The following is a 57,671-nucleotide window of genomic DNA, read 5'->3' on the forward strand; positions in this document are numbered from 1 at the left end:
CAGTGCCATTCCTTTTTCATCAATCGTTCCTACAACAACAGCTGCCCCGTATTTTTGAATGAGCGGGACGACTGCGTCAAATCTCTCTTCACCGTCTTCTAAGTTGATGGAATTGATGATCACTTTCCCTTGAGAATAGGAAAGTGCCTTTTCAATGACTAACTCATCCGTTGAATCAATGACAAGAGGTGCTTTTACTTTTTTCGTAATCTCCTTTATGAAGGCTTCCATGTCTTCTAATTCTTCGCGGTCAGGATCAGCCAGACAGATATCGATTACATGTGCGCCATTCTTGACTTGAGCTCGGGCAATTTCAGCTGCTTCTTCAAATTTCCCCTCCGCTATTAGTCGTTTAAACTTTCTGGAGCCAATCACATTTGTCCGTTCTCCGACGAATAGAGGCCGCATGGAATCATCATAAATAAGCGGCTCGATGCCAGAAACAGTATGAGCCGGATCGCGTTCCGGAACGGAGCGGGGCTCGAGTTCGCCTACAGCATCAGCAATGGCGGTAATATGTGCAGGTGTAGTCCCGCAGCAGCCTCCGACAATGTTCAGCCAGCCCTGTTCTGCAAATCCTTTTACTTTCTGAGCAAGAGAACGGGGAGATTCATGATAATTTCCTTCCTCATCAGGCAGGCCGGCATTAGGATAGCAGCTGACAGCTGTATGAGCCATGCCTGATAGCGTCCGGATGTGGTCGGTCATGAATTCAGGTCCTGTAGCACAGTTTAGACCTACAGATAAAGGCTTCATGTGCTCAAGCGAAATGAAAAAGGCTTCAATATCCTGTCCGGCAAGCGTCGTTCCCATAGGTTCAATTGTCCCTGAAATCATCAGCGGAATTTCTTTGCCTGCTTGTTCAAAGGCGCGTTTAATGCCAAGAAAGCCTGCTTTTACATTTAATAAGTCCTGGCTTGTTTCAAGAAGAAGCAAATCAGCACCGCCTTCAAGCAGGCCGAGTGTCTGTTCCTCGTAGTTTTGAATAAGCTCCTCAAACGTTGCTCCGCCTGTAACAGACAGCGTTTTTGTCGTGGGACCCATTGAGCCTGCAACATAACGCGGCCATTCAGGAGTTGAATATTTTTCAGCTGCCTTTTTTGCGATCTCAGCCGCTTTTTTATTTAACTCAAAAGCGAGGTGGCCGAGATTATATTCATCAAGAACAATCTTAGTAGCGCCAAATGTGTTGGTTTCAATAATATCTGCTTTTGCTTCCAGGTAAGCATCATGAATGGATTCGATGACTTCTGGCGCAGTAATCGTTAAATATTCATTGCAGCCCTCGTATTCTTCTCCGCCGAAATCAGCTGCAGAAAGATTTGCATCCTGTATCATGGTGCCCATCGCTCCGTCCAGAACGAGGATTTTTTTCTCAAGCTGCTTTTTTATATCAGACATGCGTAATCTTCCTTTCATTGACCCCAATTTGTTTCTTGTGAATGTAATCTGTCAGTTCAACGGTTAATTCATAGTTTAAAAACGGTGTAATTAAGTAGATTCCATTAAATAAATCAAAGGCAGCATCAATCAGTCTTTTAGAGATGGCCAATCCTTCCTGATAGGCTTTCTCCCGATTATCGCCTGCCTGGGCCATTCTTTCACGAATACTGTCAGAAAGAGTAATGCCCGGAATTTCGTTATGGATAAATTCTGCGTTGCGGCTGCTTGTGAGCGGCATAATGCCGATATAAATCGGAACGGTTAAGTGCTTCGTTTCCTCATAAACATCAATCAGCTGTTTTTCTGAGTAAATTGGCTGTGAAATGAAATAATCTGCACCGCAGGCAATTTTCTTCTCCAGTCTTTTTACCGCTTTATCGAGATATTTAACATTGGGATTAAACGCAGCAGCAACTGAAAAATTGGTTTTTTCCCCAAGAGGTTTTCCTGAATAAGAAAGACCATCGTTAAATTGCTTGATTAAGCTGATCAAATCAAAAGAAGAAAGATCATAAACGGAAGTAGCTCCCGGAAAATCCCCGATTTTTGATGGATCGCCCGTAATCGCAAGCACATCCGAAAGTCCCAGCGTATGAAGACCCATTAAATGAGATTGAAGGCCAATTAAGTTGCGGTCGCGGCATGTAATATGAATTAAGGACCTGAGTCCAAGTGTTTGCTGAACGATGGATCCTACAGCAACATTGCTTATTCTCGGCGAAGCAAGCGAGTTGTCTGCAAGTGTTAAGGCATCGATTCCAGCAGCTTGCAGTGCTTTTGCACCTTTTAAAAATTTGTCCAGACCAAGTTTTTTAGGAGGATCAAGTTCTACAATCAGAGAGCGGTTCTTATTGACTATTTCCTGCAGGGGAGGATACTTTCTTTCCGCTGCAGACGTGACAGAAATCTCTTTCTTCCGTATTTTTACTTTCTTTTCTGTAACTGGAGCGAGTCCTTTAAGCGCTGCTGACATTGCTTCAATGTGTATAGAGGTTGTGCCGCAGCAGCCTCCGATTAGTCTTGCTCCCTGATTTCTGAAGGCGAGTGCGCTTTCTGCGAAATATTTTTCTCCAGAGCCATAGACAAGTCTTCCTTCCTCAAGAGTCGGCAAGCTGCTGTTTGGATAAACAGATAAGAACGCTTTTTCAGGAAGCGGAATTTCTTCAAGAGATGAAAGCATATGGTAAGGACCCAGTCTGCAATTCAGACCGACAACGTCAGCACCAAGTGCCTCAAGCTGAGAAAGGCCTTCATTCAGGGGTGTTCCGTCCTGCAAGACTCCGATTTCGTGAAGGGAGATGTTAGTAATAATCGGGATATTCGTTTCTTTTCTTGCGATCTCTAATACTGTTTTTATTTCTTCAAGATCATAATAGGTTTCAAGCAGCAGACCGCTTACCTCTTCACTGAGCAAAAGGTAAAGCTGTTCTCTGAAATTGCGTTTAATGTCCTCAAGAGAATAGGCGTTTTTCTTGAAAGCACGGATGCCGCCAATCGTTCCAAGAACATAGGTGTTATTGCCGGCTGATGCTTTTTTAGCAATTTGAACAGCAGTACGGTTAATCGCTCTCACTTCATCTTCAAGTCCATATCTTGATAGCTTAATATAGTTTGCGCCGTAAGTATTTGTCTGAATGACATCTGCACCGGCTGCAATATACGCCTTATGAACATTTAATATTTCATCAGGCTTCGATAAATTCAATTCTTCGAAACACCTGTCAACTCCGTGCGAGTAAAGCAGTGTTCCCATTGCTCCGTCGCCAATCAAGATCTTCTTCTGTAAATCGTTTAAAAGTGTCAAACTCCAAACCTCCTTAGTGCAGTAGAAAAAACAAAAAAAGCCTTCCAAGAAGAAGACTTTGAACGATCAGGACTTCTTCTTATCGTTCGATGGATGCATCGCTGGAATTAGCACCTTGGATTGAAATCCCTGATGAATACAGATGATTTCATTATGCCAGGTTGCTGAAGCTTCATAGGGCCAGTCCCTCAGCTTCTCTAGATAAGAATGATGAAATATGAAATTTACAAAAAGATATTACATCTAATTTACATGTTTTTTCGGATAGATTCAATACAAAAGTAAAAGTTTTCTGAATAGACGGGGAATTTGTTGGGGGAAAATCGAAGCAGAAACTTGCGGAATACCGAAACAAACACTCAGCAGAGAAGAGCTGAGTGTTCGTTCACTTTATCTGAAATTAATAAATTGAACATCTATCGGCAAGTCGGCTCCGCGAACGGCTGCAATCACCTGCTGCAGGTCGTCCTTATTTTTGCCGGTCACACGGACCTGATCGTCCTGAACCTGAGTTTTTACTTTTAATCCGGAATTTTTTATAATGGCATTAATCTTTTTTGCATTATCCTTATCAATACCCTGAATCAGCTTAGCGCGCTGGCGAATTGTTCCGCCCGATGCACCTTCGATTTTTCCGTAATCAATATTTCGTGTCGCTACATTGCGCTTAATCAATTTAGAAATAAAAACATCCTTTAACTGATCCATTTTAAACTCATCATCTGAAACTAAAACAATCTCTTCTTTTTCAAGAGAAATGCTGCTTTTGCTCCCTTTAAAATCATAGCGGGTGCCGATTTCCTTCATCGTCATCGTAATTGCATTCGTCACCTCAGGCATATCCACCTTTGAAACAATATCAAAAGAACTGTCCTTCGCCATAAGAATCCTCCCAAAAGTTTATATTATCTATAGATTATAGTAGAATGAACAGGGGATAACAACATTTGAAGTGCGGAATCGCCTGTTTAGCTCCGACAGACAGATAAGAATTCACCCGAAAAGTCCGGTTTTGACTTTTTGGGGGAATTTGTTCTGGCCGAGGAGTTAGGCGATGGAGCCGGACAATACGAAGTGCGGAATCGCCTGTTTAGCCTAGGGATTAGCCATTAAGCTGCACATTCATACATAAATGTCCGCTTCAATTTGAAAACTAACAGCAGATACAATCTGCATAAGAAAGGAACGAAATACATTTGATGAATCCAGGAACGTTTATGACGCTTTCAATAGATGAAAAATTAGATTATGGCTATTATTTAACAGACGGAGAAAGCCGTGTGCTGCTCCACAAAACCGAAATCACGGAGCCGATCGATGACAAAGAAGAAGTTGAGGTTTATTTAATTGTCGATCATGAAGACCGTCTTGCCGCAACAATGAAGAAACCGAAAATTACCGAGGATCATTACGACTGGGTTGAGGTTGTAAACGTAAGAGAAGACATGGGAGCGTTTGTTGATATTGGTTTATCCAAGGATGCGCTAGTAGCAAACGATATTCTTCCAGCGTTTATCGAGGTTTGGCCTGAAGAGGGGGACATGCTTTATTGTTCTTTGAAGGTAACGAAAAATGGCAGGTTTTTCACGAAGCTTGCAACGGAAGATGTCATGCTGGAGAAAATCGTATCAGCAGAAGGCGCAGCCAACAATCAAACTGTGACAGGCAGAGTTTACAGAATGATTATTGCCGGCTCATATATTATTACAGAAGAAGGCTACAAAGGATTTATTCACTCTTCGCAGCGTAAAAGGGAGCCTCGTTTAGGCGAGCTTGTAACAGGGCGCGTAATTGATGTAAAGGAAGATGGAACAATCAACGTATCTCTTCTTCCAAGAAAGCATGAAGCATTGGATGCGGATGCACAGCAGCTTTTTGATTATATGGAATCAAGAGGCGGAGCGATGCCATTTTTCGATAAGAGCGACCCAGAAGACATTAAAGAACGCTTTAACATGAGCAAAGGCGCGTTCAAGCGTGCAATCGGCTCATTGATGAAAGCCGGGAAAGTTTATCAGGAAGACGGCTGGACATATTTCAAAAAGGAACAGTAAGCGAGTTGATCGCTTGCTGTTTTTTTTTGAGAAATTTTAGGTTTGGTTGATAAAATCTCAATATTAAATTCCCGGAGATAAAGAAAAAATCAGGAAATTGGCAGATATCAGTGCCGTTGTAGAAGAGACGGCAGCAGGAAGCTAGCAAATATCTGCTTCGACAACTGAACAGCTGCTCGCATTCGAAAATATGGTGGGAAAAGTGATTGAACTTTAGACAGCTGACAGATGATTTAAATCAGACATCTTCGAAGTTTAAGCTACAATAAAACAAAAACAGCAGCGGAAAATCGCTGCTGTTTTTTCAAGATATAAGAAATTATGAAACTTTGCGATTTATGTCTAGCTTCAGCGACTAACTCCTCGGTCAGAACGGATCCGCCGCAAAAAAGTCAAACCCGGACCAGTCCGGCGGATCCTTATCTGCCTTTCAGAGCTGACCAGTGCTTCCGCTTCTCTTATAAATGGTCGGTCTTTTTGGAATATTGTCTTTCGCCTTTTTGGCGGTTTTTCTCGCGTATCATGTTTCGTTCATGTTCTTTGGCATTATTGTCTTTTGCTTTTTTGTCGTTATCGCTTGTATGCGGCATCATAAAAACTCCCTTACTGAAAAGATACGTTTATGTTGCCCTGTAAGTATAATATTATGAGATCGGTTTATTAGAAAAGAAAATGGCAATCGTGCCAGGTCCAGAATGCGCTCCAACTGAACAGCCGACTGTGTTTATATATACTTCTTTCGGATGAAATTCAGTTTCTATCATTGCTTTTATTTCCTTGGCTGAGTCCTCATCATCCCCGTGACTGATGGCGATGGTCTGGCTTTCAAGATTAACGCCCCGCTCTTTCATCAGCTCGATGACCCTTCGGAAAACTTTTTTCCGGCCTCTAAGTTTTTCAAGCGGAATCAGCTTGCCGCCTTCAACATGAAGAAGCGGTTTGATGTTGAGAAGACCGCCTACAAATGCAGATGCTTTGCTGATTCTGCCGCCTCTTGCTAAATATTCTAATTTATCGACGGTGAAAATGTGCTCTGTATGATCACAAAAGTCCTTTACAGAAGCTTCAATTTCATGTAGAGTGTTTCCTTTACTGGCTAGGTCAACTGCATATTTAACGGCAAGTCCAAGGCCAAGGGAAGCACATTTGGAATCCACAATGGAAAGCTCAAAATCTGGATATTCCTCTTTGACTTCGTTTCCAATCATGACAGCAGTCTGATAGGTTCCGGAAAGCTCCGATGAAAAAGCAACATACAATGCCGGTACTTGTTTCTTTGCAAATTCAGTGAATGTCTCTTTTACATCAAGAGGAGAGATTTGAGTCGTTTTAGCTATTTTCCCTTCACGCATCGCGTCGTATACTTCTTTAGGGGAAATCGTGACTAAATCGCGATAGTCATTTTCCTCAATATGTACACCAAGCGGGAGAAGTGTAACGCCGTGTTTCTCATAAAATTCAAGCGGCAGATCGCATGCGCTGTCTGCGACGATATGTACCGTCATTTTGACACCTCATTTCATCTGGTTTTACCCGCAAAACGGGATAATAGCCTCATTTATAGTTCTAAATTAGCACTTAGCCAAAAAGAAGTAAAGAAAGTTACGCTGCCCTAAAACACAATATTTGTATTGATCTGCAAGAAATTGGGGTAAATCAGAAATACTAACATTATCTTATAGCCCGGGAGGATTTTCTGCAAATGGTTTATGAAGAAGTAAAAAAAGCGGTTGTCGTTATTTTTGGAGCTCTGCTGAATGCTGTCGGCCTGAATTTATTCATGATTCCTGCTGATGTTTATGCGAGCGGATTTACCGGTATCGCCCAGCTCTTATCAAGTGTAATTAAAGAATACACCCCCCTTTACATATCTACAGGGGTGCTTTTGCTCCTTCTTAACATTCCAGTAGCAATCCTGGGATGGCAAAAAGTCGGGAAATCGTTCACTCTGTACAGTGTACTTAGTGTAGCAGCCACCACACTATTTTTATCGATTGTCCCTTTATATCCTTTGTCAGAAGATATTTTGCTTAACGCAGTATTTGGAGGCGTCATTGTTGCGATCGGCGTAGGCATTACGCTTAAATATGGTGCTTCAACAGGCGGACTGGATATTATAGCAATGATCCTTTCGAGAATGAAGGATAAACCGGTCGGCACTTATTTCTTTATCTTAAACGGAATTATCATTTTTACAGCGGGATTGCTTTATGGATGGGAAAAAGCGCTCTACACTCTTGTTACGCTTTATGCTTCAACAAGAGTCATTGATGCGATTCATACAAGACATGAAAAATTGACAGCCATGATCATTACAAAAAAAGCTGATGATCTAAAAAAGGCCATTCATGCTAAAATGGTAAGAGGGATTACAATGGTTCCTGCTAAAGGAGCTTTTACAAACGAGCAAAAGGACATGCTGATGATTGTGATCACACGCTATGAGCTTTATGATTTAGAAAAAATCATTAAGGAAGTTGACCCAAAGGCATTTACAAATATCATTCAAACAACAGGAATCTTTGGTTTCTTCCGCAAAGAATAGGAGACGTGCACGATATGAAAAAGCTTGTATTCATTATGCTTGGCTTATTATTTCTTGTCGGCTGCGGTCAAACTGCTGAAAATAAGGATGAAGCGGAAGAGGTGTCTGGTGACGTGGAAACGAAAGAAGTTCAATTAGCTGTTGAGACGAAGGAAAGCCCTGAAAGTGTGCAAATCAATATCACCCTTAAAAACAATACAAATGAAGAAAAGAATTTCGAGTTCTCATCAGGACAGAAATATGAAATTATCATTACAGATTCAAACGGGGCGGAAGTGTACAAATATTCAAAGGGAAGAATGTTCACTCAAGCTCTGCAGTATCTAACGCTGCCTCCAGGAGAAAGTCAAACCTGGCAGGAAACATGGGACAAGAAAAGTGCAGGAAAAAAAGTTGAAGCCGGTGAATATACGGTAACGGTTTTATTAACTGGTAAAGCTGAAGGTGTAAAAGCCTTAGAAGCAAAGGCTAAGTTCAAGGTAACTGAATAAAGTAAAAAGCTGCGGAAAATTCCGCAGCTTTTGTTTAATATGGGCTAATCATAGGTGCACTGCTTTATGCTAAATTCACGGTACGTACGGCTCTGCTTAGTAAAACGGCTATTTCTGACTAGCCTTATCTGCCTTTCGGAGCTAACCGGCCGTCTTACTACATATTCTTCAATTCGTCTTGAAGTTCGCTTAGCTGTTTTTGTTCTGCAGGAGAAGCATTTGCAAATGCAGACATCAATGCGCCTTCTGCTTTTGCTTTGGTATCCGCATCAGCATGTGCATGCTGGCCGGAAAACTGATTTTGCTCACTGTCATCATGCTGGCTGTATTGGTTCTGCTGATGATTATGATCGTCATTCATCTTGCCGCTTAAAACCTCGCCAGCTTTTTCAACCGCTTTTCTTGCTGCCTGAAATAGTTGATTGCCCATATTAAAAGCCTCCTAAAGAGGATTTTTCTGCCATTTGAGCTTTGCGCTCTTCTGACTCAGCCATTGTTGTGTGATAAGGGAAACGTTCATCATGTTTCGAAACGGAATCTTTACCTTGCTGTACAAAGCGTTTAGATTTATTACTGCTCATGCGAAATTCCCCCTAAAAGAATGTTTGCTGACGCTGCTGATGCGTCTCCTTTATTTTGTCTCAATGGGGTTTGTTCTATGGATGGTAATCTTCACTAAAAAAGGACGCCCTTATAGCGACAAGGCGTCCTGTAAGTAAATGGCAATGCCGTCCTCTTCATTTGTTTTCGTTTCTCTGTTTGCAACCTTCTTGAGTTCAGAAATGGCATTTCCCATCGCAACACCCTGACCGGCATATTTCAGCATTTCAAGATCATTGTCTTCATCGCCGAATGCAATGATTCTTTCTGCGGGAATGTTGTACGAATCAGCAATTTTCTTTAATCCCACAGCTTTATTCATTCCGTGCTTGATGATTTCTATGACGTGCCATGGGGCAGCCCAGCGTCTGTGATCTACAAGCTCAGCATGAACATCTGATAAGTAGTTGCGGATATTGTCCACTTCTTCCTCAGAGGCATGGATAAGAATACTTGTTACATCATCCCCAAGATTTTTACGCAGGTCTCCAACGGTGATGTCTGAAGTATTCATTGTGAAAATATCCAGAAGCTTTTCGTCGTGATAATGGAAATACACATGATCCATTACTTCGGCAAGTATATTATTGACGTTGTGCTTTTCGCACACTTCAACGATTTGCTTTACAACATCCAAGGAAAGAGTCGTGTGAAACGCTCCCCACTGATCATCTTTTGGATGATGGACGAATGCTCCGTTAAAGTTGACGATTGGCGTATCCAGCTCAAGCTCCTCATAATACATTGAACTGGCACGATACGGCCGTCCTGTTGAAATGCAGACAATATGTCCTGCTTCTTTTGCTTTTTTAATGATTTCTTTTGAATAAGCAGAAATCGTTTTATCATCTTTTAATAAAGTACCATCTAAATCAAGTGCAATTAAATAAGGTTTTGTCGTCATAGAAGCTCCTTTATTCTTTGAATTAAAAAACAAGTCCTATTAACAGTGTATCTTTTTTCCAAGATTATTGTCTACATGTTACACTTATGATAAAGAAAAAGAGGGAGGCATAAAACATGATCGCTGTTGAAAAAATGAATGTAGCCGGTATTCCATTACTTCATGTGGTAAAGGATTCTGCCAAAAATGAAACAACACCGTTTGTCATTTTTGTCCACGGTTTTACAAGCGCGAAGGAACATAACCTGCATTATGCCTACCTCCTTGCTGAAAAAGGAATTCGTGTTGTACTGCCGGATGCCCTGCATCACGGTGAAAGAAATGAAAATCTTTCTGGACTAGAGTTAAATATGCAATTTTGGAGCATTGTAATAAATGAAATCAATGAATTGCAGACAATTAAGGACTATTTTGAAAAAGAAGAACTGATCGATCCCGGTCAGATCGGTGTTGCAGGAACTTCCATGGGCGGGATTGTGACTCTTGGAGCTTTGACGCAATATGAATGGATCAAGGCAGCTGCAAGCTTAATGGGAAGTCCTTATTATGAACAGTTTTCCCGACAGCAAATACAATATATACAAAAAATGGGCAATAAAGTTCCGCTCACTGATGAAGAGCTTGAGCAGCACTTCTTAAGTCTGCAGGCCTATGATTTAAGTATACATACTGAAAGGCTCGCAGCACGTCCATTATTATTCTGGCACGGTAAAAAGGATCAGGTCGTTCCTTTTGATCCGACCTACACATTTTTCCAGGAAATCAAATCGTCCTATGAGGAAAAGCCTGAATATCTGAAATTTATCGCGGATACTAATGCAGATCATAAAGTTTCAAGAGAAGGACTTATTGCAACCGTCGACTGGTTTGCCGATTTTTTACTTGAAAGCAGATAATTTCAGATTGCTTCATGGTTTCGATATACTTTGCTATGAGGAGTGATTGCTATGGATGAAGCATTAAAAGAAAATATATATGGAGCGCTTGAACTTGTCGTTGACCCGGAGCTTGGTGTTGATATTGTGAATCTTGGACTTGTTTATGATGTAGATCTTGACGAGAACGGCACGGCGCTTGTCACGATGACCTTAACTTCAATGGGCTGTCCGCTTGCCGGGACAATCATTGATCAAGTAAAAACAGCCTTGCGTGAAATTCCTGAAATTAAAGAAACAGAAGTAAATATCGTCTGGAATCCGCCTTGGACAAAAGATAGAATGAGCCGAATCGCCAAAATAGCATTAGGCGTTCAGTGAGAAAAGTTAAATCCTGGTTCTATAAATGAACCGGGATTTTTTGTCGGCAAAATGGAAGATGTACTCAAAGTGAGTGTATGAAGTCCTAAAGATATCGAAAACTTATCATAAATGTATACCATAGAAAGCGCTCAAACCCGTCAAATCAGGTAACCATAGAGAGCGAATGACACCCCGAAGCCTCTAAAATCCATTAATCAGGTAACCATAAAAAGATATTCCCCCCAAAAAACCTTCTAAAATTCAAAAATCAAGTACTCAAAAGAAGCAAATCCAACCCCTAAACAGCAAAATCCAGAAAAGTATTTCCAGCAATGCCGGCTCAGTCCCCCATCCAAACTCCCCTTTAAAATAATATGTGAAAAGACTGCCTCCATTTTCTTCCCCAAGGAAACCACAATCAATCTATAAAACTTAAAAAATATTTAAATATACAATTGATTTTATTTTTATGCAGTATTATAATGGGTACTAATTCAAACAGCAGAACGATATAAATTAAAGGGTGATACATTTGAATGTAGGTATTATAGGTGCGACGGGCTATGGAGGCAATGAATTATACCGGCTTCTCACAAAACATCCGAAAGTGGAGAAATGTATTCTATATACATCTTCTGAAGAAGGAAAGCCATATAGGGAATCTTATCCTCATTTAAGCGGCATCAGTAATGAATTACTGGTCAGCATAGACTGTAACAGGATTGAGAAAGAGGTTGATACCCTTTTTATGGCCTCTCCGCCTGGAGCTGCTGCTGAGATTTTGCCTCAAATCAACCTGGATCAGGTAAAGGTAATCGATTTATCCGGAGATTTAAGATTAAAAGATTCTGCTTTATACGAGAAATGGTATAAACGCAAGGCTGCAGACCAGAGGATTGTTGATGAAGCGGTATATGGTCTTTCTGAGCTGAATAAACCATCCATTATGAACGCATCCATTCTGTCAAATCCAGGCTGCTTTCCGACAGCGTCCATCCTGGGCCTTGCGCCGGCTGTATCTAATGAGCTGATCAATGAATCTTCCATTATTATAGATGCGAAAACAGGTGTTTCCGGTGCAGGTCGAAAAGCAGGCGCGGGTGTTCATTATTCAGAAGTAAATGAAAATCTGAAAATCTACAAAGTGAATGGACACCAGCATATACCTGAGATTGAACAAGGGCTTCAGCGTATGAATGAAAACATTTCAGCCATTACCTTTCAAACGCATTTGGTTCCAATGACAAGGGGAATTATGGCAACCATCTACGCGAATACAAAAGGAGAAATGAGTTCAGAGGAATTACTCGAATGCTATCAAGCTTTTTACAGAAATTCCTATTTTGTCAGAGTGAGGCCGCTTGGGGAATTTCCATCTACAAAAGAGGTATACGGCTCAAATTTTTGTGACATCGGCCTTTCTTATGATAAGCGGACAGAAAGAATCACGATCGTTTCAGTGATTGATAACTTAATGAAGGGCGCTGCAGGCCAGGCAGTGCAAAACTTTAATATTATGAATGGATATGAAGAAACAATGGGTCTTGAGCTCACACCGCTATATCCATAGGAGGTTGAATTATGATGAAAGTAAAAGAGTCAATCGGACTGCGGAAAATAGATGAAGGATCGGTTACATCGCCGGCTGGATTTACGGCAGATGGCGTAAATACCGGATTACGATATGCTAAAAAAGATTTAGGCGTATTGATAAGCGAAGTTCCTGCTAGCTGTGCTGCAGTTTACACGCAAAGTCATTTTCAGGCAGCTCCGCTGAAAATAACACAAGAAAGCATTGAAATGGATCACAAGCTGCAGGCACTTATAGTGAACAGTGCGATTGCCAATGCATGTACAGGAGAGCAGGGATTAAAAGATGCATATGAGATGAGAGCTCTGTGCGCAAATACTTTTGCATTGAAAGAAGAGCATGTGGCTGTAGCTTCAACAGGTGTTATCGGCGAATACTTGAAAATGGACTGCATTCGGAATGGTGTGGAGGATATTTCTCCTTCAAAAGATGGGTCACCGGCTTTTCAAGAGGCGATTTTAACGACCGATACAGTGACGAAGAAAACCTGCTATGAGATGACGATTGACGGAAGAAAAATCACAATCGGCGGATGTGCAAAAGGCTCCGGGATGATCCATCCAAACATGGCGACGATGCTTGCATTTGTTACAACTGATGCTGCCGTAGAAAGCAATATTCTGCAGCAGGCCCTCGCTGAATTAACGGATGTATCTTTCAATCAAATTACGGTCGATGGCGAAACTTCAACGAACGATATGGTGCTGGTGATGGCCAATGGCTTGGCAAATAATGAACCTTTGTCCCCTGAGCATGATGATTGGGATACTTTCAAACAAGGGCTTAAACTTGTATGCGAAGATCTTGCAAAGAGCATAGCAAGAGACGGTGAAGGTGCTACGAAGCTGATTGAAGTGACTGTAGAAGGAGCAGCAACTGATGCGGAAGCAAGAATTACAGCAAAAAAAGTGGTAGGTTCAAGCCTTGTTAAAACAGCCGTTTATGGTTCTGATGCCAACTGGGGAAGAATTATCGGTGCAATCGGCCACAGCAGAGCAGAGGTGAATCCTGATAAAATCGGCATCTTTTTAGGTGATCAATGCCTGTATCATAATGGCCAGCCTCAGAATTTTTCAGAGGATAAGGCAAAAGAAGTGCTGGAAAAAAACACAGTGAATATCCATATTGACCTCCGAATTGGAAACGGAGAGGGAAGAGCCTGGGGCTGTGACCTGACATACGATTATATCAAAATTAACGCCAGCTACAGAACGTAAGGAGAGAATCATGAGCAAAGTTGTCGTGTTGAAGTGTGGAGGTAGTATTGTTGAGGAGCTGTCAGAGGCATTTTTTGGAAGCCTGCACGAGCTGAAAAAACAAGGCTATAAAGTAGTCATTGTCCACGGCGGCGGACCTGCAATCAACAGCGTTCTAAAAAGCATGAACGTTAAGACTCAATTCATTAACGGTCAGAGAAAAACAACAAAGCAGGTCCTGGATATCGCAGAAATGGTGCTTGCAGGCCAAATCAATAAGCAGATTGTGAGAGCATTGGAACAAAATAATCTTATGTCAGCAGGAATTGCAGGGTCTGATGGCGGAATGCTGACAGCAGAGTTTTTGAATGAAACAGAACTTGGGTACGTCGGGAAAATTTCTAACGTCCAAACTCATCTGATCAAAACGCTGATTGACGGCGACTACGTACCTGTCATCGCCCCGATTGCAAGAACAAAAAATCATCAAATTCTTAATGTCAACGCTGATACAGCAGCTGCAGCTATAGCAAGTGCACTTGGTGCCAAAAAACTGCTGTTTGTTACAGATGTGCCAGGTATTTTGAAGGAAAAACAAGTAATTAACCATACAACTCCCGATGAAATTGAAGAAATGATAGGTGCTGGCATTATTAACGGCGGGATGATTCCTAAAGTTCAGGCTGCGATGAAGTCATTATCTCTTTCTTTAAAAGAAGTGATGATTGTCAGCGGTCAATCAATGTTTGTTGCAGAACAATCCATCTTGGGAACGAAAATTACCATGAACAAGGAGGCTGCATTAAAATGAGTTTTGTATTTCCAACATATGCGCGCTGGGATTTGGAGATAAAGGAAGCGAACGGCTCAGTCGCCATCGATCAAAATGGCAAAACCTATCTTGATTTTATCTCTGGAATTGCTGTTTGTAATTTAGGCCATGGAGACAAAGACGTGAAGCAGGCTGTTCAAGATCAGCTTGATAAAGTCTGGCACGTTTCGAACCTTTTTCAGCATTCATTGCAAGAGGAAGTTGCGGAAATCCTTACAGCAAACAGCTGCGGAGATGCCGTATTTTTTTGCAACAGCGGGGCTGAAGCGAATGAAGCTGCAATAAAGCTTGCTAGAAAGCACACAGGCAAATCAAAGATCGTTACCTTTAAGCAATCGTTTCATGGAAGAACATTTGCAACGATGTCTGCAACAGGCCAGGCCAAAATTCATGATGGCTTTGGACCATTATTGCCGGAATTTGAATACCTGCCTTTTAATGATACAGAATCTCTTCAGCAATTAGATGGAGATGGCTATGCTGCTATTATGCTTGAAGTTATTCAGGGAGAGGGCGGGGTCGTACCGGCAGAAGCTTCTTTTATAGAAGAAGTAAAAGAGACATGTGAACGTCTTTCCACCCTTCTGATTATTGACGAAGTGCAGACAGGCATTGGACGGACGGGACTGCCGTTTGCTTATCAGCATTTTCAAATTGAGCCTGATATTATTACAGCAGCCAAAGGACTCGGCAGCGGATTTCCTGTTGGAGCCATGATCGGGAAAAAAGAACTGATTGCATCCTTTCAGCCTGGCTCACATGGAACGACGTTTGGGGGAAATCCACTTGCTATGGCTGCAGCTAAAGCAACGCTCACAAAAATTTTTCAGCCCCCATTCTTGGATGAAGTCGTGAAAAAATCGGAGAAAATGTCAGATTTGCTTAAAGCTGCATTGCTTCATACTCCTGCTGTAACTGAGATTAGAGGAAAAGGCTTTATGATTGGTATTCAATTAAATCAGGAATCAGCCTCTATTATTTCTGAACTGCGAAGCAATGGTTTGTTAGCACTCCCGGCAGGTCCAGATGTAATCCGTCTGCTTCCTCCGCTTACTGTTACAGCTGATGAGATAGATGAAGCAATTGCTGTCATTGAAAAAACGATCAAGCACACAGCACTGACAGTAAGCCAGTAACATAAATTTTTTTACAACAAATTGTATAATTATGCTTTTGTATAAATAAAAATTCATTACGAGGTGGATGAAAATGAGCGGTTACCTGCTTCTTGAGGATGGCACAAGCTACAAAGGAAATCTGAACGGTGGCGACAGTGAGGGCGAGATCGTATTTTACACAGGCATGACAGGCTATCAAGAGGTGCTGACAGACCCTTCCTATCAAAATCAAATCATCGTATTTACTTATCCTTTGATCGGCAATTACGGCATAAATGCAGTTGACTTTGAAAGTGAGAGACCGCAAGTAAAAGGTGCCATTTTTTATGAATGCTGTGAACATTTCTCTCATTATGAGGCCGCTTATAGTGTCAAAGAATACTTAAGCAAATGGAAGGTTCCATATATCAGTCATGTTGATACTAGATCCATCGTCAAACAGATTCGCAAAAATGGGATGATGAAAGCACTGCTCTCGGCAGATTGTTCAAAAATAATACAGAGTCAGCCGTTACCAAAGAAATTGCCTGAAATCGAACAGGAAATCACTGCTCTTGGAGAAGGATCCATCCACGTTGCATTAATTGATTTCGGATTCAAAAAATCAATTCTGCAATCTTTTCTGAAGAGAAACTGCAAAGTAACGATTATTCCTTATACAGAGCTGAAGGAACTGGAACATATTCAGCCTGATGCAGTTGTTCTTTCAAATGGGCCTGGAGATCCGAAGGAACTTGAAGCCTATTTGCCTGCAATAAACAAGATTGCTGACAGCTATCCAACACTCGGCATTTGTCTTGGGCATCAGCTCATTGCTCTAGCTTACGGAGGAGACACGATGAAGCTGCCGTTTGGGCATAGAGGAGCAAATCATCCTGTCATGGACCGGAAAAAAGGAAAAGTCTTTATGACATCTCAAAATCACAGCTATGTGGTGACGTCAAATCATCATAAAGAGTTCGGAGTCAGGTTTGTGAATGTGAATGATCAGTCGGTTGAGGGCATGTTTCATCAGACACTGCCGATTCTAACTGTTCAATTTCATCCAGAAGCACATCCCGGACCTGCCGAAAGTGAATATATCTTTGATGAATTTCTGGAAATGGTTCTAAACACAAGGAGAGAATTGGTATATGCCTAAACGTCATGATATAAATAGCATCTTAGTAATCGGCTCTGGCCCAATTATCATTGGCCAGGCTGCAGAGTTTGATTATTCCGGGACTCAGGGCTGCATTGCCTTGAAAGAAGAAGGCTATAAGGTCATTCTTGTGAACAACAATCCGGCAACAATTATGACGGATCATCAATACGCGGATGAGGTCTACTTTGAACCATTAACGGTAAAGAGTCTCACGAAAATTATTGAAAAAGAAAAACCGGATGGCCTGCTTGCAACTCTTGGAGGTCAAACGGGACTCAATTTGGCTGTAAAGCTCCATGAAGCCCGGGTCCTGCAAAAACATAACGTGCAAGTTCTGGGTACATCCGTTCAGTCGATCCAAATGGGAGAAGACAGAGAAAAATTCAGAAAACTGATGTATGATCTGAAACAGCCTGTACCTGCGAGCGAAATTGTAACTGGTGCAGAAGATGCATTGGCATTTGCAAAGGAAATTGGCTACCCGATCATCGTCCGCCCAGCCTACACACTTGGTGGTAAGGGAGGCGGAATTGCGGATAACGCTAAGGATTTGATTGAATTGATGAAAAGCGGGTTAAGTGCAAGTCCAATTCATCAATGCCTAGTTGAAAAAAGCATCGCAGGATTTAAAGAGATTGAATATGAAGTCATGAGGGATGCAGTCAATACGTGTATAACTGTATGCAATATGGAAAATATCGATCCTGTCGGGATTCACACAGGGGATTCAATTGTAGTCGCACCTTCACAAACTTTGACTGATCATGAATATCAAATGCTCCGGAGTGCTTCGTTAACCATCATTTCAGCTTTGAATGTAGTTGGGGGCTGCAACATACAGTTTGCCCTTGATCCGGTAAGCAAGCAATATTACGTCATAGAGGTAAATCCGCGTGTCAGCCGTTCATCAGCTCTTGCCTCAAAAGCGACTGGCTATCCGATCGCAAAACTTGCAGCAAAACTTGCTGTTGGCTATACATTAAGCGAGCTTAAAAATCCATTGACACAGTCTACATTTGCAAGCTTTGAGCCTGCTCTTGATTATGTAGTCGTGAAATTCCCAAGATGGCCTTTTGATAAATTTAAAGACGCCGACCGCACTCTTGGTACAAAGATGAAAGCAACCGGTGAAGTGATGGCGATTGAGAGAAATCTCGAAGCGGCTATTCAAAAAGCAGTATCATCACTTGAACTCGGAAATATCGGTATATACTTTGAAGAGATATCACTGCTGTCAGATCTTCATCTTCTAAACATCATTAAAAAGGCAACAGATCAGCGTTTCTTTGCCATTATAGAGCTGTTGAGAAGAGGTGAAAGCTTAAACGTTATTCATAAGGAAACAGGAATTGATTATTATTTTCTAAACAGCTTTCTCTCACTTGTCACATTGGAAAAACAGCTTAAATCAGAAACATTGCATCAGTTAACAAAAGACCTCCTTTCATTTGCAAAGGAAAAAGGGTGTTCAGATGAGTACCTCGCACATTGTTTAAATGAAGATGAATCTGCTGTAAGAACTCTGAGAAAATCACACGGCATCAAAGCTAAATTTAAGCTGGTTGATACATGTGCAGCGGAATTTGAAGCAAGAACCAATTATTATTATTCAACTTATTTCGGAGAATGCGAGCTTGAAAAAACGGCAAACCCAAGAAAAAAAGCACTGGTCCTTGGATCAGGTCCTATCCGCATCGGACAAGGAGTTGAGTTCGATTACAGCGCTGTGCAAGGAATACAGGCCTTGCAGAAGCTTGGTTATGAAGCGATTATGATCAACAATAATCCTGAAACAGTCAGCACAGATTTTGAAACTGGAGACCGTCTATACTTTGAACCGCTGACAGTCGAATACGTACTGAATGTGATTGAAGCTGAACAGATAGACGCAACGATCGTGCAATTTGGAGGGCAAACCGCCATCAATCTTGCAGCTGGACTTGAGGAAAGCGGAGCAGTTCTTCTCGGAACAGATTCAGAAACACTTGATATTCTTGAAGAACGGGAGAAATTTTATCACCTTTTAGATGAATTAGAGATCGCTCATTTGCCGGGGACAACTGCCCATAACGCAGAAGAAGCCATCATGCAAGCAGAAATAATCGGCTATCCTGTGTTAATCAGACCTTCTTACGTCATCGGGGGGAAAGGCATGATTGTGCTTGAGAATAAAGAGCAGCTTAAGAAGCAGGTTGAAAAAGCCGGCACTCAATCATTCCCCATCTTGATTGACCGCTATGTCACAGGCCAGGAAGCAGAAATTGATCTCGTTGCAGACGGGGAAAGCATCCTCATTCCTGCGGTGATGGAACATATTGAACCAGCTGGTGTGCATTCAGGAGACAGCATGGCGATTATCCCTTCCAAGAATATAAGTGACAAGTTGAAGCAAGACATGCATCTGTCAGCTCAGAAAATCGTGAAGCAGCTTGGCTTTAAAGGAATCATGAATATCCAGTTCCTGATTCAAAACGAAAAGCTGTATGTCCTGGAAGTCAATCCAAGAGCGAGCCGGACGGCGCCGATTGTCAGCAAAGTAATGGATGTCCCTATGATTGAACTTGCAGCAGGGATGCTTAATGGCGAAAAGCTGACACACCTTTATATAGAAGAAGATAGACCTTATACGGCTGTGAAATATCCTGTTTTTTCTAGTCACGCCCTTCAAAATGTGGACCTTAAGCTAAGTCCTGAAATGAGGTCTACGGGGGAAGGCATGTGCCTGGCACCTACATTGAAGGAAGCGCTCGGAAAAGTATTTGATGATGATCGTGATAAGAGGAGCATCAGTATTTTTATGGATGAAACCGATTATGCCCTGCTTCAAAAAGCAGAGGCAGCTGGACTGAAAATAGAAACAGAATCCTTTGAGGAATGGGCTGACACTGTTGAGAACGGCGTGTTTGTCAGTCTGAAAAGTGAAGAATCCAAAGATAAACGCCTGCTTGCTGCTGAAAAAGGAATAAAGGTGTTCTCAGATGCTTCATCCTTTATGGCTTACTTGAAAGCGGCACCTGACTATGAGGTTTATTCAATCAGAGAATTAACAAGAACGGGAGTGAACATGAAATGAGTTCTATAAAATTGGCACAAACGAAATCATCTGCACTATTGGGAAAAGATTGTTTAACTCTGCTTGATTATACGACTGAGGAAATCCTGCATCTTGTTGAAGAAGGCATACAAATGAAGAAATTTCCCATTCAATCGGTTCTGTCCGGAAAAATATTGGCCATGATTTTTGAAAAATCGTCAACTCGGACACGGGTTTCGTTTGAAGCTGGAATGCAGCAGCTAGGAGGCAGCGCGCTCTTTTTAAGCAGTCAGGATCTTCAATTGGGCCGGGGAGAAAGCATAGCTGATACAGCAAAAGTCCTTTCAGGTTATGTAGATGCCATTATGATCCGCACGTTTGAGCATGAAAAAGTAGAGGAGCTTGCCCTGCATGCTTCGATTCCAGTTATTAATGGACTGACAGATACCTTCCATCCATGCCAGGCCCTTGCAGATTTAATGACGATTCTGCAGCTGAAAAAATCGTTTAAAGGAACAAAGGTAGCTTACGTTGGAGATGGAAATAATGTGGCGCACTCCTTATTAATTGCATGTGCGAAGGTTGGAATGGATGCAGTCATCGCTCATCCAGAGGGTTATGGGCCAGATCCGCAGGTGATGGGAAAAATAGCTGAGATCTGCAAACAGACAGGTGCTGTGATCACAGCCGTAACGAATCCCAAAGAGGCTGTTCACCAAGCAGATATCGTGTATTCAGATGTATGGACAAGTATGGGGCAGGAAATAGAAAATGAAATCCGCCTCACGGCTTTTAACGCCTATCAAATTAACGAAGAGCTAATGAGCTTCGCCAAAAAAGACAGTCATTTTCTTCACTGCCTGCCGGCTCATCGAGGTGAAGAAGTAACAGCGGAAATTATTGACGGAAACCAATCTGCCGTCTTTTTGCAGGCCGAAAACCGTCTGCATGTTCAAAAAGCGTTGCTAAAAGAGCTGCTGATCGGGTAATTACTTCTAAGCTGTCATTGACCCGTTATAGAAAAGCTCCTTGAAATAGCAGCAAGCTAATAAAAAACGGATGGATCAGCGGTCTGATCCATCCGTTTTGTCATGCGAAAACATTACAAGCAGCCTTGCAGGGTAAATTTCTATTTCAAATTACATGTAATCATAAATGAATTGCCATACTAGTTAAAGAAGGAACCTTAAGGAGGGATCTTATTTTGGGGCAGCAGCATCGCTTTAGATCAGGTCAAAAAGCACCTAATAACGGCATCTACGTAGAAGTTGGAGAAACAGGCTCAATGGTCAAAAATCCACAAAAAATTAAGCTTCAGGCAGGAGATCGTTTCCCTGAAACGTCAAATGATGACCGCCACTGGACGTATCAAAGAAAACCATAATAGTGAAACCCGAAAAAAAACCCTACTATCAATAGTAGGGTTTTTTGTGTGCAGAGTCGAAAATTAGGTATTAATGATGTTCATCTGCAAATCGGTCCGGCACAACTTCCCCGAGGATCAGGATGAGAACGGTTGCAACAACAGCAAGAATAGAAGCAGTAACAAAGCTATATGCAACACCTGTCATTGAAGAAACGACGTAAGCCATCATTTGCATTAATAAAAACGTCCAAAAAAATGTCCAAAAATAGCGCAATCTGTTCACCTCATTCTTCAAACAATTCTATGTCCATATTATCATACATAGATTGTGGAATAAAAGCTTTATTTATCTTTAATGTTGACTATTTCTTGAACGTTCATTTCTGAATGATTAGGTATATATCCATTCGCTTTCACATGACCGAACATATCTTATATAAAGTGCTCAGAGTACTAATGAAAGGTGGTGGGCAAACGATGGGAATTTCAAAGCGGTTTTTTCAGCTGGAATCAGAATGGAACGTCATCCATTACCCTTATAAACCAAATGGATTCGCTGTCTTTATCTTAGGCGACAAAACGCATTTCGTGGATGGAGAAACGAGCTTTTGGCTGCAGCATTACGGCAGAAATCAGCTCCTTTATATCTTGCTTGACGCAGGCTATACAGTTTTCACATCTAATCTTTACGGTGCGAATTGGGGCAGTCCAAAAGCGATGAATCTTACAATGAAGATTTATCATATAGTCATGAAAAAAGAAATTTTAAATGAGCGGGTTCATATTCTTTGTGAAGGAATGGGAGCTCTGATAGCGAAAGAATTTATGAAGCTTTCTAACGAAAAAATTCGTTCTGTCGCAATGTTTAATCCATGTTTAAATCTGCAAGCCCACCTTGAAAAAGAAAGAGAAAACATGTTTTTTTATAAGAGACTGACGAAAGAAATAGCGAATGCATATGAAATAGACTCAAAAAAGATTAAAGACTGCAGTTTTGAATCAAGCTTTGACAGCACAAACATCCCCGTTCATATATGGCAGAGAATGAACAGCATCACATACCCTTACCATGATCACAGCAAAATTTATGAAGACTTCAGAAGCAAGCAGGGCTCCCCGATCGACTTGACCTTTCATCTGGCTGATAACCAGTACAGGCTAAATCATTCCGTAGTGAAATTTTTCAAAGAAAATGAAAAAAATTTATAAACGGATCGTTCCTGATGATAATGGGGACGATTCTTTTGTGCTGAAATGCTGCATACGATACTATAACGCTTCCTAAAAGGAGGAAAGGGTTTATGAGAAAAGCATTAATTGCAGGATTCGGGCAATTTGCAGGTTTTGCTCTATGCAGCCGTCTGCTCGAAGAGGGCATCGGGGTTGATGGATATATGAATAAGTATCAAGATGATCAAGAACAAAAAATAGCTGAAGAAAAAATGATGCTGATTGGCAGAAACGCGTTGTTTGAAAATATATCCTCAATCACAGAAGCGAAAGAAAATGATGTGATATTTTATTGCATTCAGGATCCAACAGATCGGGAGAATAGACACGATTCGAATTTATTAAAGGATTGTGCTGATCTTTCTATTAAACAAAAAATCCCATTTATTCTCATTTCATCTGCTGAAGTATTCGGCGAGATGCAAAAGGAGATTGAAAAGGACACAGTTCCCGTTCCTTCAACCGAAAATGGCAAGGCCCATTTGAAGCAGGAGTCAGAAATCAGGGCGCACTTTGGAGAATCTAAGCTATTTAAGATTGTCAGGTTTCCGGGAATTTATGGACCATGGCAGCCGCAATCAAGCTTTATTCACCAGTGCATCATTTCAGCTTTAACTGGAAAAAAATCAGCGGCTGCTGCAAACGAAGAAAAAAGAGATATTCTTTATATCGATGATGCTGTCAGCACTCTATTGGATATTGCAATTGCATATCCTTTTAAGGAACCGGTTGTTCACCTCTCATCCATGAAAGAGGGCCTGTGGAGTGAAATAGTTGAATTATTCTCTGAAAAGGCCGATAGAAACCCTTCTTATAAGTTATCGAAGGATATCATCCACCCAGTTATAAATAGTGTTTCATTAGAAAGAGGAATACAGATACAAGCAGAATGGGTCAAGCAAAACCTGTATATTTACCAATAATTTTAGATGAAATTCAAGTTTTTATCGTTATTGGGAAATATATCCTTGTGCGATGAATTGATTACAGTCTAAAATATAGGTGTAATCATGACTTGCACAAGCCAAAAGGAGTTGCTTGTAATGCTGAAGAAAAGTATTCTTTTCGCCATATGCTTTTTTTTTCTGACAGGATGCGGACAACCAAGCCAGAATGAACTTGAAAAAGTAGGCTTGCTTGTCCCGGATACAATCAGCGATCAAGTATGGGGCACGAAGGGATACAAAGGATTATTAAAAATACAATCAAGTTATGGTATCGAAGTTTTTTATAAAGAAGGCATGAATAACCAAGAAGTAGTTAGAGAAGCGGTAAAAGAGTTTTCGGGAAAAGGCGTTAATCTCATTTTTGGTCATGGCAGTGAATATGAAGCTTTTTTTGCAGAATTGAATGAAGAATATGATGATATTCATTTTGTCTTTTTCAATGGAGAGGCAAAAGGAGATAATATGACAAGCCTTAACTTTGACTCAAATGCTATGGGCTTTTTCGCGGGAATGATTGCCGGTGAAATGACAAAGACAAATAAAGTCGGAATACTGGCAGCTTATGAATGGCAGCCTGAAATTGATGGTTTTTATGAGGGTGCGAACTATCAGAATCCTGATGTTCAGGTTGAAATTCAGTATGTGCAAAGCTGGGATGATGTAAAAAGCGCCCTTAATTATACAGATGAAATGCTTGCAAAAGGCATAGATGTTGTATATCCTGCAGGCGATGGGTATAATGTACCTGTCATTGAGCGGATAAAAGAGAAAGGTCTGTATGCCATTGGTTTTGTATCCGACCAGTCAGATCTTGGAGAAACAACTGTCCTTACAAGCACGATCCAGCATGTAGACCGTTTATATGAGCTTGTTGCTGAAAAATATTTGAATGGTGAGCTTGAAAGCGGAAATTTGTATTTTGATTTTCAGGATGATGTCATTGAACTCGGCAAGTACAGTCCAAATGTGGACAAGGCCTTTCAAAATAAAATCCAAGAGCATATTGAAATATACATGCAGACAGATAAGCTGCCTAATCAATTTTGAAAAGGAGAATCCATATGAACCACGAACCTAAAACATTAGAATTTATGCAAATTGCCATGAAATATCTTCCAGAAGCCAAAGCGAAGCTTGATGAAGCAGGCATAGAAATTACTGCTGACCATCTTCAGCCGATGATGGAACTGCTCACGAAAGTGATGAATGATGCTTACGAATTAGGGAAAAATGAAGCAGGCAAATAATGATTGAACCGCAGCAGAACATGCTGCGGTTTTATTATGCAAAAAAACCGGATATGATATCCGGTTTCATGGATTATTTCCTATTTGCTTTTTTTCGCTCTTTTTTTTCTATATAGGCAAGTTCTCTTTGCAGCTTGCGATAGCTTTGAAGTCGGGAGGCAGTTAAACGCCCTTCTTCTATTGCCTGGTTAATGGCGCATTTAGGTTCGTTCTGATGGCCGCAGTCTCTGAAAAAACAGGCTGCTGCAAGTGACTCAATGTCTTCAAAGCTATGTTGAAGTGATTCTGAATCCCAAAGCTGCAATTCTCTCATACCAGGTGTGTCAATCAGAAGTCCTTTTTGTGGAACGGCAATTAATTCGCGATATGTTGTTGTATGCCGGCCGCGGCTATCGTCTGCCCGCACTTCTCCGGTCGTCTGCCTTTCTGTTCCTATTAAGGCGTTTATCAATGTTGATTTACCTGCACCTGACGAACCAACAAAAGCAGAGGTAGTACCTTCAGTAAGATAAGTTGAAAGCTGTTCAATTCCGCTCTTTTCAAGCGCGCTTACAGGATGTACAGGGACTCCGAACGCTATGCTTTCTGCGGAACTTACAAACTCTTCCAATTCGCTGCAAAGATCTGATTTAGTTAATAAGATAACAGGGTTTGCCCCGCTTTCCCACGCCATGACAAGGTAACGCTCAAGTCTTCTTAGGTTAAAATCATGATTCAAAGCCATAACAATAAAGAGAGTATTTATATTAGCAGCTATTAATTGCTCCGTCCCGCTTGTTCCTGCAGCTTTTCTCGATAGCTTGCTGAATCTGGGCAGCACGTGATGTATCGTAGCTTTCATTTCTTCTCTCATTGAGAGGGCAACCCAATCCCCGACTGCCGGATAATCCTCCTCCGAATAAGCTTCAAACCGTAACTTACCGGATAAAGACGCTAAAACCTCACCATGAGCAGTCATTACTCGATATAAGTGTTTATGCTCTAATGAGATCCGCCCGAATATAAGCGGCTGATAAGAAACGCTTACTTCCTCAAAATAATCGTTCCAGCCTAAATGCTTTTTGCTATTGAATAAATTCATTTTGGTCCTCCTGAACTGTTTCCTTGAGTATGCAAAAAAACCATGAGCAGACACAGCCCATGGTTCCTTGATAATCAATTCAGGTGAAAATGATCATCATTCCGGAAGATGAACAACGGGCTGTGTATATGAAATTAACGGCATACGTTCAATTGACTTTTTCATAAAACATCCCTCGCTCTCTCTTGGTTAATAATTCCATAATATGAAAATAATTTGGATTTGTAAACATTTATTTTAATTTTTGTTTGAAATAGTCCAAAATTGGAGAAAATTCCTTCAGCACTGGCTTTAATTCTTTTAAAGAGTCCATAATATCATCAATTTGCATAAAAAGCTGAAAATAATCAGTCCCTGACTGAGGTACCTGCTCATCTAGAGCGGGGCTTTCTTCAGCTTCCTCCTGTTTTATGCTCCGCTCTCTTTTTTCTCCAAACATTAAGGATGAGAAGAAATCTCCGGACTCTTCAGATCGTCTTTTTTCGCTCAACATAAACACCTCGCTTATTATTGCTTATTAATACTGTATGTTCTGTTTAATAACTTGTACGGGGCAGGTGCACAGATTTTTGATTGAAATTTTAAAAAAGATAGGATAAAATTAGTACCAGGTAATAATAATTGATTCTAAATACAAGATAAAAGGAGCTGCGTATATGAGTGCAGGGATAATTGGAATCGGACGGTATAATCCAGAACGCGTTGTAACTAATGCGGATTTGGAGAAAATAATGGATACGTCAGATGAATGGATACGCACACGGACTGGTATTGAAGAGCGAAGACTTGCAAATGATGAAACAGATACTTCTGATATGGCCTATTATGCCGCAAAAAAAGCAATTGAGAATGCGGGAATAACAGCTGAAGATATAGATATGATTTTGGTGGCTACTGTCACACCTGATCAGCCCTTCCCATCTGTAGCATGTATGCTTCAGGAAAAATTGGGAGCGAAAAAAGTGGCTGCGATGGATTTGAGCGCAGCATGCGCGGGCTTTATGTACGGATTAATTACGGCCCAGCAATTTATTGAAACAGGTACATATCAAAATGTACTTGTAGTAGGAGTAGAAAAACTTTCAAAAATCACAGACTGGAATGACCGGAATACAGCTGTTCTTTTTGGAGATGGCGCGGGAGCGGCAATCGTCAGTACCGTTACACCGGGCAAAGGTTTCCTTGCATTTGAGCTCGGATCAGACGGCTCTGGCGGAAAGCATCTTTATCAGGATGAAAAGCTTATTATGAATGGACGCGAGGTGTTTAAATTTGCGGTCAGACAAATGGGTGAATCCTGCGTAAATGTTATTGAAAAGGCAGGCCTTAAAAAGGAAGATGTAGATTACTTTATTCCGCATCAGGCAAACATCCGAATTATGGAAGCTGCCAGAGAACGTTTAGAACTGCCTGTGGAAAAAATGTCAAAAACGATTCACAAGTATGGGAATACTTCTGCAGCATCTATTCCGATTTCCCTTGTTGAAGAACTGGAAGCAGGAACGATAAAAGACGGAGACGTCCTTGTTATGGTTGGTTTTGGCGGAGGTTTAACATGGGGAGCCATTGCCATGAGATGGGGCAAATAATAAATATTACAGCTAGAGAAAGGTATGGTGTTTTTATATGAGTAAGAGGCGAGTTGTCATTACGGGTATGGGAGCAATTACTCCGATTGGAAATGATGTTGCATCAACATGGGAAAGCGCGGTAAATGGAAAGTCAGGCGTCGGTCCGCTTACCCGCATTGATTCAAATGACTATCCGGCTAAGGTAGCTGCGGAAATAAAAGATTTTGATGTTGAGAAATTTATCGATAAGAAGGAAGCCAGAAAAATGGACCGCTTCACTCAGTATGCGGTCGCAGCATCTTTCATGGCCGTACGTGATGCCAATCTTGAAATTACAGAAGAAATCGCTCCGCGCGTTGGCGTTTGGATCGGTTCTGGAATCGGCGGAATGGAAACCTTTGAAAATCAGTTTGAAACACTTCTTACTAAAGGCGCTAGACGCGTAAGTCCATTTTTCGTTCCAATGATGATTCCGGATATGGCAGCAGGACAGGTTTCAATTGCTTTAGGTGCAAAAGGCTTTAATTCATGTACAGTGACAGCATGTGCTACTGGCACAAACTCCATTGGCGATGCTTTTAAAGTTATTGAACGGGGAGATGCTGATGTCATGATTTCCGGAGGAACGGAGGCGCCAATTACCAGAATGGCATTTGCAGGCTTCTGTGCAAGCAAAGCTCTTTCAACAAATCCGGATCCTGCAACAGCAAGCAGACCATTCGATGCAAATCGCGATGGATTTGTCATGGGTGAAGGAGCAGGGATTTTAGTCCTGGAAGAACTTGAACACGCCCTTGCCCGCGGAGCAGAAATTTATGCAGAAATCGTCGGCTATGGCGCAACAGGAGATGCCCACCACATTACAGCTCCTGCTCCGGGCGGGGAAGGCGGCGTCCGTGCAATGAGAATGGCCATAGAAAACGGCGGACTTTCACCTGAAGACGTTGATTATGTGAATGCTCATGGAACAAGCACATCCTACAATGACAAGTTTGAGACGCTTGCCATTAAAGAGGTTTTTGGAGAGCATGCTTATAAGCTTGCTGTTTCATCAACTAAATCAATGACAGGCCACTTGCTTGGAGCGGCAGGCGGAGTTGAAGCGATTCTTTCTATTCTTGCAATCAAAGAAGGCATCATCCCTCCCACTATAAATTACAGTGAAAATGATCCTGAGTGCGACCTGGATTATGTGCCGAATGAAGCGAGAAAAGCACAAGTGAATGTGGCTCTCAGCAATTCACTTGGATTTGGCGGACATAACGCAACGATTATTTTCAAAAAATACGAGCAGTAAAACGGAAAAGTCAGCTTAGCTGGCTTTTTTTGTTTTGACGGAATGATAGATCGTAAAGGGGGCCGCTCGTCCATTCACTTCCTCAAACACACCTTCATAAGATACGGCAGGAGGGAGTGGGGGTTCCATGACGGTCATCAAAACTGACGAATGGCTCGAACAATCTGCAGATCATATGAAAATTTGCGAGAGGCTGAAACCGTACTTTCATAAAAATAATCCTGAGGTCATCAGCAAATATCTTCATGCATTTGGAATGTTCAGAGGAGAGCAGACGGGTCAAAGCTTGTATTCAGATTTAAAAAAGAACAAAGTTTGGGAGTTTGTAAAATCAGATGAATCTGCTTTGAAAAAAGAGTGGGGCGGCCCAGATGTGCCGATTTTTATTTTGCCAGCAGATGCAGGAAACCGGAAGATGAGAAATGAATATGGAGGGAAATCAGGCCTGGCTTTTCATGATAAGCTTTTTTTATTTTTATCCGATAACAGCAAAAAAGAGATCCAGTCCATCCTCACGCATGAGTACCATCATGTATGCAGACTTGCAAAGGACCCTAAAAAAGAAAAGGACTATACGCTGATTGATGCTGTCATTCTTGAAGGTCTCGCTGAGAATGCTGTGCGGGAGAGATTGGGGGAAGAGTTTACCGGGTCATGGACAAAACGTTATTCAAAAGAGCAAATCTCTCAATTCTATCAAACAATCATTGAACCTAATCAGGATTTAAAAAGAGACTCGCGCAAGTTCTCTCAATTGATGTTTGGAACTGGCTTTTATCCAAAAATGCTTGGGTATGCAGCAGGTTATCATATCGTCAAATGTTACATGGAGATGACAAAAACGAATATTAAAGATTTATTCGCCATTTCTTCAGATGAAATAGTGAAAAAGTCATTGATAAAACCCAATTAAGGGTTTTTTTTATTGGTATTTTTTCCTAGTAACGAACGTATTTTTAATTTAAAGTTACATTATTTTAAAAATTAGCTTGATTTTGTAAAACTTTTGTAATATTATACAAATATATATTTTCTGACTATTCTATTTATACAAAAAGTTGTGATGATTTATAAAATTGAGCATTTAAGGCGGTTTATCTTTTACATCATAGGGCGGTGAAGGGTATTGTCAGTACTGTTGGAAGTTAAAAATCTAAAAACATATTTCTACAAAAAGAAACAAGCAGTCCCGGCTGTGGACGGAGTTGACTTAAAGATACATAAAGGCGAGACGGTTGCACTAGTAGGAGAATCTGGTTCAGGTAAAAGTATCACTTCTTTATCGATTATGGGACTTGTTCCAAGTCCGGGCGGCAAAATTGTTGATGGAGAGATCTTATTAAATGGCAAAGACTTGGTGAAGTTACCTGAAAAAGATTTGTGTAAAGTCCGCGGGAATGATATATCGATGATCTTTCAGGAGCCGATGACATCTTTGAATCCGGTGCTTACAATCGGAGATCAGATTACAGAAGTTCTTATGTATCATCAAAAGCTTCCAAAAAATCAAGCTGTTAAAAAATCAATTGAGTTACTTAGATTAGTAGGTTTCTCTCGTGCGGATGAAATCATCAATGATTATCCCCACAGATTATCAGGAGGTATGCGCCAGCGTGTCATGATCGCCATTGCCATGAGCTGCAATCCAAAGCTGCTTATAGCAGATGAGCCAACAACAGCACTCGATGTAACCATTCAGGCGCAAATTCTTGATTTGATGAAGGACGTCAGTCAAAAATTTGATACTAGTATTCTATTAATTACTCATGACCTGGGGGTTGTATCTGAAATTGCAGAGCGGGTGGTTGTTATGTATTGCGGTCAGGTGGTAGAAGAAGCTTCTGTGGATGACTTGTTCAATGAGCCGCTCCATCCGTATACACAAGGATTAATGGAGTCCATTCCTTCCATCGATGGAGATATAGAAAAGCTTAATTCGATTCCGGGAAACGTTCCGACTCCCGATAATCTGCCAGCGGGCTGCAGATTTGCTCCAAGATGCCCGAAAGCATTTGACAAATGCTTCAGTGCACTTCCCGCGTTAACGGAAAAATCAGCTCATCGCTCTGTCCGCTGCTTTTTATACGATGATGAGGAGGCCGCTGTTCAATGATAGTAGTAGACGCAGAAAGAAAATCACCACTTCTGAAACCGGATAAAACCATCCTTCAGCTGATAGATGTTCAAAAGCACTTTCCGATCAAAGCAGGGATTCTCCAGAGGACAGCAGGACATGTAAAAGCTGTTGACGGCATTAATTTAACAGTAAAAAAAGGTGAAACAATTGGAATTGTAGGAGAATCAGGCTGCGGAAAGTCTACAGCAGGACGCACAATTATCCGCCTGTATGAACCGACAGGCGGCAAAATTATTTTTGACGGCCAGGATATTTCACATTTACCCGAAAGTGAACTGCGCAAAACCGTCCGCAAAAATATTCAAATGGTGTTTCAGGATCCATTCGCATCATTGAATCCAAGAAAAACACTCGGTTCAATCATTAAAGAACCAATGGATACACATGGTTTATATAAAGGAAGAGAGCGATTAGAGAGAGTGGAAGAGCTGCTTGAAAAAGTAGGATTAAACGCCTCTTTCATTAACCGCTATCCGCATGAATTTTCCGGAGGACAGCGGCAGAGAATTGGCATTGCAAGAGCCATCGCCCTGAATCCGCAAATGATTATTGCCGATGAAGCAGTTTCAGCGCTTGATGTTTCCATTCAGGCTCAAATTATTAACCTGCTTGAAGATCTTCAGGATGAGTTTAACTTAACATATATGTTCATCTCGCATGATTTAAGTGTAGTCCGCCATATCAGTGACCGTGTGGGCGTTATGTACCTTGGTAAAATGATGGAGCTTGCAGACAAGCACAGTCTCTATTCAGAGCCTCTGCATCCTTATACTCAAGCCCTTTTGTCCGCTGTGCCAGTTCCGAGAAAAGCAGGTCAGGCCAGACGTGAGCGCATCGTTTTAAAAGGAGAGCTGCCAAGCCCGGCCAATCCGCCGCAGGGCTGTGTTTTCCATACAAGATGTCCTGCTGCTACAAGCGCATGCCGCGAAGCGGTTCCTCAATTTAAAGAAGTAAAGAAAAATCATTTTGTTGCCTGCCACCTATACTGATGGCAGGATCAGCATATAATCACCTTCTTGAAGGGAGGAGATGGACCAACAATAATATGCATGTTAAGAAAACTAAAAATTCGAATTTTTGAGGGGGAAATACGAAGTGAAACAACGTAAAAGTTTATTAACATTACTCAGCTTATTGTTAGTTTTCTCTTTGTTCTTAGCTGCTTGTAATAGCGGCGCAGGCGAAAAAACACCTGCTTCAGGGTCAGGCGGAAAAGAAGATAAACCGGCTGAAGATGCAGGCGAACCGCAAATGGGCGGAGATTTAGTTGTTGGTACAATTGGCGGACCAACATTGTTTAACCCTATGTATTCTACAGATGCGTCAAGCTCTGATATCGAAGGTTTCATTTTTGACGGTCTTGTAAGCTCAGACACTGAGTTTAACCCGACTTTGAACTTGGCAGAAAAAATTGATACGTCTGAGGATGGCTTAACGTACACAGTTAAAATTAAAGAAGGCGTGAAATTCCACGATGGAGAAGAATTTACTGCTGATGACGTAGTATTTACATACGGCATCCCTAAAAGCCCTGACTATGTTGGTGAGCGCGGTTCTGCTTTTGAATCTTTAGAGTCTGTAACAAAAAAAGGCGACTATGAAGTAGAGTTTAAGCTTTCTAAGAAAGATGCTTCATTCTACCCTGTAGCTCTTAGCTACGGAATCCTTCCTGAGCACATCCTTGGAAAAGTTCCAGTTGGTGAGCTTGGCGAAAACGAATTCAATACAAAAAAACCAATCGGTACTGGACCATTCAAATTCGTTGAGTGGAAAGACGGAGAATATGTAAAAGTTGAGAAAAACCCTGATTATTTCTTGGGTGAGCCTTACTTAGATTCAATCACTTATAAAATTGTTCCTGACCAGGATGCTTTATTGGCTCAGCTTCAAGCTGGCGATGTTGATTTCACTGAAGTTCCAGGCACTGATATTGAAACCGTTAAAAGCACGTTCAGCGGCGTGAAAGTTGAGTCTGGCCTTGGCCTTTCTTACACTTACATCGGCTGGAATCAAAAGAACGACTTATTCAAAGACGTGAAAGTGCGTCAAGCTTTAACAATGGCACTTGACAGAGAATCAATGGTTTCTTCTGTTATGAACGGTGACGGAGAAGTTGCACACGTTCCTGAAAGCCCGCTTTCTTTTGCTTACAGCGACGATGTATCAAAATTCTCTTTTGACCAGGAGAAAGCTAAATCTATATTAAAAGAAGCTGGCTGGGAAGATACGGACGGCGACAAAATCTTAGACAAAGACGGCAAAAAATTCTCATTCACTTTAAAAACGAACCAAGGCAACAAAATCCGTGAAGACATCGCTGTAGTTGTTCAGCAGCAATTAAAAGAAATCGGCATCGAAGTAAAGCCTGAGATCATTGAATTCTCTGCTTTCATCGAGCAGGTTTCCGCACCAAACTGGGATTTTGATGCAATGATCTTAGGATGGAGCTTGTCAACATTCCCTGATCAATATGACATTTTCCACTCAAGCCAAATTGCTGAAGGCTTAAACATGATTGATTACAAAAACGAAGAAGCAGATAAGTTAATGGAAGAAGCGAAACAAATTCTTGATCAAGATGAGTATGCTGCAAAACATGCTGACATCTACAAAATTCTTGCTGAAGATCAGCCATACACATTCTTGTACTATCCTAACGTTCACCGCGTAATGCCTGAGAACTTACAAGGCTATGAGTTCAACGCTAAGAGCGAATACTACAACATCCACAAATGGTGGTTAAAACAGTAATCATTCATTGATTGCTGCAACACTTCAAGGAACGTGCAGAGGGAAGGGAATACTCCCTTCCCTCGTTTTTAGTTAAAGCGCGTATAAATTGTATTTCGCATTAAGCTCGACTGCCTAACTCCTAGGTCAGAACGGCTTCGCCAAGAAAGTCAAAATCGCTTTTTGAGCGGATCCTTATCTGCCTTTCAGAGCTGATCAAGGCAATAGCGCTTTTCTAATTGAATTTGAAAATTGAACGGGTCTGCTAAGTATTTTGGACATAGTTTTTATTTATAGAAAAATGAGAAGGAAAGGGGAGAACTAGCTGTGCTTACTTATATCATCCGCCGTACATTAATGGCTATTCCCTTATTATTAGGCATCACCATTATCTCTTTTGCGATCATACGCCTAGCTCCAGGAGATCCTACAACCTTATTAATGGATCCATCAATAAGTCCTGCTGATAAAGCGAAATTTATGGAGAAGTATGGACTAAATGATCCCGTGCACATCCAATATTTAAAATGGCTTGGAAGCATGGTGCAGGGGGATTTTGGCACTTCATTGATCCGTAAAGGTGTACCTGTAAGTGAAATGATTATGAACCGTTTGCCAAATACTTTGCTGTTAATGGTTGTATCTACAGTACTGGCATTAGTGATTGCCATCCCGTTTGGAATCATTTCAGCAGCAAGACCATACACAAAAGTTGATTATACTGTTTCTGTCACTTCCTTTTTGGGACTTGCCACACCGAATTTCTGGCTCGGTTTAATCTTGATTATGGTATTTTCCGTTCAGCTTAATTGGTTCCCGACAGGAGGGACCTCCACCTTGAATGCCGAATTCAGCGTGTGGGACAGAATCCACCATCTCATGCTGCCTGCATTTGTATTAGCCTCCGCCGATATGGCTGGACTAACCAGGTATTCAAGGTCAAGTATGTTTGATGTCCTTAAGCAGGATTACATGAGAACCGCACGTGCAAAGGGCTTTAAAGAATCAAAGGTCATCATCAAGCATGGTGTCCGCAACGGGTTAATTCCGATTATCACGATTTTTGGATTAATGATCCCTTCTTTCATCGGGGGAGCTGTAGTCGTTGAGAAAATTTTCTCATGGCCTGGCATTGGTCTATTATTCATTGATTCAGCTTTCCAGCGTGATTATCCTGTCATTATGGCTTTAACTGTTATCTCTGCTGTATTTGTAGTCATCGGAAACTTAATTGCGGATATTCTTTACGCAATCTTTGATCCGAGAATTGAGTATTAGAAAGGGGGAGCAAAATGGCACAAACAAACCTAACACCGGAAACTTCTAATCAGCTGGCGGTTCATGGGAATATAAAAGCGAATCCTGATACGTTAACGAAAATATTTTTCAGGAAATTCTGCAAAAACAAATTGGCTATAGCTGGCGCCGTTTTTCTTATCTTCATTATATCCGCAGCGATCTTAGCGCCTGTCATTGCGCCATATGCTTACGATACTCAGGACCTGACTAAAAAACTGGTTCCTCCTGGAGGCAGTGAACACATTCTCGGAACGGACCGTTTTGGCCGGGATTTGCTTACACGCTTGCTGTATGGAGCACAAGTCTCACTGCTGGTTGGATTTGCCTCTGTGCTCGGTTCCATTACAATTGGTACAGTAATAGGAGCTATCGCTGGTTACTTTGGAGGCATCATTGATGCTATTTTAATGAGATTTGTTGATATTGTTCTTTCCATTCCACAAATCTTTCTTCTTATTACACTTGTAACAATTTTTAAACCAGGTGTAGACAAGCTGATAATTATTTTTGCGGTACTGGGCTGGACAACAACCGCACGTCTTGTCCGCGGTGAGTTTTTATCGCTGCGGACACGCGAATTTGTCCTTGCATCCAAAACTATTGGGACGAAAAGCTTTAAAATAATCTTCTCACATATCCTTCCTAATGCTATTGGACCGATCATCGTATCTGCCACGCTTTCTGTAGGGGGGGTTATCCTTGCTGAATCAACGCTGAGCTACCTGGGTCTTGGGATTCAGCCTCCAACGGCGAGCTGGGGCAACATGCTTCAGGACGCGCAGAACTTTACTATTCTTTTGAATTCACCATGGTATCCGTTATTACCGGGTATGCTGATCCTCTTGACCGTTCTTGCCTTTAACTTTGTTGGTGACGGGCTCCGGGATGCACTCGATCCAAAAGTGAATGAATAGGACAATGTAGTCAAGAATTAATTCTTGACTATTTTTTATGATTTGGTTCAGCTCAAAGTATTTAGCGATCTAGCTTCACGGATAATTAGATAGAAATGCATGTTACTGAACAGAATAAAAGATCGATTCAAAGAATACTCTGGGAGAATTTTATTAGAATAGGGCATGGAAAAACTACTAATTATGTGGATGTAAGTTTAGTTTATTTTTCTCTTGTAAAATTGACGCACTTTCTCCTGGAGAGAGAGCCTTTTTTGTGCTGCAAACTCCAGTTTGACGCACTTCCTTCAGGTGAGGGATCATTCATTGTGCTGCAAATTCCGATTTGACGCACTTCCTTCGTACGAGAGAGCCTTTTTTGTGCTGGAAACTCCTGTTTGACGCACTTCCTTCGGATGAGGATCCTTCTTTGTGCTGCAAACTCCGATTTGACGCACTTCCTTCCAGTCGGGGAGCCTTTTTTGCGCTGCATACTCCGATTTGACGCACTTCATTCCGTCGGGAATCCTTTTTTGTGCTGGAAACTCCGATTTGACGCACTTCCTTCGGGAGAGAGAGCTTTTTTTGTGCTGGAAACTCCGATTTGACGCACTTTATTCGGGTGAGGGATCCTTCTTTGTGCTGCAAACTCCGATTTGACACACTTCCTTCGGGTGAGAGAGCCTTTTTTGTGCTGCAAACTCCGATTTGACGCACTTTCTTTGGGTGAGGGATCCTTCTTTGTGCTGCAAACTCCGATTTGACACACTTCCTTCGGGTGAGGGATCCTTTTTTGCGCTGCATACTCCGATTTGACGCACTTCCTTCCACGAATTTTCGATTAGGATGATAGAACATAAATTTCCGCTGATCCAATTTCATTTTTTATTTATAAAACGCAAAATATATTGATGGGCAACGTCTAATAGTAATGGACAATTAACAGGACTTGCTCAAAAATTGTCGAAAGAAAACATCCATAAAATGAATGGAATGGAATATATTTTCTTCTCTCTGCCTATACTGAAAGACAAAAGCATCGGAAGTGAGGGGTAATAAATGTTGTTTCTTCATGATGTATGGGTGAACTGGTTTGAAGGAGAAGAAAACGGGTACAATGTGTGCCATTTCCATGAATGGAGAAAAGATGACAGTGTTGAGCTTCTGGACCAGGTTCCTCTATTTAAAGTAAACTCGGTCTTATACCATTATATTGAGAATGATTTGTCTGAGCTGCCGCAGGGACTGTTAAAAGATGCCTTTCAAAAAGCGTATATTCGCAAAAATCATGAGCGCATTCAGCTGGATTACTGTTTCGTCGTAACTGACGGACAGGGGATACTTGCAGTCGATACGATCGGCTACAGCATACCAGTCCGCAAAAGCCGGTTAATTCCGCGCCAGGAACAGCTTGTCTATGAAATGATTAAAGATGTTGAGGCAGAGGAGTATTTGTTTGAGACAGAAACGATGGAAAAGGAATTTCATATCCTGTCGCCAAGTCCGTCACATATGAGCGGTTTAACTAGAAAAGAACGCCAGTTAAAACAGCTGCTGTTTATGGCCCTTGATCAGCTGCAGTCAACAAAAAATGCTGCTGAGGTTAAATACTGGTACACAGAGTGGAATCCGACAATGTATGAAACGATTCAAGACCTGAGCTTTGAGGACGTATGGAGAATGCTTTACGATGAAACGTTAAGCGGCTGGAGTCCTAAGCATATGACGCTATGTGAACATCTGATAAAAGGACAGCCTTTCTTTGAGAAGCTGTGGGAAATGGAACATGAATCAAAGGTGAATTAGGACAAGCTTTAAAGAAAGAAACCAATTCTATATTACAGAATATGGTTTCTTTTTTTATGTGAAAAACCGGTATGAACCGAAAAGGAATGGTAAAATAAACAGTATGCAATTATTAACGATTAGCGAGGGTTCATATATGAGCAGTGAAAAAGAACAAATTGCAGATTTACAGGCGGAAATTCTCGAACTTAAAAAGCAATTAGAAGCAAGTGCTGAGATTATAAAGGAGATTTCTGTTCCGATTATCCCGTCCATTATTCCTGATACTATACTGGTGCCGATAACAGGAAGGCTTTCTTCTAAAAGGTTTGATCAGATTATCTCGAAAATATTAGAGGTTTCCCATTCAGATGAAATTTCTACTGTTATTGTCGATTTTTCAGCGATCTCAGAAAAAGAAATATGGGAGCTTGATCTGTTTGGATCCTATATCCATAATATGACGTCAGCTGTCAGGCTGATGGGCATTCAGATATTATATGTAGGTTTTGGACCGGCTTTAACACAGCTGCTTGTCACTTCTGGATTAACAAACTACAATGATATTCAGTCATTTTTGACGTTCAGGACAGCCCTTCACTATTTAATGAGTCAAAAGGTTTGGAATTTGAACGGCAAATATAAAAAAGAGCATCGGCAAGATGCTCTTTTTTATATTTGTTATCTTTTTCTGCCAAGTCCCATCGCGTTTTCCATTTTTTTAATCATTTTATTCGCTGCAGCATTTGCCCTTTCTGCGCCACGGTCTAAAATTTGATCCAATTCTTCTGACTCTAATAAAGCATGGTACTTTTCTTGAATTGGCTTCAGCACTTCAACTACAGCAGCTGCTGTATCATTCTTGAAATCCCCGTAGCCTTTGCCTTCATATTTTTTCTCTAAATCAGCAATTGATTCTCCAGAGAGAATAGAATAGATAGATAGAAGATTCGAAACACCCGGCTTGTTTTCCTTATCGTATTTTACAATTCCTTCTGAATCAGTTACTGCGCTCTTGATTTTCTTTTCAATCGTCTTAGGTTCGTCTAAGAGAGTAATAAACGATTTTAAGTTCGAATCAGATTTGCTCATCTTTTTCAAAGGATCTGCAAGTGACATGACTCTAGCGCCGACTTTTGGAATTCGGACCTCAGGGATTGTAAAGATGTCGTTATACTTCTTGTTGAATCGTTCTGCCAGATCACGTGTAAGCTCTAAATGCTGCTTTTGATCTTCTCCGACAGGAACGATGTCCGTTTTATATAGTAGAATGTCGGCAGCCATTAGTGGAGGATAGGTTAATAATCCAGCAGAAACAGCTTCTTTTCCCGTAGATTTATCCTTAAATTGCGTCATTCTTTCTAGCTCCCCGATATATGCAACACATTGAAGCATCCATCCTGCCTGAGCGTGCGCCGGAACTTCAGACTGAACAAATAATGTGGCTTTTTCAGGATCAATGCCGATCGCGAGGTAAAGTGCTGCAAGACTGCGGATATTTTTGCGCAGCTGAAGGCGATCCTGAGGGACAGTTATAGCATGCTGATCAACGATGCAAAAGTAGCAATCGTAGTCATGCTGCAGATCAATAAATTGCTTCAGTGCCCCGATATAATTTCCCAATGTAACGGATCCTGTGGGCTGAATGCCCGAAAAAATGGTTTTCATTTTATCACTCCTATATTGGTTTACATACAAAAAAGCCCATTCGTGTCCTGCTGAACAGGGACGAATGGACCGCGGTGCCACCCTAATTATTTCTAAAAAAGAAATCACTTAACGTCTTTTAACGCAAGACGAAACGGCTGATCCTACTAAATTTCAGTCAGCTGCTCAAAAGTCCATTCCACAGCTTTCATTACCTGCATCCCAGCAGCAGCAGGCTCTCTATAAATGAATTCACTATGTACTACTCTTTATCATCGCTTCTTTAAATAAAGATTTTATTAAGAAAGGAAAGTTTAAAGTTTTGCAAATTGATGTCTAGCTAAAGCGCCTAACTCCCCGGTCAGAACTGATCCGCCTTTCGGAACTCTCCAAAGCGCCTCCGCTTTTCTTATTATAAAAGCTTACAACAAGATAATCAACTGCATTAGAGGTAATAGAACACCAATCCTGTAAACATAGTGGCGGCAAGAAGAAGTCCTGCTAATAGGAAGGGCATATATTCAACGCTGAGCAGCTCAGAAAACAGCCTCATTTCCTCTACTTCTTCCTTTTCTAAATCTCTGCCTTTCGATTGAAAGGTTCTTCTGAAGCCTAGGGTAATTCCGTCAAAAAATCCACCCTCAGCTACAAGCAGGAACATCGAAATGAAGAGCAGGATTCCAGATAGATAAAAAGAAATATTGATATAGTGAAGAAGCGTAATTTCTCCATGTAATAGAAGGGATAGCATAAAGACTAGAACAAACGACACGGAAAACGTTGATAAAAATAAATTTCTTTTCATAAATACCCTCTTTTTTTAACTAATTATACTAAAGTGAAACACGTTCAAATAGTAACTTTGTATAGAAATATACGAAAAATATTATAGCGAGAAAAGTAAAAATAGTCAGAATCTTTCCAGTATGCCCGCAAAATAGTTTATTAGCTATTGTTGTATATTGTATACATTTTATATTTTACACACTATTTAAATTCTTTACAAAGATTAAGCATTTGGTATTTACTGCGTCATTCAAATGAAATATCAGGACCAATTCCGACACTTTATATAGGTGTAAAGAACTATTTTACATTCGAAATAGTCTTAATTTTATTGCATTTGTGTAAATTTTATTAAAAAAATGAATGTACAAACATTCGAAAGCTTGTATAATAGTCTTTGTAAGAATTTTTTAAAAATAAAAGGGAGGGTTATTAATGAAAAAGTCAAAATTTTCATTGCTTTTAGTTCTTTCGCTTGTTTTAAGCGTTTTCTTAACGGCTTGCTACGGCGGAGGCAATCAAGGTTCTTCTGACGGAGGAGACAAAGATAAAGACTCTAAAGAAGAAACTAATGTACCACAGGAGCTTAAAGTACTAGAATCATCTGAGATACCATCAATGGACTCGGTACTAGCAGAAGATACAATCAGTTTATCTCAATTAAACAATACGAATGAAGGTTTATACCGTATTGATGAAAACCAAGAGCCAGTGCCTGGTATGGCTGACGGCGAGCCTGAAGCTAATGAAGACGGCACAGAATATACAATTAAATTAAGAGAAGATGCTAAATGGTCTAACGGAGAACCTGTTACAGCAAACGACTTCGTTTTTGCTTGGCAGCGTGCCCTTAATCCTGAAACAGGATCTGCATATGGTCCATACATGATGATGGGTAAAATTAAAAATGCAGAAGCATTATATAATGGAAAAGCGAAACCAGAAGATTTAGGCGTTAAAGCTAAAGATGAAAAAACATTGGTGGTTACTCTTGAAAAACCAATTCCTTTCTTTAAATCATTAATGGCTTTCCCGACATTCTATCCTCAAAACCAAAAGTATGTTGAAGAACAGGCTGCAAACTTCGGTAAAAAATCAGAAAATTTAGTGTTCAACGGACCTTTCACGATCCAAGGATGGGAAGGCCCTGCTGATACTGAGTGGACTTTAGAGAAAAATGCTGAATACTGGGATGCAAAAAATGTAAGCCTTGAGAAAATTCAATTCAACGTTTCAAAGGATCCTCAAGCTGCAGCAAACGCATTTGAAGCTGGAGAAGCAGATGTGACTCCTAAACTTTCAACACCAGCAGTTATCGCACAATATGAAGGTGATGACCGTCTGTTAAGATGGTTAGAGCCTACAATTTTCTGGCTTAAATTAAATCAAAAGAACGAAGCTCTTGCTAACGTTAACATCCGTAAAGCCATTGCAATGGCTTTCAATAAAGAAGACTTAACAAATGAAATCTTAAACAATGGTTCTATTCCAGCAAACTATGCTGTACCAAAAGAATTCGTTACACACCCGGAGAGCGGTAAAGACTTCCGTGAAGGTAATGGAGACTTACTTACTTATAACCCAGAAGAAGCTAAAAAACTATGGGCAAAAGGCTTAGAAGAGATTGGCCAAAAAGAAGTGAAATTAGTCTACCTTGGCGGAGATACTGAAACGTCTAAAACTGTTGACTCTTACATGAAAGATCAGCTTCAAAACACACTTGAAGGATTAACGATTGATGTACAAAGTGTTCCTTTCAGTGTTCGTTTAGATCGTGACAAAACAATGGATTATGATATCCAGGCTGCAGGCTGGGGTCCTGACTATCTAGATCCGATTTCATTCTCAGATCTATGGATAACTGATGGCGGAAATAACAGAATGGCTTACTCTAACGAAAAGTATGACAAATTATTAAAAGATGCTCAAACAACTTTAGCTAACGATCCAGCTAAACGTTTCGAAGCACTTCAAGAAGCTGAAAAAATTGTATTAGAAGAAGATGCAGGTATCGCTCCAATGTATCAGCGTGCTTCTAACCTTCTTATCAACAAAAACGTTGAAGGTTTCACTTACCACCTTGTAGGACCTGAATACAGCTACAAGTGGATTAAAATCACTGACGCTGAGTAATAGTTATTTACGAAATTAAGGGCGAATGATTCTAATCAAAAAGAATAAAAAGAGAGTATATGCTATATACTCTCTTTTTACCTGCTATAGAATTGTCGAATTATGTAGATGATTCTGAATTTTCATATAGTTCTAGGAGGTGCACACATGGTTAAATATTTGGGCCAACGTATGATTTATATGCTTATCACTCTTATATTAATTGCTTCATTTACATTTTTCCTTATGAAACTGATCCCCGGTACTCCATTTAATAACGGTAAGTTGTCAGATGCACAGGTGGAAATCATGAAAGACAAGTATGGGCTCGATCAGCCTGTACCCGTGCAGTATTTTACTTACATGACAAACTTGGCTAAAGGTGATCTTGGAGTATCATTCCAATTTGACAACACTCCGGTTTCAGAGCTGCTTGCTGCTCGCATAGCCCCATCTGCTATCCTCGGATTTCAGGCAATGTTTGTAGGAACGTTATTCGGAATATTTCTTGGTATTGTCGGAGCACTGCGCCAAAACACTTGGGTAGATTATGGTGCAACATTCTTTGCTGTTATCGGTAAATCCATCCCCTCATTTGTTTTTGCCGGTTTATTGCAATATTACGTCGGAGTAAAATTAGGGTGGCTGCCTGTTGCATTCTGGCGCGGACCTGAATACAGCATTTTGCCTACAATAGCTCTTGCTATGTTCCCAATTGCGATTGCTGCACGTTTTATGAGAACGGAAATGATCGATGTATTAAATTCTGATTATATTACACTTGCAAAAGCAAAAGGTGCAAGCTACTTTGAAATTGCTTTTAAACATGCCCTTCGAAATGCATTAATTCCAGTTGTAACGGTTTTAGGACCGCTGGCAGTAGGACTCATGACAGGATCACTTGTTATTGAGAAAATTTTCTCCGTACCTGGACTTGGAGAACAGTTCGTTAAGTCAATTACAGTGAACGATTACCCTGTCATTATGGGTACAACCCTTTTATTTGCTTTCCTATTTGTCTTAATTATTCTTGTTGTCGATATTTTATACGGCATCATTGACCCACGAATTCGTTTAGCGGGAGGTAAAAAATAATGGCACAAAAAGAACTCAGCAAAGAATTATTTCAACCCGCTAAAATTGATTCTTCAAAGAGTGAAGAAATAAATAAGCCGAGTCTCAATTATTGGCAGGATGCATGGCTTCGAGTAAGAAAGAATAAAGCTGCCGTTTTCAGTTTAATTGTAATTGTTCTCTTAACTCTTTTAGCATTTATCGGGCCTGCTGTCAGCGGATACGACTCAGCCCGTCAAAAAGCAACACATGCTAATTTGCCTCCTCGTATTCAAGGTCTTGAAAACATCAGCTGGCTGCCTTTTGATGGAACAAGAACTCTTAATAATGGTGAGGAAATAAATATTTATGAACAGAAACAAATTAAAGAATATTACTGGCTTGGAACAGATAACCTGGGCCGTGATCAGTTTACCCGCATCTGGAAAGGGACACAAATCTCTCTATATATTGCCTTTTTAGCTGCATTTATCGATATGATCATCGGTGTAGCTTACGGTGCAATCTCCGGTTACTTTGGAGGACGTATTGATAACGTCATGCAGCGTATCATCGAAGTTCTGATGGGGATACCGAACCTTGTTGTCGTTATACTCATGATTTTAATTTTAAAACCTGGTATTATCTCCATCACAGTTGCATTAACCATAACTGGCTGGGTTGGAATGGCCAGGGTCGTTCGTGCACAAGTTCTTAAACTTAAGAATCAGGAATTCGTACTGGCATCGAGAACACTTGGTGCAAGTCATGGAAAAATTATCTTTAAACATCTTATTCCAAACTTAGTTGGGGTAATAATCATCAATACAATGTTTACCATACCGAATGCTATTTTCTTCGAGGCGTTCTTAAGCTTCATCGGACTTGGATTACAGGATCCTCTTGCCTCTCTAGGAACGTTAATTGATGAAGGGTTTAAATCAATGAGAGCATTCCCTTATCAAATGATTTACCCGGCAATCGTAATCAGTGTCATTATGGTTGCATTTAACATGATTGCAGATGGACTGCGCGATGCGCTGGATCCTAAGATGAGAGACTAGAAAAAGGCAGGTGACCCAAAGATGGAAAAAATATTAGAAGTAAAAGATTTGCATATTTCGTTCCACACGTTTGCAGGAGAAGTACAAGCCATTCGCGGTGTGGACTTTGACTTGAAAAAAGGGGAAACTCTGGCGATTGTAGGAGAATCAGGCTCTGGTAAATCAGTTACAACAAAGTCCATCATGCGTTTATTGCCTGAGAGCAACTCTGAAATCAAAAAAGGTGAAATCCTCTTTAATGGAAAGAACTTAGCTTCATTAACGGATAAGCAAATGCAGAAGATCCGCGGTAAAGATATTTCGATGATCTTCCAGGATCCTATGACATCTTTAAATCCGACAATGATTGTTGGAAAGCAAATTATGGAACCTATTGTAAAGCACCAGAATATGAGCAAAGCACAGGCGAAGGAAAGAGCGATTGACCTTCTGCGTCTTGTTGGAATTCCAAAGCCTGAACTGCGCTTCAAACAATATCCCCATCAGTTCTCGGGCGGTATGAGACAGAGGGTTGTTATTGCTATCGCGCTTGCATGTAATCCGAAAGTTTTAATTGCGGACGAGCCTACTACCGCTCTTGATGTTACGATTCAGGCGCAGATTCTTGAGCTAATGAAGGATCTGCAAAAGAAAATTGACACATCGATCATTTTCATTACCCACGATCTTGGAGTAGTTGCAAATGTAGCTGATCGTGTAGCGGTTATGTACGGAGGGAAAATCATCGAGATTGGCACAGTAGATGAGATTTTCTACAATCCGCAGCATCCGTATACTTGGGGCTTAATCAGTTCAATGCCGAGCCTTGATTCGCAAGATCAGGAGCTGTATGCGATACCTGGAACGCCTCCAAACTTATTGCATCCTCCAAAAGGCGACGCTTTTGCACCGCGTAACGAATATGCTATGCAAATCGATTTAGAAGAACAGCCGCCAATGTTTAAAGTATCTGATACACATTATGCTGCAACTTGGCTGCTTCATCCTGATGCACCAAAGGTTGAACCGCCTGCAGCGGTAAAACTTCGTCAGCGCAAGTTCCCTGAAATGAAGGAGGGAAAGTAAGAGATGGAAAGAGAAAAACTTCTTGAGGTTAAAAACCTAAAACAGCACTTTAATGTAGGGAAAGCAAATGAAGTAAAAGCAGTTGATAATATTTCATTTGATATCTATAAAGGTGAGACTCTTGGCCTTGTTGGTGAATCAGGCTGCGGAAAGTCTACGACCGGCCGTTCAATTATCCGTTTATACGACGCTACAGACGGTGAAGTAAAGTTTAATGGCGTAAATGTTCACGGAAAAAAATCCAAAAGCGAGCTGAAAACCTTTAATCGTAAAATGCAGATGATTTTCCAAGATCCATACGCTTCCTTAAACCCGCGCATGAAAGTATCTGACGTTATTGCCGAGGGAATAGATATCCATGGTCTGGCAAAGTCCGATAAAGAGCGGATGGAAAGAGTGTACGAACTTCTTGAAACAGTAGGTCTTAACCGTGAGCATGCAAACCGTTTTCCTCATGAATTCAGCGGCGGACAGCGCCAGCGTATCGGAATCGCGCGTGCACTTGCAGTTGATCCGGACTTCATTATTGCAGATGAGCCAATCTCTGCTTTAGATGTATCGATTCAGGCACAAGTAGTAAACTTAATGAGGAATCTGCAAAAAGAAAAAGGACTTACGTATCTATTTATTGCGCATGACCTTTCAATGGTAAAATACATCAGCGACCGCATCGGTGTAATGTATTTCGGCAAGCTGGTTGAGCTTGCAGACGCAGAAGAGCTTTATAACAATCCGATTCATCCGTATACTCAAGCTTTGCTTTCTGCTATACCGCTTCCGGACCCTGATTATGAGCGCACTCGTGTAAGAAAGAAATACGACCCGGCTCAGCATCAGTATACAGAAGGAGATCAGCCGCAGTTCCGCGAAGTAAAACCAGGCCATTTCGTGATGTGTTCAGAAGCTGAATTCAAGCAGTACAAAACTTTATATGCAAAATAATGAAATGTGATCTCATGAACTGAGATCACTTTTTGTTTTGTGTAAAAAGCATGAGGAATGGCAGCAGAAAGATGTTGAAAATTGTCAAAATAATTCCCAATACATGTATGAACATCCTGATTTTTCATTTATAATGAGGACAGATCAGCAAATGGAGGGTGTTAATCGTGGCTTTTTTACAAAAGATTGTACCTGTATTCCTACTGGCAAGCTCTATAGCTGCAGCAGGAGCAGGCAATCAGACACAGGCAGAAACAGGGTTAGTTGCAGCTGCACACGATAGTAAAGAACTTGTGTATCAAAAGAAAGAACTCCCGGAATCGATGCCCCGTTTTGTTTTTGACTCGGGACTGAACTTTGAATATCCAGATGCAATCAGAGGAATCTACGTGACGGGTCATTCCGCCGGCGGCAGTAAATTTGCACAGCTGACAAAGCTAATGGATTCAACCGATCTAAACGCAATGGTTATTGATGTGAAAGATGATTATGGAAATTTAACTTACCGCCCTGATCCATCTTCTCCTTATTACGATATTAGTCATCAATACATAAAAGATCCGCGGGCGATGCTGAAAGAACTTGAGAAAAAGAAAATCTATCCGATTGCGAGAATTGTTGTGTTTAAGGACTCGGTTCTCGCAAACAAAAAGCCGGAATGGTCTTTTAAAGATGGAAACAGCGTCTGGAAGAACGGGCGAGGAGAGTCATTTGTCAACCCATTTGTAAAAGAAGTATGGGATTACAATGTTCAGATTGCGATTGAAGCTGCAAAGCTCGGTTTTCAGGAGATTCAATTTGATTACGTCCGTTTTCCTGAAGGATTTGAGAATAAAGACGCCACGCTAAAATACAGCCACGGTGATTATACAGATACAAAACAGGATAATGTTCAAAAGCGTGTAACAGCGGTAACGGACTTTGTTGAATACGCGAGGGAAAAATTGAAACCTTATGGCGTTAAAACCTCAGTTGATATCTTTGGATATACAGCTACATTGCCCGAAGCACCGGGTATTGGCCAAAACTTTACAAAGATCTCAAACCATGTTGATGTTATATCATCGATGATTTATCCCAGTCACTGGACGGCCTATTTTGGAATTGAGAAGCCCGACTTAAAACCATACGAACTCATTTCAGAATATGCCAAGCTTGAAAATAAAAAGCTTGATGAGCTGAAAACAAGACCAGTGTCACGGCCATGGCTTCAGGATTTTACGGCTTCATGGCTCGGCAGCGGAAACTACAAAAAGTATGGAAAAGAAGATATAGAAGCTCAAATCAAGGCATTGAATGATCAGGGGATAAAAGAGTACCTTCTGTGGAATGCCGGAAATAACTATACAAAAGGCGTAGATTACACGCCTTAATTTATCAGTCACCGCGAATTTAAATAACTGGTTTCTTTTTGATCGTGAAAACAGCAAAATATAGAAGTAAACGGATACTAAATTGCCCTGCAATTTGTATCCGTTTTTTATTGTTCGGGGCATCAAACTTACGCAATGAGTACCGAAAACCCTGGAGTAGTCCTGTTTCAGGGCAACAACCGCACCCTATGAGTACCGAAAACCCTGGAGTAGTCCTGTTTCAGGGCAACAACCGCACCCTATGAGTACCGAAAAATCTGGAGTATGCCTGTTTCAGGGCAACAACCGGACTCTATGAGTACCCAAAACCCTGGAGTATGCCTGATTCAGGGCAACAACCGCACCCTATGAGTACCCAAAACCCTGGAGCAGCCCTGTTTCAGGGTATCAACTGCACTCAATGAGTATCCAAATCCAGGATTGAGCCTGAAAAGGGGAATCATATGGACTCTATGAGTACCCAAATCCAGGATTGAGCCAAAAAAGAGGAATCATACGCACTCAATGAGTATCCAAATCCAGGATTGAGCCTGAAAAGGGGAATCATACGCACTCAATGAGTATCCAACTCCAGGATTGAGCCTGAAAAGAGGAATCATATGGACCCTATGAGTACCCAAATCCAGAATTGAGCCAAAAAAGAGGAATCATACGCACTCAATGAGTATCCAACTCCAGGATTGAGCCTGAAAAGGGGAATCATACGCACTCTATGAGTACCCAAATCCAGGAGTGAGCCAAAAAAGAGGAATCATACGCACCCTTTGAGTATCCAACTCCAGGATTGAGCCAAAAAAGAGGAATCATACGCACTCAATGAGTATCCAACTCCAGGATTGAGCCAAAAAAGAGGAATCATACGCACTCAATGAGTACCCAAATCCAGGATTGAGCCTGAAAAGGGGAATCATACGCACTCAATGAGTATCCAAATCCAGGATTGAGCCTGAAAAGGGGAATCATACGCACCCTATGAGTACCCAAATCCAGGATTGAGCCTGAAAAGGGGAATCAACCGCACCCTATGAGTACCCAAATCCAGGATTGAGCCTGAAAAGGGGAATCAACCGCACCCTATGAGTACCCAAATCCAGGATTGAGCCAAAAAAGGGGAATCATACGCACTCAATGAGTACCCAAATCCAGGATTGAGCCTGAAAAGGGGAATCATACGCACCCTATGAGTATCCAAATCCAGGATTGAGCCAAAAAAGGGGAATCATACGCACTCAATGAGTATCCAAATCCAGGAGTGAGCCAAAAAAGAGGAATCATACGCACTCTATGAGTACCCAACTCCAGGATTGAGCCTGAAAAGGGGAATCATACGCACACTATGAGTACCCAAATCCAGGATTGAGCCTGAAAAGGGGAATCATACGCACCCTATGAGTATCCAACTCCAGGATTGACCCAAAAAAGAGGAATCATAAGCACTCAATGAGTACCCAAATCCAAGATTGAGCCAAAAAAGGGGAATCATACGCACTCAATGAGTATCCAAATCCAGAATTGAGCCAAAAAAGAGGAATCATACGCACTCAATGAGTATCCAAATCCAGGATTGAGCCTGAAAAGGGGAATCATACGCACTCTATGAGTATCCAAATCCAGGATTGAGCCTGAAAAGGGGAATCATACGCACCCAATGAGTACCCAAATCCAGGATTGAGCCTGAAAAGGGGAATCAACCGCACCCTATGAGTACCCAAATCCAGGATTGAGCCAAAAAAGGGGAATCAAACGCACCCAATGAGTACCCAACTCCAGGATTGAGCCTGAAAAGGGGAATCATACGCACTCTATGAGTACCCAAATCCAGGATTGAGCCAAAAAAGAGGAATCAAACGCACCCTATGAGTACCCAAATCCAGGAGTGAGCCAAAAAAGAGGAATCATACGCACTCAATGAGTATCCAAATCCAGGATTGAGCCAAAAAAGAGGAATCAAACGCACCCTATGAGTACCCAAATCCAGGAGTGAGCCAAAAAAGAGGAATCATACGCACTCAATGAGTATCCAAATCCAGGATTGAGCCAAAAAAGAGGAATCATACGCACTCAATGAGTATCCAAATCCAGGATTGAGCCAAAAAAGAGGAATCATACGCACCCTATGAGTACCCAAATCCAGAAGTGAGCCAAAAAAGAGGAATCATACGCACTCAATGAGTATCCAAATCCAGGATTGAGCCAAAAAAGAGGAATCATACGCACCCTATGAGTATCCAAATCCAGGATTGAGCCAAAAAAGGGGAATCATACGCACCCTATGAGTACCCAACTCCAGGATTGAGCCAAAAAAGGGGAATCATACGCACCCTATGAGTACCCAAATCCAGGATTGAGCCTGAAAAGGGGAATCATACGCACCCTATGAGTACCCAAAACCCTGAAGTATGCCTGTTTCAGAGCAACAACCGCACTCTATTATTAACCCAAATTCACGATTATAAAAAGTTGGGACTAAACGATTTTTATCCTGAACAATTTCTATAATACCTTCATTTTCAACGGGATTTTATGGTGTTCTCCTCTTAAACGGATCCTGTAAGCATATAAGGATTTTTTTACTTAAATTTGAAGTGAAAAAACCGGTCACGGCCGGTTTTCTTCCATTAAATATTATCTTCGTCTGCCGCCGACTTTTCGCCACCCTGCCTGGGTTTTTAAAGTATGTTCAACGTTTTCATTTTTCTTTTTTCCGCTGAAGATGGTTTCTCCGATTCCATTTGTTATGACTCCCATTAAAGCTGTTATTCCAATAACCAATACAGCAACAAGCAGAAAATCGAACGCATATTCAAACAAAATCCTCACCATCCCATTATTTACTTATAATTTTATAGTAGCTCATGTTTAACACTAAGGAAAGAGGGTATATTTAATTTAGAAAGAAATGAACGTTAAAACGTGCAAGGAGCGGGTCAATGAACTGGTATGAGAAATTAAATCAATACTTTCCTATTGAGGAAATGAAATCTAAAGAACATATTGAAACTCTCTTGAAAGAGCGTGGTGATATTTATCATAAAGATGAAGGAGAACATCATGTTCTTATGTATGCGGAATTAGAAGATTTCATCTTTATTGACTACTTGTTTGTATCGAAAAAAGCAAGAGGACAGGGTCTTGGACATAAGCTGATTTCAAATTTAAAAGAATTAGGAAAACCAATTATTCTAGAGGTGGAACCCGTGGATGAAGATATTCTTGATACGGGCAAGCGCTTAAAGTTTTATCAGCGAGAAGGATTTCAGCATGCAAAATCAATCGGATACAGAAGAAAGTCGCTTGCTACAAACGAAGTGAATGCAATGGAAATTCTTTATTGGTCCCCTGAAGATGCTTCTGAAGAATTAATATATGAAGCAATGAAAAAGACATACTTAATGATTCATACTTATAAAGATAAAGAATTTTACGGTAAAGAATATCAGGATGTACAGGAAGTTTTATCCATGCAGGAGCAGGATAATCAGAAAGATATTTTCGATGGACTGGATTAATTGAGAATCAGATGACCGCATTCAGAGGGATGAATGCTGCTGAAAGAACAGGGATTTAGAGTGAACTTGATAAAAGCAGTAAATATAATCCTTCAATTTTTACGGAATTGTAACTGTTTTGTCAAACATTTGTATTTAAAAAGTGTATACTTACTTACTTTTCTATAGTATAATTCGTTATAGATATTACTTAATTGTAGTAATTTCAATTTGAACACAAAGTAATACTTATTACTATTATAAGCAGTCTGCTCATTTTACACAAAAAGGAGTGAAAGGTTTATGGTAACGTTATATACATCACCAAGCTGTACTTCTTGTCGTAAAGCGAAAGCATGGTTAGAAGAGCATGAAATCGCATATACAGAGCGCAACATTTTTTCAGAGCCGCTATCAGTTGACGAGATTAAAGAAATCTTGCGCATGACTGAAGATGGAACAGATGAAATAATTTCTACTCGTTCAAAGATCTTTCAAAAATTGAACGTGAATGTCGAAACAATGCCTCTTCAAGATCTTTATGATCTGATTCAGGAGCACCCAGGCCTATTAAGACGCCCTATCATCATTGATGAAAAGCGATTGCAGGTCGGATACAATGAAGATGAAATCAGACGCTTCTTGCCTAGAAAGGTACGCACATATCAGCTGAGAGAAGCACAGCGTTTAGTGAATTTCAGTTAAAGAATTATAACCCATAGAAAACCTTCCTTAGCTGTTAAGGAAGGTTTTCGTTTTTTTCGATGCGCTGATAAATGAAGCCAGATAAAATCAAGAACAAAATGAGCAAATAAGGGAGCATGACTCCCATGCTTGGATGTGTATGGAATATTGGCGCAAGCTTGTGTTCATGGATAATCATTTTGCCTGCAGTATAAGCAAGCATTCCTCCTCCGATATAAATGAGAGCAGGATATTTATCTAAAATTTTAAGAATGAGATTGCTGCCCCAAATCATGATCGGGATCGAGATTAACAGGCCGATTATGACAAGGATTGTCTGGCCATTAGCTGCTCCGGCAACCGCAATGACATTATCCATTCCCATCAGCATATCAGCCAGTACTATCGTCTGAACCGCTTTTCTCAAGGATTGATAACTTTTTATTTCTCCTTCTTTTTCCTCACTTCCTACAATTAAATGATAAGCGATATAGAGGAGCAGAATCCCGCCAATCAGCTGCACAAAAGGAATCTGGAATAAATAGACTGCTACTGAAGTAAGCAGGATGCGAACCCCAATTGCGAAGACCGTTCCTAAAATGACTGCTTTTTTTCGCTGTTTAGGGGGCAGATTTCGGCTTGCCATTGCAATAACGATCGCGTTATCTCCTCCAAGGAGCAAATCAATGCCGATAATCATAATCAAAGACATGAGAAATTCCTGTTCCATTTAAGTACCTCTTTCCCTGTTATTGACTGCTCGTACCATATATATGAAGCGAACTTTGAATTATGAGCCATTCTATATAGGTAAATAACTGTTTTTGTAAATTCAAGGTTTTTTTATTTCATTCGGAGCTGTTTTATCATAAAATAGGAGTACAAGAATCTTGAAAGGCAAGTCTCATTTTCAAGACAAGTTTTATAAGCTAATGATGCGTTGCGCTGACGATTAAATAGCTGCTGATTTGGGTAAAGTGTAGAAAAGTGCAACTTATTTAGGGGTTTAGTTGTCCCTTCAACATCATATATAGAAGGGAAGGTTGTAAAGATGGAGATAGAACGAATTAATGAATATACCGTAAAGTTTTATATTTCATATCTTGATATAGAGGAACGCGGTTTTGACAGAGATGAAATCTGGTACAACCGCGAAAGAAGTGAAGAGTTATTTTGGGAAATGATGGATGAAGTTCACGACGAGGAAGACTTCATGGTGGAAGGGCCGCTATGGATTCAGGTGCAGGCTCTCGATAAAGGTTTAGAAGTTATTGTAACAAGAGCTCAGCTGTCAAAAGACGGCCAGAAAATTGAACTTCCTTTATCTGAGGATAAAGTGAAGGAATTACCGGTCGATGTGAACATTGAATCAATTCTAGATCAGCACTTTAATGATGATCTTGATGATTCAGACGGTTCGGCGGAGGAAGAAGAGCAGCAGCTGCAATTCCTGATAAAATTTAATGATTTTGAACATATTATTGCTTTAGCGCAAGTTCCTGTGAGCGGCTTTGTCAATTCACTTTACTCACTGGATAAAAACTACTACCTGTATGTAGAGTTTGATGAGCAGCATTCAGATGAAGACATTGAGAATATGCTGAGTATTATTCTCGAGTATGGACAAGAATCACGCATGACCATTCACCGCGTCACGGAATACGGCAAGGAAATTATTGCGAATGAAGCTCTTGACGTTGTTAAGAAACATTTTAGCTAAAACTAAGAAGTGCCGATTTCATGAAGTTTGAAGTCGGCTTTTTTTACCATTAAATTTCATACAGTCTGTTTTCGGACAAGAGTTTTGTTTAAGCATCCGCAGTTATCGATAAAACAAAAGATCCTTTATAAAAGTCAGGGGTAAAACATGAAAAATACGGTTCGAGTGCTTTTGTTTGCAATTATTATTGGTTTTTTTATCTATATCATTCAAAATTTTACTGGAAGTATTTCAAGTGAATGGATGATTACAGCTACTTCTGTTCTCTTTGCATTTTCACTTATCTTTATTGGATTTGTCATTTTCCTTGAAAACCGCAAACCCTCTCAAACGATTACATGGCTTGTCGTGCTTGGAAGTTTACCGCTGATCGGCTTTTTATTTTACCTGGTATTTGGCCGCAATGTGAGAAAGAGGAAGTTATTTGACCGAAAAGCGCTGGTTGATGAAAAAATCATGTTTGAAATTGAAGGTAATCAATCGTCTTATGAGGATAAGATTGATTTAATGGGCGACCATCAGCAAATGCTTTTTAATTTAGCGCACCGCATTGGACATACTCCAATTTCATTTGCTACAAGGACGAAAGCCTTGACGAATGGCAATGAGACATTTAATCATATTTTTGGGGAAATTGAGAAGGCTGAGCATCACATCCACCTTGAGTATTATATTGTCAGGCACGATGAAGTCGGCAGCAAATTAAAAGATGCTTTGATTAAGAAAGCGAAAGAAGGCGTAGAGGTTCGCTTTTTATATGATTCAGTCGGAAGCTGGAAATTATCAAAGGCGTACATTAAAGAAATGCAGCAGGCAGGCATTGATGTAGTTTCATTCTTACCTGTGAAAATGCCCTTTTTGAATAACAAAGTCAATTTCCGCAATCACAGAAAAATCATCGTCATCGATGGAACTGTCGGGTTTGTCGGCGGCTTGAATGTCGGTGATGAATACTTGGGCAAGAATGAGTTTTTCGGATTTTGGCGTGATACCCATTTAATGGTGTGGGGCGAAGCCGTCCGCACGCTGCAAATGATCTTTCTTCAGGATTGGTATTACATGACGGGAGAAAATATTGTGAAGAAAGAATATATGACTCCTTCTGTTCAGCTTGAAGAGCATGAAGGGGGCGTACAGATAATTGCTGGCGGACCTGATAACAAATGGGAAGTCATTAAGAATCTGTTCTTCTCGATGATTACATCTGCCAAAGACTCCATCTGGATCGCATCTCCTTACTTTGTGCCGGATGAAGATATTCTTTCAGCCTTAAAGATAGCTTCATTAAGCGGTGTAGACGTAAGGCTGCTTGTGCCGAAGCGTCCAGATAAAAAAATCGTCTTCTATGCGTCAAGGTCTTATTTCCTGGAATTGCTTGAAGCTGGTGCGAAAATTTACGAATATGAAAAAGGCTTTATGCACAGCAAGATTGTCATTGTTGATTATGAGCTTGCTTCTATAGGAACAGCAAATATGGATATGAGAAGCTTCCATTTGAATTTTGAAGTGAATGCCTTTCTTTACCGGACAAGAAGCACGCAAAAGCTTGTCGATGAGTATGAGCGTGATCTCAAAGTATCCCATGAAATTATCATGGATGAATTCAACAAGCGCCCTTTCAAACAGAAGCTTTATGAATCAATGTCCAGACTGCTTTCCCCCTTGTTATAATTTGATGAGACATGCCGTTTATGGTATGTCTTTTTTTTGGCGGAAGTATAAAATTTACACGCTTTGATGTCTAGCGCAGAATCCTCGGTCAGAATGGCTCCGCCAAAAAAGTCAAACCTTATCTGCCTTTTGAATTTGAATATGACGCTTTTTTCTTATATAAACTTTCTATATAATGAAGATGATCATAAGATGGGAGATGATGTAAAGTTATGCTAGTTGCCAAAACCGGCAAAGGAACCATAATTAATCTTTCGGACAAGCGATGGGAAGCAAAGATCCTTATGCAATTAAGAAGGGAAGAGGCCTTCTACTGTCCTGTGTGTGAAAATCCGCTTGATTTAAAGATTGGCAGCATCAAAGTCCATCATTTTGCACATCAAAAAAATAAAACGTGCACTATAGAAACCGAGCCTGAAAGCGAGTACCACCTGAATGGGAAGCTCCAGCTTTATAAGTGGCTTCAGGGACAAGGAGTCCAAAGTGCAAAGCTCGAACAATACCTGCCAAGAATTTCTCAGCGCCCTGATGTGCTTTTTAAAAACAGAAATAAATACACTGCTGTAGAATATCAATGCTCAGTCATTCCTGCTTCTCTTTTTTCAAAAAGAACCAGTCATTATAAAAAAGCCGGCATTGATGAGATGTGGATATTAGGCGGTAAAAATACTGCAAGGTTAAGCAGTCATACCTTTCGCATTTCCCCTTTTCAGTGGCTGTTTGCAAGAACAGGTGAAGAGCCTCTTGATCCGCCGTTTATACTTACGTATTGTTCTCAAGTGCAGGCATTCCTCCTGATTGAACACCTCATTCCTTTTTCAAAACAAGTCTTCTTCTCCATTCCAAGATATCTGCCTCTAAATCAAACCGCCATTTCTGATCTTCAAAGTCCAAAACCGCATTCTATTAAGTCCCATCTTTCAAAGTGGATTCACCTCATCAAATCACATCGTTTAAAACCGGCTATACATCTTCATAGGGAAATGATCCTGCTGCAGAAAGAACTTTATGAAAAGAAGCAGACTCCGATTACCCACCTTCCTGCAGAAGCCTTTCTTCCAATCAAAACCAGCTATCTGTTTGATTCACGCATCTGCCTTTGGCAAACCAAAATTCTCTTGTTTATAGATCAGATCCAAACACACACAATTTTTACTCTTGAAGAGGTTAAAAGGGAAATAAGGACAGATCCATCTACTAAAGTCCGTGATCTTTCCCATTTAAAGCATCTTACAATTGGGGCTCCAATCCGTGAATATTTGGAGACATTATCTTTCATGGGCATGCTTCAGCGTGTAAATAAAAACAAATATGTGAAACAGAGAGAAATTACATGGCAGAGTGCACCTGCTGATTTATTAAAGAGAGATGAACTTGTTATGAAGCAATTTACTCAATATAAATGATTTGCATGAACAGGGTAAGGACGAAGCAACCTATGAAAGAGAGAATATGAATGGAGGAATGATGATGTTTTATAAAAAAAGACGGAAAAGCAATCTATTTGATTACACCTTAACAGCTGTCAGCACAGGAGCCATTGCATACCTGATGACGAAGTCAATGCGAGAAAATGGAGAGAAGGATGTCGACAGCCGTCAGGACTTGTCTGATATGCAGGGAAAATAGCAAGACTCTTAGATTGATTTGCAAGAAAATATAGAATATTATTGGGTTAATCATGTTTAAAGGGGGATTTAGATAACTATGGCAGAACAAACAGCCGTTAAAACATTGCCGAAACGAACAGAAATCGCTGTCGAAGATACATGGAAACTTGAGGATATTTTTGAAAATGATGAAGCTTGGGAAGCAGAGTTTAAAGAAGTGAAAGCTGCCCTGCCTAAAATCGGAGAATTTAAGGGCAAACTCGGAGATTCAGCAGATGCTTTTCTAGAAGCACTTACATATCAGGATACTGTGATGGAGAGATTAGGAAAGCTTTATACATATGCCCACATGAGATACGATCAGGACACAGGGGATTCACACTATCAGGGCTTAAATGACCGAGCATCAAACCTTTACACACAGGCGAGCAGTGTTTCGTCCTACATTATTCCTGAAATTTTATCAATGGATGAAGCGACAATGAAAGGCTTCTTAACTGAAAAAGAAGAGCTGAAGGTGTACGGGCATACGTTAGATGAAATTAACCGCCAGCGTCCGCATGTATTATCTGCTGAGCAGGAAACCCTGTTAGCGCAGGCTTCAGATGTTTTGGGATCTTCAAGCAATACATTTGGCATGCTGAATAATGCGGATCTTGAATTTCCTTCAATAAAAGATGAGGACGGCGAAGAGGTAGAAGTAACCCACGGCCGCTACATCCGCTTTTTAGAAAGTGAAGACCGCAGAGTTAGGCAAGATGCCTTTAAAGCGGTATACAGCACATATGATAAATACAAGAACACATTTGCAAGCACGCTGAGCGGAGCGGTTAAAAAAGATAACTTTTACGCAACAGTAAGAAATTATCAGTCAGCACG

Annotated in this window: 56 protein-coding genes, 1 riboswitch and 1 other annotated feature (2 of these 58 cut by a window edge); of the genes, 40 read left to right on the forward strand and 16 right to left on the reverse strand. The window is 40.8% G+C overall.

The annotated features are described in order from the left end of the window. The 3 genes from metH to LIT25_05290 all read right to left on the reverse strand — a co-directional run. Positions 1 to 1,401 carry the start of a methionine synthase gene (gene metH, locus LIT25_05280; protein ID USK34766.1) on the reverse strand. 2,019 nt of this gene lie to the left of the window's left edge, so 1,401 of the gene's 3,420 nt are visible here — the first part of the coding sequence; it begins with the start codon at positions 1,399 to 1,401; the stop codon falls past the left edge of the window. Then, on the reverse strand, positions 1,394 to 3,247 hold the full coding sequence (locus LIT25_05285) for a bifunctional homocysteine S-methyltransferase/methylenetetrahydrofolate reductase (protein USK34767.1): 1,854 nt from the start codon (positions 3,245 to 3,247) through the stop codon (positions 1,394 to 1,396). Before LIT25_05285 ends, metH begins: the two co-directional genes overlap by 8 nt. A gap of 76 nt (positions 3,248 to 3,323) precedes the next feature. Next, a riboswitch (SAM riboswitch) is annotated at positions 3,324 to 3,455 on the reverse strand. Positions 3,456 to 3,637: 182 nt separating this feature from the next. Then, positions 3,638 to 4,129, reverse strand: coding sequence for a YajQ family cyclic di-GMP-binding protein (locus tag LIT25_05290; protein USK34768.1), 492 nt, complete (start codon positions 4,127 to 4,129; stop codon positions 3,638 to 3,640). 317 nt (positions 4,130 to 4,446) lie between these two features. On the opposite strand from LIT25_05290, the gene LIT25_05295 reads away from it, so the two are divergent. Beyond that, entirely contained in the window at positions 4,447 to 5,301 is an 855-nt protein-coding gene (locus LIT25_05295) for a hypothetical protein (GenBank protein ID USK36171.1), read from the forward strand. Positions 5,302 to 5,759: 458 nt separating this feature from the next. Here LIT25_05295 and LIT25_05300 read toward each other — a convergent pair whose 3' ends face one another. Next, the gene (locus LIT25_05300; GenBank protein USK34769.1) at positions 5,760 to 5,891 is read right to left on the reverse strand and encodes a DUF3941 domain-containing protein; all 132 of its coding nucleotides are present in this window, start codon (positions 5,889 to 5,891) and stop codon (positions 5,760 to 5,762) included. A 54-nt stretch (positions 5,892 to 5,945) separates the two neighbouring features. Continuing rightward, entirely contained in the window at positions 5,946 to 6,806 is an 861-nt protein-coding gene (locus tag LIT25_05305) for a DegV family protein (GenBank protein ID USK34770.1), read from the reverse strand. 197 nt (positions 6,807 to 7,003) lie between these two features. On the opposite strand from LIT25_05305, the gene LIT25_05310 reads away from it, so the two are divergent. Next, entirely contained in the window at positions 7,004 to 7,846 is an 843-nt protein-coding gene (locus LIT25_05310) for a YitT family protein (GenBank protein USK34771.1), read from the forward strand. 14 nt (positions 7,847 to 7,860) lie between these two features. Further along, positions 7,861 to 8,337, forward strand: coding sequence for a proteinase inhibitor (locus LIT25_05315; GenBank protein ID USK34772.1), 477 nt, complete (start codon positions 7,861 to 7,863; stop codon positions 8,335 to 8,337). 157 nt (positions 8,338 to 8,494) lie between these two features. Here LIT25_05315 and LIT25_05320 read toward each other — a convergent pair whose 3' ends face one another. The 3 genes from LIT25_05320 to LIT25_05330 all read right to left on the reverse strand — a co-directional run bounded on the left by LIT25_05320 (position 8,495) and on the right by LIT25_05330 (position 9,841). After that, entirely contained in the window at positions 8,495 to 8,767 is a 273-nt protein-coding gene (locus LIT25_05320) for a DUF3813 domain-containing protein (GenBank protein ID USK34773.1), read from the reverse strand. Between the two features lies 1 nt (position 8,768). Beyond that, positions 8,769 to 8,918 (reverse strand): hypothetical protein, encoded by a 150-nt coding sequence (locus LIT25_05325; protein ID USK34774.1) that lies wholly within the window; start codon positions 8,916 to 8,918, stop codon positions 8,769 to 8,771. Between the two features lie 110 nt (positions 8,919 to 9,028). After that, positions 9,029 to 9,841: a Cof-type HAD-IIB family hydrolase gene (locus LIT25_05330; protein USK34775.1), complete on the reverse strand. Its 813-nt coding sequence runs from the start codon at positions 9,839 to 9,841 to the stop codon at positions 9,029 to 9,031. Positions 9,842 to 9,957: 116 nt separating this feature from the next. On the opposite strand from LIT25_05330, the gene yjfP reads away from it, so the two are divergent. From yjfP to LIT25_05380, 10 genes are all read left to right on the forward strand, one after another. Continuing rightward, positions 9,958 to 10,737 (forward strand): esterase, encoded by a 780-nt coding sequence (gene yjfP / locus LIT25_05335; GenBank protein USK34776.1) that lies wholly within the window; start codon positions 9,958 to 9,960, stop codon positions 10,735 to 10,737. Positions 10,738 to 10,788: 51 nt separating this feature from the next. Further along, on the forward strand, positions 10,789 to 11,097 hold the full coding sequence (locus tag LIT25_05340; GenBank protein USK34777.1) for a metal-sulfur cluster assembly factor: 309 nt from the start codon (positions 10,789 to 10,791) through the stop codon (positions 11,095 to 11,097). A gap of 514 nt (positions 11,098 to 11,611) precedes the next feature. Continuing rightward, positions 11,612 to 12,649 (forward strand): N-acetyl-gamma-glutamyl-phosphate reductase, encoded by a 1,038-nt coding sequence (gene argC, locus LIT25_05345; GenBank protein USK34778.1) that lies wholly within the window; start codon positions 11,612 to 11,614, stop codon positions 12,647 to 12,649. Positions 12,650 to 12,660: 11 nt separating this feature from the next. Beyond that, positions 12,661 to 13,887 (forward strand): bifunctional ornithine acetyltransferase/N-acetylglutamate synthase, encoded by a 1,227-nt coding sequence (gene argJ, locus LIT25_05350; GenBank protein USK34779.1) that lies wholly within the window; start codon positions 12,661 to 12,663, stop codon positions 13,885 to 13,887. 10 nt (positions 13,888 to 13,897) lie between these two features. After that, positions 13,898 to 14,677 (forward strand): acetylglutamate kinase, encoded by a 780-nt coding sequence (gene argB / locus LIT25_05355; GenBank protein ID USK34780.1) that lies wholly within the window; start codon positions 13,898 to 13,900, stop codon positions 14,675 to 14,677. After that, positions 14,674 to 15,834, forward strand: a complete 1,161-nt coding sequence (locus LIT25_05360) for an acetylornithine transaminase (GenBank protein USK34781.1) — start codon at positions 14,674 to 14,676, stop codon at positions 15,832 to 15,834. The genes argB and LIT25_05360 overlap by 4 nt, the downstream gene beginning before the upstream one ends. 73 nt (positions 15,835 to 15,907) lie before the next feature. Further along, the gene (locus tag LIT25_05365; protein ID USK34782.1) at positions 15,908 to 16,957 is read left to right on the forward strand and encodes a carbamoyl phosphate synthase small subunit; all 1,050 of its coding nucleotides are present in this window, start codon (positions 15,908 to 15,910) and stop codon (positions 16,955 to 16,957) included. Further along, positions 16,950 to 20,033 (forward strand): carbamoyl phosphate synthase large subunit, encoded by a 3,084-nt coding sequence (locus LIT25_05370; protein USK34783.1) that lies wholly within the window; start codon positions 16,950 to 16,952, stop codon positions 20,031 to 20,033. The genes LIT25_05365 and LIT25_05370 overlap by 8 nt, the downstream gene beginning before the upstream one ends. Further along, entirely contained in the window at positions 20,030 to 20,983 is a 954-nt protein-coding gene (gene argF / locus LIT25_05375) for an ornithine carbamoyltransferase (GenBank protein ID USK34784.1), read from the forward strand. Before LIT25_05370 ends, argF begins: the two co-directional genes overlap by 4 nt. 215 nt (positions 20,984 to 21,198) lie before the next feature. Beyond that, complete coding sequence (locus tag LIT25_05380; protein USK34785.1) at positions 21,199 to 21,378, forward strand: YjzC family protein; 180 nt, start codon at positions 21,199 to 21,201, stop codon at positions 21,376 to 21,378. Between the two features lie 70 nt (positions 21,379 to 21,448). On the opposite strand, the gene LIT25_05385 is transcribed toward LIT25_05380, so the two are convergent. Further along, entirely contained in the window at positions 21,449 to 21,634 is a 186-nt protein-coding gene (locus tag LIT25_05385) for a YjzD family protein (protein USK34786.1), read from the reverse strand. A gap of 203 nt (positions 21,635 to 21,837) precedes the next feature. Between LIT25_05385 and LIT25_05390 the strand changes: the two genes are divergently transcribed. From LIT25_05390 to LIT25_05405, 4 genes are all read left to right on the forward strand, one after another. Continuing rightward, the gene (locus tag LIT25_05390; protein USK34787.1) at positions 21,838 to 22,569 is read left to right on the forward strand and encodes a hypothetical protein; all 732 of its coding nucleotides are present in this window, start codon (positions 21,838 to 21,840) and stop codon (positions 22,567 to 22,569) included. Positions 22,570 to 22,661: 92 nt separating this feature from the next. After that, positions 22,662 to 23,513, forward strand: coding sequence for an NAD(P)-dependent oxidoreductase (locus LIT25_05395; protein USK34788.1), 852 nt, complete (start codon positions 22,662 to 22,664; stop codon positions 23,511 to 23,513). A 120-nt stretch (positions 23,514 to 23,633) separates the two neighbouring features. After that, positions 23,634 to 24,584: a BMP family ABC transporter substrate-binding protein gene (locus tag LIT25_05400; GenBank protein USK34789.1), complete on the forward strand. Its 951-nt coding sequence runs from the start codon at positions 23,634 to 23,636 to the stop codon at positions 24,582 to 24,584. 14 nt (positions 24,585 to 24,598) lie between these two features. Continuing rightward, entirely contained in the window at positions 24,599 to 24,784 is a 186-nt protein-coding gene (locus tag LIT25_05405) for a ComZ family protein (GenBank protein ID USK34790.1), read from the forward strand. Between the two features lie 73 nt (positions 24,785 to 24,857). On the opposite strand, the gene rsgA is transcribed toward LIT25_05405, so the two are convergent. Both rsgA and LIT25_05415 read right to left on the reverse strand, forming a co-directional pair. Further along, the gene (gene rsgA / locus LIT25_05410; protein USK34791.1) at positions 24,858 to 25,865 is read right to left on the reverse strand and encodes a ribosome small subunit-dependent GTPase A; all 1,008 of its coding nucleotides are present in this window, start codon (positions 25,863 to 25,865) and stop codon (positions 24,858 to 24,860) included. A gap of 232 nt (positions 25,866 to 26,097) precedes the next feature. Then, positions 26,098 to 26,355, reverse strand: coding sequence for a hypothetical protein (locus LIT25_05415; GenBank protein ID USK34792.1), 258 nt, complete (start codon positions 26,353 to 26,355; stop codon positions 26,098 to 26,100). A gap of 166 nt (positions 26,356 to 26,521) precedes the next feature. Between LIT25_05415 and LIT25_05420 the strand changes: the two genes are divergently transcribed. From LIT25_05420 to LIT25_05455, 8 genes are all read left to right on the forward strand, one after another. Further along, positions 26,522 to 27,454 (forward strand): ketoacyl-ACP synthase III, encoded by a 933-nt coding sequence (locus LIT25_05420; protein ID USK34793.1) that lies wholly within the window; start codon positions 26,522 to 26,524, stop codon positions 27,452 to 27,454. Between the two features lie 37 nt (positions 27,455 to 27,491). After that, complete coding sequence (gene fabF / locus LIT25_05425) at positions 27,492 to 28,733, forward strand: beta-ketoacyl-ACP synthase II (GenBank protein ID USK34794.1); 1,242 nt, start codon at positions 27,492 to 27,494, stop codon at positions 28,731 to 28,733. A gap of 127 nt (positions 28,734 to 28,860) precedes the next feature. Continuing rightward, positions 28,861 to 29,646 carry a DUF2268 domain-containing protein gene (locus LIT25_05430; protein USK34795.1) on the forward strand — a complete coding sequence of 262 codons (786 nt, stop codon included), beginning with the start codon at positions 28,861 to 28,863 and terminating at the stop codon, positions 29,644 to 29,646. 213 nt (positions 29,647 to 29,859) lie between these two features. Further along, positions 29,860 to 30,846, forward strand: a complete 987-nt coding sequence (locus tag LIT25_05435) for an ABC transporter ATP-binding protein (protein USK34796.1) — start codon at positions 29,860 to 29,862, stop codon at positions 30,844 to 30,846. After that, on the forward strand, positions 30,843 to 31,859 hold the full coding sequence (locus tag LIT25_05440) for a dipeptide ABC transporter ATP-binding protein (GenBank protein ID USK34797.1): 1,017 nt from the start codon (positions 30,843 to 30,845) through the stop codon (positions 31,857 to 31,859). The genes LIT25_05435 and LIT25_05440 overlap by 4 nt, the downstream gene beginning before the upstream one ends. A gap of 106 nt (positions 31,860 to 31,965) precedes the next feature. Next, the gene (locus tag LIT25_05445; GenBank protein USK34798.1) at positions 31,966 to 33,621 is read left to right on the forward strand and encodes a peptide-binding protein; all 1,656 of its coding nucleotides are present in this window, start codon (positions 31,966 to 31,968) and stop codon (positions 33,619 to 33,621) included. Positions 33,622 to 33,927: 306 nt separating this feature from the next. After that, on the forward strand, positions 33,928 to 34,878 hold the full coding sequence (locus tag LIT25_05450) for an ABC transporter permease (protein ID USK34799.1): 951 nt from the start codon (positions 33,928 to 33,930) through the stop codon (positions 34,876 to 34,878). Between the two features lie 14 nt (positions 34,879 to 34,892). Beyond that, complete coding sequence (locus tag LIT25_05455; GenBank protein USK34800.1) at positions 34,893 to 35,813, forward strand: ABC transporter permease; 921 nt, start codon at positions 34,893 to 34,895, stop codon at positions 35,811 to 35,813. A gap of 299 nt (positions 35,814 to 36,112) precedes the next feature. Here LIT25_05455 and LIT25_05460 read toward each other — a convergent pair whose 3' ends face one another. Further along, positions 36,113 to 36,307 carry a hypothetical protein gene (locus LIT25_05460; GenBank protein ID USK34801.1) on the reverse strand — a complete coding sequence of 65 codons (195 nt, stop codon included), beginning with the start codon at positions 36,305 to 36,307 and terminating at the stop codon, positions 36,113 to 36,115. Between the two features lie 544 nt (positions 36,308 to 36,851). Between LIT25_05460 and LIT25_05465 the strand changes: the two genes are divergently transcribed. Then, on the forward strand, positions 36,852 to 37,598 hold the full coding sequence (locus LIT25_05465; GenBank protein ID USK34802.1) for a YjbA family protein: 747 nt from the start codon (positions 36,852 to 36,854) through the stop codon (positions 37,596 to 37,598). 136 nt (positions 37,599 to 37,734) lie between these two features. Then, the gene (locus LIT25_05470) at positions 37,735 to 38,355 is read left to right on the forward strand and encodes a hypothetical protein (protein USK34803.1); all 621 of its coding nucleotides are present in this window, start codon (positions 37,735 to 37,737) and stop codon (positions 38,353 to 38,355) included. On the opposite strand, the gene trpS is transcribed toward LIT25_05470, so the two are convergent. Beyond that, the gene (trpS, locus tag LIT25_05475) at positions 38,259 to 39,245 is read right to left on the reverse strand and encodes a tryptophan--tRNA ligase (GenBank protein USK34804.1); all 987 of its coding nucleotides are present in this window, start codon (positions 39,243 to 39,245) and stop codon (positions 38,259 to 38,261) included. The genes LIT25_05470 and trpS overlap by 97 nt on opposite strands. A 53-nt stretch (positions 39,246 to 39,298) precedes the next feature. Next, positions 39,299 to 39,509 (reverse strand) — a binding site (T-box leader). 160 nt (positions 39,510 to 39,669) lie between these two features. Further along, entirely contained in the window at positions 39,670 to 40,029 is a 360-nt protein-coding gene (locus tag LIT25_05480; protein ID USK34805.1) for a DUF3899 domain-containing protein, read from the reverse strand. A gap of 416 nt (positions 40,030 to 40,445) precedes the next feature. Here LIT25_05480 and LIT25_05485 point away from each other — a divergent pair, with 416 nt between their 5' ends. The 6 genes from LIT25_05485 (at position 40,446) to LIT25_05510 (ending at position 47,619) form a co-directional block, all read left to right on the forward strand. Next, positions 40,446 to 42,143, forward strand: coding sequence for a peptide ABC transporter substrate-binding protein (locus LIT25_05485; GenBank protein ID USK34806.1), 1,698 nt, complete (start codon positions 40,446 to 40,448; stop codon positions 42,141 to 42,143). A gap of 147 nt (positions 42,144 to 42,290) precedes the next feature. Then, complete coding sequence (locus LIT25_05490) at positions 42,291 to 43,217, forward strand: ABC transporter permease (GenBank protein ID USK34807.1); 927 nt, start codon at positions 42,291 to 42,293, stop codon at positions 43,215 to 43,217. Beyond that, positions 43,217 to 44,239 (forward strand): ABC transporter permease, encoded by a 1,023-nt coding sequence (locus LIT25_05495; protein ID USK34808.1) that lies wholly within the window; start codon positions 43,217 to 43,219, stop codon positions 44,237 to 44,239. The genes LIT25_05490 and LIT25_05495 overlap by 1 nt, the downstream gene beginning before the upstream one ends. 21 nt (positions 44,240 to 44,260) lie before the next feature. Beyond that, positions 44,261 to 45,304, forward strand: coding sequence for an ABC transporter ATP-binding protein (locus LIT25_05500; GenBank protein USK34809.1), 1,044 nt, complete (start codon positions 44,261 to 44,263; stop codon positions 45,302 to 45,304). 3 nt (positions 45,305 to 45,307) lie between these two features. Further along, positions 45,308 to 46,246: an ATP-binding cassette domain-containing protein gene (locus tag LIT25_05505; GenBank protein USK34810.1), complete on the forward strand. Its 939-nt coding sequence runs from the start codon at positions 45,308 to 45,310 to the stop codon at positions 46,244 to 46,246. Between the two features lie 167 nt (positions 46,247 to 46,413). After that, on the forward strand, positions 46,414 to 47,619 hold the full coding sequence (locus tag LIT25_05510; GenBank protein ID USK34811.1) for a putative glycoside hydrolase: 1,206 nt from the start codon (positions 46,414 to 46,416) through the stop codon (positions 47,617 to 47,619). Between the two features lie 2,625 nt (positions 47,620 to 50,244). Here the strand turns inward: LIT25_05510 and LIT25_05515 are convergent. Continuing rightward, a complete protein-coding gene (locus tag LIT25_05515; protein ID USK34812.1) occupies positions 50,245 to 50,442 on the reverse strand; it encodes a hypothetical protein in 198 nt (65 codons plus the stop codon). 107 nt (positions 50,443 to 50,549) lie between these two features. Between LIT25_05515 and LIT25_05520 the strand changes: the two genes are divergently transcribed. Together LIT25_05520 and spxA are read left to right on the forward strand one after the other, a co-directional pair. Then, entirely contained in the window at positions 50,550 to 51,128 is a 579-nt protein-coding gene (locus LIT25_05520; protein ID USK34813.1) for a GNAT family N-acetyltransferase, read from the forward strand. A gap of 282 nt (positions 51,129 to 51,410) precedes the next feature. Further along, the gene (gene spxA, locus LIT25_05525; GenBank protein ID USK34814.1) at positions 51,411 to 51,812 is read left to right on the forward strand and encodes a transcriptional regulator SpxA; all 402 of its coding nucleotides are present in this window, start codon (positions 51,411 to 51,413) and stop codon (positions 51,810 to 51,812) included. A 34-nt stretch (positions 51,813 to 51,846) separates the two neighbouring features. Here the strand turns inward: spxA and LIT25_05530 are convergent, their stop codons facing one another. Continuing rightward, entirely contained in the window at positions 51,847 to 52,521 is a 675-nt protein-coding gene (locus LIT25_05530) for a TerC family protein (GenBank protein USK34815.1), read from the reverse strand. A gap of 321 nt (positions 52,522 to 52,842) precedes the next feature. Between LIT25_05530 and mecA the strand changes: the two genes are divergently transcribed. The 5 genes from mecA to pepF form a co-directional block, all read left to right on the forward strand. Then, positions 52,843 to 53,511: an adaptor protein MecA gene (gene mecA, locus LIT25_05535; GenBank protein USK34816.1), complete on the forward strand. Its 669-nt coding sequence runs from the start codon at positions 52,843 to 52,845 to the stop codon at positions 53,509 to 53,511. Between the two features lie 147 nt (positions 53,512 to 53,658). Then, entirely contained in the window at positions 53,659 to 55,182 is a 1,524-nt protein-coding gene (cls, locus tag LIT25_05540) for a cardiolipin synthase (GenBank protein ID USK34817.1), read from the forward strand. 212 nt (positions 55,183 to 55,394) lie between these two features. Next, entirely contained in the window at positions 55,395 to 56,588 is a 1,194-nt protein-coding gene (locus LIT25_05545) for a competence protein CoiA (protein USK34818.1), read from the forward strand. 64 nt (positions 56,589 to 56,652) lie between these two features. Next, entirely contained in the window at positions 56,653 to 56,811 is a 159-nt protein-coding gene (locus LIT25_05550; GenBank protein ID USK34819.1) for a hypothetical protein, read from the forward strand. A gap of 78 nt (positions 56,812 to 56,889) precedes the next feature. Then, on the forward strand, positions 56,890 to 57,671 hold the beginning of the coding sequence (gene pepF / locus LIT25_05555; protein ID USK34820.1) for an oligoendopeptidase F. Its footprint extends 1,036 nt past the window's final position; the window shows 782 of its 1,818 coding nt (coding positions 1-782); the start codon lies at positions 56,890 to 56,892; the stop codon falls past the right edge of the window.

The sequence above is a fragment of the Bacillus sp. F19 genome (assembly GCA_023823795.1).
GTDB lineage: Bacteria > Bacillota > Bacilli > Bacillales > Bacillaceae > Bacillus_P.

Coding starts and splice junctions, on each gene's coding strand:
- LIT25_05330 (USK34775.1), bottom strand. CDS start 9,841: ATGACGACAAAACCTTATTTAATTGCACTTGATTTAGATGGTACTTTA.
- LIT25_05430 (USK34795.1), top strand. CDS start 28,861: ATGACGGTCATCAAAACTGACGAATGGCTCGAACAATCTGCAGATCAT.
- LIT25_05395 (USK34788.1), top strand. CDS start 22,662: ATGAGAAAAGCATTAATTGCAGGATTCGGGCAATTTGCAGGTTTTGCT.
- LIT25_05320 (USK34773.1), bottom strand. CDS start 8,767: ATGGGCAATCAACTATTTCAGGCAGCAAGAAAAGCGGTTGAAAAAGCT.
- fabF (USK34794.1), top strand. CDS start 27,492: ATGAGTAAGAGGCGAGTTGTCATTACGGGTATGGGAGCAATTACTCCG.
- argJ (USK34779.1), top strand. CDS start 12,661: ATGATGAAAGTAAAAGAGTCAATCGGACTGCGGAAAATAGATGAAGGA.
- rsgA (USK34791.1), bottom strand. CDS start 25,865: ATGAATTTATTCAATAGCAAAAAGCATTTAGGCTGGAACGATTATTTT.
- LIT25_05370 (USK34783.1), top strand. CDS start 16,950: ATGCCTAAACGTCATGATATAAATAGCATCTTAGTAATCGGCTCTGGC.
- LIT25_05315 (USK34772.1), top strand. CDS start 7,861: ATGAAAAAGCTTGTATTCATTATGCTTGGCTTATTATTTCTTGTCGGC.
- spxA (USK34814.1), top strand. CDS start 51,411: ATGGTAACGTTATATACATCACCAAGCTGTACTTCTTGTCGTAAAGCG.
- LIT25_05365 (USK34782.1), top strand. CDS start 15,908: ATGAGCGGTTACCTGCTTCTTGAGGATGGCACAAGCTACAAAGGAAAT.
- LIT25_05480 (USK34805.1), bottom strand. CDS start 40,029: ATGAAAAGAAATTTATTTTTATCAACGTTTTCCGTGTCGTTTGTTCTA.
- LIT25_05550 (USK34819.1), top strand. CDS start 56,653: ATGTTTTATAAAAAAAGACGGAAAAGCAATCTATTTGATTACACCTTA.
- LIT25_05455 (USK34800.1), top strand. CDS start 34,893: ATGGCACAAACAAACCTAACACCGGAAACTTCTAATCAGCTGGCGGTT.
- LIT25_05305 (USK34770.1), bottom strand. CDS start 6,806: ATGACGGTACATATCGTCGCAGACAGCGCATGCGATCTGCCGCTTGAA.
- LIT25_05290 (USK34768.1), bottom strand. CDS start 4,129: ATGGCGAAGGACAGTTCTTTTGATATTGTTTCAAAGGTGGATATGCCT.
- LIT25_05515 (USK34812.1), bottom strand. CDS start 50,442: ATGGTGAGGATTTTGTTTGAATATGCGTTCGATTTTCTGCTTGTTGCT.
- LIT25_05520 (USK34813.1), top strand. CDS start 50,550: ATGAACTGGTATGAGAAATTAAATCAATACTTTCCTATTGAGGAAATG.
- LIT25_05400 (USK34789.1), top strand. CDS start 23,634: ATGCTGAAGAAAAGTATTCTTTTCGCCATATGCTTTTTTTTTCTGACA.
- LIT25_05485 (USK34806.1), top strand. CDS start 40,446: ATGAAAAAGTCAAAATTTTCATTGCTTTTAGTTCTTTCGCTTGTTTTA.
- LIT25_05360 (USK34781.1), top strand. CDS start 14,674: ATGAGTTTTGTATTTCCAACATATGCGCGCTGGGATTTGGAGATAAAG.
- LIT25_05405 (USK34790.1), top strand. CDS start 24,599: ATGAACCACGAACCTAAAACATTAGAATTTATGCAAATTGCCATGAAA.
- LIT25_05495 (USK34808.1), top strand. CDS start 43,217: ATGGCACAAAAAGAACTCAGCAAAGAATTATTTCAACCCGCTAAAATT.
- LIT25_05440 (USK34797.1), top strand. CDS start 30,843: ATGATAGTAGTAGACGCAGAAAGAAAATCACCACTTCTGAAACCGGAT.
- LIT25_05420 (USK34793.1), top strand. CDS start 26,522: ATGAGTGCAGGGATAATTGGAATCGGACGGTATAATCCAGAACGCGTT.
- LIT25_05460 (USK34801.1), bottom strand. CDS start 36,307: ATGAAGTGCGTCAAATCGGAGTATGCAGCGCAAAAAAGGCTCCCCGAC.
- mecA (USK34816.1), top strand. CDS start 52,843: ATGGAGATAGAACGAATTAATGAATATACCGTAAAGTTTTATATTTCA.
- LIT25_05500 (USK34809.1), top strand. CDS start 44,261: ATGGAAAAAATATTAGAAGTAAAAGATTTGCATATTTCGTTCCACACG.
- LIT25_05470 (USK34803.1), top strand. CDS start 37,735: ATGAGCAGTGAAAAAGAACAAATTGCAGATTTACAGGCGGAAATTCTC.
- trpS (USK34804.1), bottom strand. CDS start 39,245: ATGAAAACCATTTTTTCGGGCATTCAGCCCACAGGATCCGTTACATTG.
- cls (USK34817.1), top strand. CDS start 53,659: ATGAAAAATACGGTTCGAGTGCTTTTGTTTGCAATTATTATTGGTTTT.
- LIT25_05545 (USK34818.1), top strand. CDS start 55,395: ATGCTAGTTGCCAAAACCGGCAAAGGAACCATAATTAATCTTTCGGAC.
- LIT25_05340 (USK34777.1), top strand. CDS start 10,789: ATGGATGAAGCATTAAAAGAAAATATATATGGAGCGCTTGAACTTGTC.
- LIT25_05490 (USK34807.1), top strand. CDS start 42,291: ATGGTTAAATATTTGGGCCAACGTATGATTTATATGCTTATCACTCTT.
- LIT25_05530 (USK34815.1), bottom strand. CDS start 52,521: ATGGAACAGGAATTTCTCATGTCTTTGATTATGATTATCGGCATTGAT.
- argB (USK34780.1), top strand. CDS start 13,898: ATGAGCAAAGTTGTCGTGTTGAAGTGTGGAGGTAGTATTGTTGAGGAG.
- LIT25_05465 (USK34802.1), top strand. CDS start 36,852: ATGTTGTTTCTTCATGATGTATGGGTGAACTGGTTTGAAGGAGAAGAA.
- LIT25_05390 (USK34787.1), top strand. CDS start 21,838: ATGGGAATTTCAAAGCGGTTTTTTCAGCTGGAATCAGAATGGAACGTC.
- LIT25_05505 (USK34810.1), top strand. CDS start 45,308: ATGGAAAGAGAAAAACTTCTTGAGGTTAAAAACCTAAAACAGCACTTT.
- LIT25_05300 (USK34769.1), bottom strand. CDS start 5,891: ATGCCGCATACAAGCGATAACGACAAAAAAGCAAAAGACAATAATGCC.
- argF (USK34784.1), top strand. CDS start 20,030: ATGAGTTCTATAAAATTGGCACAAACGAAATCATCTGCACTATTGGGA.
- yjfP (USK34776.1), top strand. CDS start 9,958: ATGATCGCTGTTGAAAAAATGAATGTAGCCGGTATTCCATTACTTCAT.
- LIT25_05295 (USK36171.1), top strand. CDS start 4,447: ATGAATCCAGGAACGTTTATGACGCTTTCAATAGATGAAAAATTAGAT.
- LIT25_05310 (USK34771.1), top strand. CDS start 7,004: ATGGTTTATGAAGAAGTAAAAAAAGCGGTTGTCGTTATTTTTGGAGCT.
- LIT25_05325 (USK34774.1), bottom strand. CDS start 8,918: ATGAGCAGTAATAAATCTAAACGCTTTGTACAGCAAGGTAAAGATTCC.